This is a genomic window from Rhodococcus sp. SMB37 (assembly GCF_004345605.1).
In the GTDB taxonomy this organism is placed as follows: domain Bacteria; phylum Actinomycetota; class Actinomycetes; order Mycobacteriales; family Mycobacteriaceae; genus Rhodococcus.
On sequence record NZ_SLVY01000008.1, the window covers coordinates 171028 to 228272 of the forward strand.

A 57245-nucleotide genomic window follows, 5' to 3' on the forward strand; every position below is an offset into this window, starting at 1 on the left:
CGGTCCCACCACGAGCACGTACGGCACTCCCCGATCTGCGACGGCACGGTCGGCACGTCGCCGCGCGCGATGGCGAGACGGTCGGCGAGCCGCGCGTCGTAGTCGTCGAGGACGGCGCTCAGGTCGTGGACGAGGATGCAGTCGGCGTTGTATCCGATCGCTCCGGCCACCTGCGCGGGGCTGGCCAGCCCGTGTCGTTCGAGCATCCGGTACAGATGGGCGACGCGCATCTGGTCGCCCGAGTGCGCCCGCACCTTGCGGTTCTCGTCGACCGCAGGTGCCCACCCGAACAGATCGGTGGTGGTGGCGCCCCGTCCCGGGTCGGTGACCTTGTGGTTGACGACGATCACGGGAATGTAGCCGCCGCGTTCCGCGTCGCGGAGCAGGATCTCGGAGCGGCCCCGGCGGCCGGTGTCGGGTTCGACGGGCAGGACCGCACCCCAGATGCGATCTGCACCGGATCGGCACGCGTCGAGGGTGCGGTCGGCGCGCTGCGTCATGGTCCCTTCTGCGGCGATGTGCACCCACCCGTCCGGGTCGGCGTCGAACATCCGCTGCCGGATCGCCTCGCGGTGCGCTGCGGCGGCTTCCTGACGTTGGGTAGCACCCGGGTTCTTGGGTGCAGCGGACAGTTCCTCGGGGAACGTGGCGTCGAGAAATACCCGGTGGCGGCATCGCGTCAGCGCGCTCGCCTCGATCGAGACGGGCCTGCGTCGCTGCTCACCGGTCATCTCCACAACAGTCCAGGGTATTCGCTCGACGTGCGGCGCCTCGAAGCAGCACCGTCACGTTAGGCTGACCACGAGCGCGGGCGCGCTGCGGTCGTACCGAATGGAGGGTGCTGTTCGATGGGGTTGTTCACACGGCGGAAGCGGCGTGCCACCCGCAAGGCGGAGGCAAAAGCTCTCAAGCACAAGGCGACGCTCGAGGCCAAGCTGGGCGCGAAGAACCAGTCCAAGAGTGATCGGCGCACAGCGAAGTCCCAGGACAAGCTCGCGAAGAAGCTCGCCAAGTCGCAGACCAAGCTCGACAAGGAGCTCGTGAAGTCGCAGGCCAAGGTCGAAAAAGAGCAGATCGCCACGCTCAAGGCTCAGAAGAAGGCCGCCGAGAACCAGGGGCTGACCGCAGCGAAGATCCGTCGCTACCTCGGGATCGCGCGCCTGCTCGTGCCCGTGCTCGCGCCCCTCGCCTACCAGGCCGCGACGGCCGTCCGCGGACAGCTCGACGTCCGCCGTGCCCAGAAACTCGGTGTCGGCGTCGAACAGCTCGGGGAGTTCACCGGTCACGGTGCGCGACTCAGCGCCCGCATCGCGGCCGCCGAGCAGTCGGTCACGAAGACCGAGGAGCTGCATCCCAAGGACGCCGAAACGAAGAAGTTCGCGGAAGCCATCCGGGGTCGTCTCACCGACCTGACCGCTGCGGTGTCCGCCGCCGAGCAGATGCCGGCCGCGCGTCGCAAAGCCGCGCACGCCTCCATCGGCCACGAACTCGACGGAATCGAGGCGGACCTGCTGGCTCGCCTCGGTGTGCGCTGACCGACCGGTGACCACGAGTCCGGCTCTGCTCGGCGGCACCGCGGGGGTTTCCACCGCGGCGCTCGCCGTCGCAGCACACGGCGCGGCCGGAGGTTCGGTACCGACGAACCCGGCCGTGGCGTTGCTGACGGCGGTTGCCGTCGGGGTCGGCATAGTGGGCGCCGGGCGACCGGCGATGTCGCCGGTCGCGCTGCTCGCCGCGGGCCAACTCGGCACCCACCTCGTCCTGTCCACGCTGACGGACGGGCACCTGCACCTCTCGGTGTCGATGCTGGCCGCGCACACCGCCGCCGTCGTCGGATGCGCACTGCTCATCGGCATCGCCGACCGCCTCTACGCTGCGTGCACATCGGTGGTGCAGCACGCGCGGCCGTGGCGTCCCACGATCGCCGCACCCGCGGTTCTCGTACCGCGAATCGACACCGATCCGTACATCGTCCGCCCCCTCCCCTCCTGTATCTCTCGACGAGGTCCGCCGACTGCACGGTTCGCCGTGTCCTGACCCTCTTTCGAGAAAGCAACTACATCTTCATGAAGAACATCACCCGGGCCTTCGTCGGCTCCGGTGCCACCGCAGCGTTGCTCCTGGCCGGTTCCGGCATTGCCGCTGCACACGTCACCGTCGTCGCACCGGGCGCCGAGCAGGGCGGATATTCCGTCCTGACGTTCCGCGTCCCCACCGAATCCGAGACCGCCGGCACCACGGCGCTCACCGTCGAATTGCCCGGCCTTCGATCCGCTCGCACCGAACCGGTGCCCGGCTGGACGGCAACGGTCGAGAAGAATCCCGACACGCAGCTCGCGACCTCGGTCACGTGGACGGCCGACCCCGGCGTCGAAGTCGGACCGGGCCAGTTCCAGCAGTTCGTGCTCTCCGCCGGACCGCTCCCCGAGGAGGAAGAAGTCGCGTTCCCGGCCACACAGACCTACAGCGACGGCGAGATCGTCGCGTGGGACCAGGCCGCGACCGGAGACGAGGAACCGGAGAAGCCCGCGCCCTCCCTCACGCTCGCCGCGAGCAGCGGTGACGGGCACGGAGGCGGTGCCGACGGTGGTGCCGACACGCACAGCACCGAAACCACCGCGACCGCCGAGTCGGGTAGCACCACCGACAACACCGCGCGGTGGCTCGGCGGCATCGGCCTCGTCCTCGGCGCGCTCGGCGCCGCGCTGGGTCTCGGCGCAGTGATCCAGGGACGGCGAGCATGAACGGCACAGCAGGCATGAAGCGTCTGGGCACCGTTCTCCTCGCCCTTGTCGGCGCGCTGATGCTCGCGGCAGGCCCCGCCGCGGCGCACTCGGTCGTCCTCGGCAGCACTCCCGAGCAAGGCTCGGAGATCGCGGAGGCACCCGAGCAGGTCAGCGTGACGTTCAACGAAGCGCTACAGGAGCAGTTCGCAGCGCTCACTGTGGTCGGGCCCGACGGCAATCTGTGGTCCAAGGGCGACCCGATCGTCGACGGACCCACCGTCAGCGTCGAAATCGACGGTCTCGGCCCGGTCGGTGAATACACGATCGCCTATCGCGTGACGTCGGCCGACGGGCATCCCGTCAGCGGGACGCGCACCTTCACCCTCACGCAGGAGGGCACCGGCACTCCCGGTGAGGCCGCGGCCGGCGACGCCGCACCGGCATCCGATGTCGCCACCGACAACGGCGGGGGTCCCGCTATCTGGTGGTTCGTGGTCGCCGGTGTGATCGTGGTCGTCGCTGCCTTGTGGTTCGTGTTGCGCAAGCCGAAGGTCTGACACTCGTGCCGAACATTCGCCGGCGGTGGCTCCTCGGAGCCGCCGCCGGCGCCGTCATCGGGGTCGCGCTCGGCGTGCTGCTGGCGGCCCCGGAGTTGTCCGCGTGGACACGCGCGCTGTCGCTGTGCGTCGGGTCCACGGTGCTCGGCGTCGCTGTCCTCGCCACCATGACACGCGGTGAACGACGCCCGGATGTCTCGACCGAAGACGTGTGGCGCGCGATCACCGTCCTCGGCGGGGTGTGGCTGCTGCTCGAGACCGTTCAACTCGTCATCGAAGCCGCCGCGACGGTCGATGTCCCCGTGGCCCTGCTCAGCGCCGGACTCTTCGTCGAGTACATCGGCACCGCCGGATCCGGTCGGGTCGCCGCGGCCGCGTGGTTCTGCGTCGGCGCACTCACCGTCGCGGCGGCTCTCGCCTACCGGCGAGGGACCGCATGGTCGACCGCGCCCGTTCTCGTCGCCGCCGCTCTGGCACTCGTCGCGCGACCCGTCACCGGGCACATGTCGCAGCAGCCGTTCGGGTCGTTGCTCGACGCGGCGCACGTCCTCGCGGCCGCAGTCTGGCTGGGGGTGCTCACGGCGCTCGCCCTGCTGGTCCGGGGTCGCGGGGGGTGGTCCCGGCTGCTGCCGCGTTACTCGGACCTCGCGACCAAATGCGTCGTGGTGCTCGGGGTGACCGGTGTGATCGACGCGGCCGTGCGCCTCGAGTCGGTGGCCGCGCTCGTCGACACCGGCTACGGGCGTGTTCTGCTCGCCAAGGTCGCGGTGCTCGTGGCGCTGCTCGGGCTGGCATGGATCTGGCGGCGCACGTGGGTGCCCGCGGCAGGCGCCCATCGGAGCACCGCCGACGTCTCGCTGCGCAATGCCGTCATCGAAGTGTGTGCGATGTCGGTGGCGTTCGGGCTCGCCGCCGCGCTCGCCACGACCGCATGATCAGATCAGAGCAACCCGGCGGCGCGGTGAAGATCGCGCACGAGTGAGTCGAACGCGGCGTCGCGGTCCACATGGGCGCGCAGCGCTGCGGACGGATGGATCGTGGCGACCACCTTCGGATCGAGCGTGCCCCGGAGCTGTTCGTCGAGCTGCAGCACCTCTCCGCGGTGCACGGTGAGCTTGAAATTCTTCTCGACCAACGCGCGAGCTGCCGTCACGCCGAGGCACACCACGACGTCGGGACGCACCACGTCGAGTTCCGCTACGAGCCACGGCCGGCACGCGATGATCTGCCCGCCCGACGGTTTCTTGTGGATGCGACGCTTTCCGCCCGCGGCCCGGTCGAACCGGAAGTGCTTGACGGCATTGGTGACGTACACGGTGTCGCGCTCGACACCGGCGGCCGCGAGCGCCTTGTCCAGCAATCGGCCTGCGGGGCCGACGAACGGCTCCCCCTCGAGGTCTTCGTCGTTGCCTGGTTGCTCGCCGACGAGCATCAGACGCGCGTCGGTAGGGCCGGCTCCGAAGACCGTCTGCTCGGCGGCCTTGAACAGGTCGCACCCGCGACACCCCCGGGCCGCGGTCTCGAGCGAGAGGATGTCGAGGGTGTCGGGAAGATAACCCTGCGCTCCGCGATAGGTGACCATGTCGAAGATGTACCCCTGTCAGAGCCGTGAAATCATCGCAGTCCCGAGATCCACACGCGGGTCTCGGCGGGGTCGATGACGTCGTCGAGTTCGAAGATCGTCGCCGCCTGCAGTGCCTTGCCGCGCTGATACGCCGCAGCGACCAGCTGCCCGAACAGTTCCTCGCGGGCCTCGATGGTGGGCGCGGCATCGAGTTCCTTGCGGAAGCCGAGTCGCACCGCGCCTTCGAGTCCCATCCCGCCGATTTCGCCGGTCGGCCACGCGATCGTGAACTGCGGTGAGTGGAACGATCCACCGGCCATCGCCATGGCACCGAGCCCGTATCCCTTGCGGAGGATGATCGTGCCGAACGGCACCGTCAACCGCGCACCCGCGATGAAGAACCGGCCGAATCGCCGTACCGCCGCCTGTTTCTCCGATTCCGGACCGACCATGAAACCCGGTGTGTCGCACAGACTCACCACGGGAAGCCGGTGCTCTTCGCACAGTTCGAGAAAGTCTGCGGCCTTGTCTGCGGCTTCGGCATCGATCGCGCCTCCGAGGTGGTGGCTGCTGTTGGCGAGCACACCGTAGGCCTTGCCCTCGACCCGCACGAGGGCGGTGACGATGCCGACTCCGTAGTCCGGGCGCAGTTCGAGAACCGAATCGACGTCGGCGATGGCAGTGAGTGCAGCGCGGACGTCGTAGGCGCGAAGGCGATTCTCGGGGACCACGTGTCGCGCGAGACGCGGGTCGGGCGCCTCGAATCCGGTTGTCCGGACGGTGAAATACGACAGGTACTGCCGGGCCAGCGCGACGGCATGCTCCTCGTCGCGCGTGGCGAGGTGGACGACGCCGTTGCGGCGTTGCACGTCGATCGGGCCGATCTCTTCGGGTCGGTGCTCTCCGAGTCCACCGCCCTCGATCATGGCGGGCCCGCCCATTCCGATGTTGGCGTCGGGCGTCGCGATGAGCACATCGCACACGCCGGCGAGTGCGGCGTTGCCCGCGAAGCACCGACCCGACACCACGGCGACAGTCGGCACACGACCGTGCAGTGCCGCCATCGACCGGAAGGTCGACAGTTCCAGGCCCGCGCCGTGCGCTACGTCGACATCGCCGGGTCGTCCGCCGCCGCCCTCGGCGAACAGCACCACCGGCACCTCACGGCGCGCAGCGAGTTCGAGGAGCCGGTCGGTCTTGCTGTGGTTGTATCTGCCCTGGGTTCCGGCGAGCACGGTGTAGTCGTACGACATGACGACGACGTCGGCACCGTCGATACGTGCCGTGCCTCCTACAAGTCCGTCGGCGGGGGTGTTCGCGATGAGGTCTTCTTCGCTGCGGCGTGCGCGTTGCGCGGCGAGGACGAGACCGCCGTACTCGACGAAGCTGTCGGCGTCGACGAGATCGGTGATGTTCTCGCGCGCGGTGCGTCGGCCGCGGTTGTGCCGACGTGCGATTGCGTCGGGACGGGCTGCGTCGAGGGTGGCAGCGTGCCGCGCACGGATCTCGTCGAGGTCGGCGCGCTCGAAATCGAGGTCGAATGCGTCTGCGGCGGTGTTCGACCCGGCTTCGTCGTCCAGGTGGACCACGGCGAGCATCGTTCCGGGTTGCACGGTCTGCCCGGGCTGCACGAGCATCCGAGTCACGGTGGCGGTCCCAGGCGCGGTGATGGCGTGCTGCATCTTCATCGCGTCGAGGATCACGATGGGCGCGCCTGCGGGCGTGGTGTCGCCCTCGGCAGCGGATTCGACGACGGTGCCGACCATTTCGGCACGCACCGCACGCTCCCCGGCGCCCAGTTCGGGCGCTTCCGCCGCGACCGATATCTCCGCGTGTGGGTCGACGAACTCCGCGAGACGCTCACCGAGCCACGACGTGGTGACCGGACCGGACCGGAATTCCGTGTCGGTGAGAATCTTCCGGAGAACATTGCGGTTGGTGGCGACGCCGTCGACGACGAACTCGCCGAGCGCGACCTCGAGTTTCCGGAACGCGGCGCCGATATCGGAAACCCGCACATGTGCGATGACCTTCGCGAGCAGGGAATCGTAGCGAGCCCCCACCTCGAGGCCCGAGCGGCCGTGGGTGTCGACTCGAATGCCGGGGCCGGACGGCGGGGTGAATGCGGACAGGGTTCCGGTCGCGGGGACGGTCTGTCCGTCCTGACGCAGCGTTTCGGTGTTGATGCGTGCCTGCACAGCCACTCCCCGGGCACGGGTCGCTGCTCCGGTGACACCGTGGGAGTCGGCGGTGACGCCGTCGGGGAGCTCGAGTTCGTCGAACAATGCTCCACGCGCGACCGCGATCTGCACGGTCACGAGATCGATGCCGGCGACCTCTTCGGTGACGGTGTGTTCGACCTGGATCCGCGGGTTCACCTCGAGGAACACCATGCCCGAGCCGGCCACGAGGAACTCGACCGTCGCCACCCCGCGCAGGTGCGTGCCAGTGCCGAGTCGGGCGGCGGCGACGTGCAGGTCGCGTCGCAGCGCCTCGCTCAGCGCCGGGGCAGGAGCGATCTCGACGAGTTTCTGGTGCCGACGCTGCACGCTGCAGTCGCGGTCGCCGAGCGCACGCGCGACGGTCCCGCCGACACCGTCCGGTGCCGCGACGATCTGCACCTCGATGTGTCGGGCCCGGGTGATGAGCGCTTCGGCGTAGAGGCGGTCGTCGCCGAAGGCACCCAGCGCTTCGGCCGCGGCCGACCGGTGGGCGTCGACGAGGTCGCCGGCGTCACGCACGATCCGCATGCCGCGGCCGCCGCCTCCGGCGAGAGCTTTCACGACGACGCCGTCGGGGTGCTGCGCGAGGAAGGCACGCAGATCCTCCGGGTCCCCCGAGCCGGAGGCCGGAACCACGGGAATGCCCAGGCCCGCAGCCGTCGCACGGGCGGTCTGCTTGTCGCCGAACGTCCGCAGCGCATCCGGACCGGGTCCGACGAACGTCACGCCCGCGTCGGCGCAGCGGTCCGCGAACGCGGCGTTCTCGCTGAGGAAGCCGTAGCCGGGATGGACGAGGGTGCAGTCCGTGTCGCGGGCGATGCTCAGGATCGCGTCCTGGTCGAGATAGGCGGCGGGACCGGAGCCCGCGAGCGGAACGGCCCTGGTGGCGGCACCTACATGCGGGCTCGCGGAGTCGTCCTCCGCATAGACGGCGACGGTGTCGAGGCCGAGTTCGGTGGCCGTTCGGATGATTCGCAGGGCGATCTCACCGCGGTTGGCTACGAGCAGCATGCCTGTGCACCCCCAGATCGAAGTTGACGTCGACCTCAATTCATACCGCAGTCACTCCTGGGGTACCGGACGCACCCGCAGACGTCCGAGGCCGATCGCGAGAACCACCGCGGTGATCGATCCCGCCGCCATGATCGCCGCGAGCACCACCACCTGGAAACGACCGGCTTCGAGGGGCGACAGCCCACCGAAGATCGCGCCGACGAAGGCCCCCGGCAGCGTCACCAGTCCGGTGGTCTTCGTCTGGTCGAGGGACGGGATCAGCGCCGCTCGCACCGCGAGCCGGGCGTGGCCGAGCGTTGCCTGCCGCATGGTCGCGCCGAGCGCGAGCCACCCTTCGACCTCGGTCCACCGGTCATCGACGATCTCGGTGAATCTACGGCCGGCAAGTCCGGCGACCGTCATCCCACCGCCGATCACGATTCCGCCGAGCGCGAGGGCGTAGCGGGGTGTCAGCTCGATGGCACCGCTGACGAACACGATGACGAGGGCGGTACCGATTCCGCAGAACATGGACACACCGACCATCACGGTCGTCCCGACTCCTCGCCCGACCCGCCGCGACGCGGTCCACAGTGCAACGCCGAACATGACCACGAGCACCAGCGCGACCCACCGGGCGTCGGCGATGACTCCCGTGAGCACGAGGGCAACAAATGCGAGTTGCACTGTGCCACGGGCGATTGCGTACACCGGCGCAAACCGGTGCGGAACACCGAATGCCCACAGGACGGCGGTGGCCACGGCGGCGAGCGCGGTGACTCCCACCAATGTCCGGATGAGTTCGAGCGCGTCGTCGATCATCGCCGAGCAGCGTATCCCGCCGATTGCCTCGCCAAGACGTCGCAGGATACGGCCGCATCGTGTTCATGCGCGATACGGTCGATGTATGTCTGCCCGCAAGGTCGCCGTTCCCCGGCCCACCCTCGAATCCGACAACTACCTGTACGAACCCTGCGAGCGCAGGATCCGGGGGAAGTGGTTCGGTCGAACGGTCGTGGACAGCGCCCGCGCGGTACTGGTGTGGGCGCCGGGCAAACCTGTGCCGTTCTATGCGTTCCCGCGCGACGACGTGCGCTTCGATCTGCTGTCGGCATCGCTGTCACCGAGCCGCAGCCGCCCGGACGTGTGGCAGTGGTACGACATCGTCGTCGACGACCGGCGCGCGTATTCGCCGGTGTTCCAGCTGGACATCGACGGCCTCGACGACCGGTTGGCGTTCGCATGGTTCCGGCAGGGCGAACCCGAGCCGGGCGACACGGTCTACGTCGATGAGGATGAGCACTGGTTCGAGGAGGAAGCCGAGGTGTTCACCCACCCGCGCGACCCGCACCATCGTGTCGACGCGCTCCCCAGTTCCCGCCACGTCGTCGTCACGGTGGGCGACGCGGTCGTCGCGGAGACCCGCACACCGGTGCTGGTCTTCGAGACAGGCCTGCCGACGCGCTACTACATCCCTCCTGCCGATGTGGATTTCTCCCGACTCGAGGAATCGGCGCTGCGCACGGGATGCCCGTACAAGGGCACGGCCCGGTACTGGTCGTTCATGGGGCAGTCGTTCTCGGGACAGCTGCCGGCCGAGAACGTCGCATGGTCGTACGAGGAACCTCTCGCCGGGATGGAACCGATCGCGGGGCACGTGTGTTTCTACGACGACGCGGCGGACGTGTCCGTATCGGTATGAGAAGCCCTCTTCACAGATAATATTTTAGCGCTAAGATAGTTGGCGAACCGCGACCCGACCTCAGGAGCGATCACCGATGTCACTCACATCCGTCAGCACCCACCATCCGTACAGCCCGGCGTACGTCGCAGGCGGTCTCGTCTTCGTCTCCGGCGCGCTGTCCATCGATCCCGAGGGCATCGCCGTCGAGGGCCGCACAGAAGCCCTCGACGCCGCAATCGACCGCATGACCGACCGGCTCGCCGTCGTCGACGGAAAACTCTCCGACGTCGTCAAACTCACCTACTTCGTCACCGACCTGTCGCTGAGAGAGGAAGCCAACCGCCAGTTCGAGCGACTCTTCGCCGAACCGCGCCCGGCCCGGACCTTCGTCGAGGTGAGCGCGCTTCCGTACGGCGCGACCGTCGAGATCGACGCAGTCGCCACTGCTACCGCACCACGCTGATACCGACATCCCCACGCGCCCCGCGCAAGCCGTATCGTGAACAATGCTTTGGCGCTCAACAATCGAGCGGCAAGCCGAAGACACGAGGAGGCACGCGTGGGGCGCGACAACGTTCCCGACCATGACGCCGTCGACGACATCGTGAGTCAGTGGACTCGCGAATGGCCCGGCCTGGACGTCACACCCCTCGAGGTACTCGGACGCCTCCACCGCACCTACCTGCGCTATCAGAGCACCATCGGGCGGATCTTCGACGAGTACGACCTGAATATGGCCTCGTTCGACGTCCTTGCCGCGCTGCGCCGCTCGGGCACGCCTTACCGGATGACGCCCGGGCAACTCGCCGAGAGTTCCCTGGTGACCACCGGCGGCGTCACCCTCCGCATCGATCGTCTCGAGAAGGCGGGATTGGTGAGACGTGAACGCGACGCCGACGACAGGCGCATCGTGCATGCCGAGCTCACCGATGCCGGCAAGAAGCTCATCGACGAGGTTGCGGTCGCTCATTTCGAGAACGAGACCCGCATGCTCTCCGGTATGTCGGCGGACGACCAGGCCGAGCTGGTGCAGTTGTTGCGCAAACTCGAGCATTCTCTCGCCCAGCACCAGAGCGGGTAGCGGCCCTCGACGTCCATACGTCGGAAAAAGACAGAAACACACCTCCGGAAAGGGTGTTTCTGTCTTTTCGTGCCGCGGTTACTGCGGGGGCCGGCTACCCGGCCATCTGCTTCGCGAGCTCCTCGGCGCGGCCGCGATACAAACGCCGCAACCGCATGACACCCAGATCGTGCTGGTAGAGGTTCTCGGCCTGGTCTGCGTCGGGTGCCATGGCTTCGAGCATGACCCGGTCCTGTTCGAGGACCTCCCAGTGCCGTTCTTCGAGGACGGTGCGATACAGGAAGCGCCATACGTCGCGTTCCCAGCCCGTCACGCGCCGGTACCGCCAGAAGAACACCGCGGTGGTCTCGGCGTCGATGGGGGTACCCATCCCGACGATGCCGAACGAACCGCCGGGTCCTGCGGTGGCCGGGTAGGGAATCTCGAGGTCGACCCAGTCGGCGCCGGTCCGGCAGTACTCGACCCAGTCGAAGTTGACGCCACGCTGGTCGGTCTTCTCGAAGAAGAATCCCCGGTCCGTCTCGCGGATCCGGAAGCGTGCCGTGGTCTCGCCACCGAACATCGAGTGTGACTCGTGGTGCAGGAACGCGCCGTGCATCGGATCCAGGAGGTTCTCGAGGGCGAATCGCCACGGCGCCTCCCACTCCGCGTAGCAGAGGAACGCGGAGACCTCGTCGTCGACGAGTGGATCGGGAAGTTCGAGCGGCCCCGGTTCGGCATCCGGGTCGGTTCCGAACCACGCAAGGATCGCCCCGCCGACCTCGCGGACCGGCAGCGAGGTCACCAGTCGCTTCCCCTCGAGGTTGCAGCCGGGCATCCCGGGAACTTTCGCGACGGTACCGGTTCCGTCGACCTCGACACCGTGGTACTTGCATGCGATGCGGTCGCCGAGGTGCACGCCTTGCGACAGAGGAGCGCCGCGGTGTGGGCACCGGTCCGCGAGCATCCGCACGTCACCGTCGGACCCTCGGTACAACACCCAGTCCTCGCCGAGGCGGCGCAACCTCTCGATGCCTCCGCGCTCGACGAAGCCGGACGGGCAGACCGCATGCCACTGGTCGCGCATGCCGGTCGCGAAGATGTCGTCGGCGGTCATCGACGCGGTGCGAAGTCGATTCACCATGGTTACGCTCCGATCCGTTGCATTTCGGTGGTGAACGAGGTGGGCGTCCACGGCTGCCCGTCGGGCGCGTGAATTCCGGAACCGTTGAGGCCGTGTACGAGTCCTTCGAGGTCGTGAATTCCCGCACCGAAGACCTGCTCTATGGCCTTGGCCAGCTTGATCTCGTAGGGGGTGGGGTCGGCCGTCCGGGCCTGATGAATCTCGAGATACCGAGTCATCGCGAATCCTTTCTACAGATCCAGCACCAGCTCGTCGGAGCGGGCGCGGGAGACACAGAGCATGATGGTGGCGCCGGACTCCTGCTCGGAGGCTGTGAGCAGGGAGTCGCGGTGGTCGGGAGCGCCGCAGAGAACGCGGGTTTCGCACGTGCCGCAAATGCCCTCACGGCACGAATTCGGAACGTTCACACCGGATTCCTCGAGTGTTTCGAGAATCGTCTTCTCCGGCGACACTGTCGCGGATACGCCCGACTGCTCGCACACGACCCGGAACGGTGCGTCCCCTCCGGCATCCGCGACACGTTCCTTCGCTTTGAAACGCTCGAGGCGGATCGCGCCCTCCGGCCAGACCTCGGAATACGATTCGATCGCCGTGAGCAATCCGTCGGGACCGCACGCATACACGAGGGTGTCGGGCTCGGCGGCGCCGAGCAGGGTCGCGAGATCGAGGATTCCGTCGACGTTCTCGGTGACGATGTGGATACGGTCGCCGTAGCGCTCGAGCTCGTCGACGAACGCCATCGTCGTGCGGTCTCGCCCGCCGTAGTGGAGTTCCCATGTGGCACCGGAACGTTCGGCCTCACCGATCATCGCGAGGATCGGGGTGATTCCGATGCCGCCGGCGATGAACACGTAGCGCGGCGACGGGATCAGTTCGAAGTTGTTGCGCGGGGCGCTCACCGCCACCGAGTCGCCGGGGCGAAGGGTCTCGTGTACTCGACGTGACCCGCCCCGCCCGGCGCGCTCGTGCAGGACGGCCACCCGGTATCCGGTCTTGTCGTCGGGGTCGCCGCACAACGAGTACTGGCGGACGAGCCCACCTCCGAGATGGAGGTCGAGGTGGGCACCCGGCGTCCAGCGGTCGACGGCCGCGCCGTCGGGATGCTCGAGTCGGAGCGAGACGACGCCGGCGGACTCGACCCTCATCTGACGGACCGTGAGGTCGACGGTGTCTGCGGTCATGATTCTCCTCGGAGACGCTTTACTTCAGTGCTGATTATCTTAGCGCTAAGATGTTATCTGCGCCACAGCCGGCGGAGAATTCTTCGCGTCAGGGTTCTCAGTCGGCCGGAACGGTGACCGGCGGCGTGAACGGCGTGGGCATCTCGCCGTACGACGCGAGATCGACCTCGACGATGACAGGCGCCCGCAACGACACCGCGTCCTCGAGCACCGCGTGCGCCTCGGAGGCTCCACCGATCCGCCGGTACTCGACACCGACGGCCTGCGCGAGAAGCGCGAAGTCCGGTGTCGTCAGATCGACAGCGTAGGTGCCGCGACCTGCACCGGATTGCATGTTGCGGAGTACGCCGTAGCCGCCGTCGTTGCACACGAGCAGCACCAGCCAGGGCTTCTCCTGCGCCATCGTGAGGATCTCGCCGAGGTGGACGGCCAATCCACCGTCGCCCACCAAACCGAGCGTCGGCCGGGTCTCGTCTGCGATCGCAGCACCGATCGCCATGCCGAGTCCCTGGCCGATGCCACCACCGCGCGGGAAGATGTTCGAGCGCGGATCGAACATCGGCAGCAGCCGGTTTCCCCACGAGCTCGATGCGATCGTCACGTCACGCGCGATCACCGCCTCCCGCGGTAACGCTGCGCGCACCGCGTCGCACAGGACGGCATGGTCGCCGAGTCCGGAACGTTGGGTCGCGCGGACCCGGTCGCGGGTCTCGCGAGCGCGTTCGGTCCATGCAGTGTCCACCGATTCACCGAGTCCCTCGACACCCGATACCGCGTCGAGGAAGGCCCCGATCTCGCCGACCACGGGTAAATCTACCGGGAACACTCGGCCCGGCGCTGCCGGATCCAGATCGACCTGGATATGCTTGTGCGGCATCGGGATCGAGTAGTCGCCCGTCTCGTTGGAGCGGAAGTGCGTCCCGAGCGACAGCACGAGATCCGCCTCGGCGAGCAGGGCACGCCCGAGCGGCGACGACCCGTAGTTCCCGATGCACAGCGGGTGATCCTCCGGCACCGCACCTCGACCGGAATTGCTGGTCAGCAGTGGCACACCCCATGTCTCGACCAGCGCGGTGAGCTCGCCCCCTGCGCGCGCCACACCACCGCCCGCCCAGATCACAGGCCGGCGGGCCCGGGCCATCGCCGCGAGTGCCACGTCGACCTGGGCCATATCCAGCGGCGGAACATGGCGTTCGACAGCCGGGACCGAGTCGAGGGCGCACTGCGCGTACTGCAGATCGATCGGCCACTCGACGCTCACCGGGCCGCCGGGGGTGGCCGAAGCCCGGGAGACCGCCTCCCTCAGCACCTTTCCTGCGGTGTCCGCATCACGCACGGTCTCGGCGTGAGCCGATACCGCGTCGAGCATCCCCCATTGGTCCTTGGTCTCGTGGATGAATCCGCGCCCCGAGCCGAGATACTGCGATTCGACCTGCCCAGTGACGTGCAGGACAGAGGTCCCGGAGCTCAGCGACTCGATCAGCGAGCCCGCAGCATTACCCGCCCCGGTGCCGGTGCTCGTGAGTGCGCAACCGAGCCGGCCTGTGGCCCGGGCATATCCGTCGGCTGCGTTCACAGCGGTCGCCTCGTGTCGTACCGGCACGAACCGCAGTTCCCTGCTGACCGCTTCGACGAGGGGTTGGTTGTGCACGCTGACGATGCCGAACACGGTGTCGACACCCGCCTCACGCAGCACCTGCACCAAAAGATCGCCGCCGTTGCCGACCCGGGTTTCGCTGGACATTGTGAGAGTCCTTTCAGACATAGCGCGCGACACCGCCGCACACATCGATGCTGGTGCCCGTCACATACGACGAGCGGGGTGAGAGCAGGGTGACGATCATGTGGGCCACTTCGTCTGCATGGCCGAATCGTCCGAGTGCGATACCGCGATCGGCCGCGATCTCGGTTTCCCACTCCTCGAAACTGCCTGCATAATCGGAATTCTCGTAGCGTCGGCGCCACTGACCGGTGTCGACGAGCCCGAGCGCCACCGAATTCACGCGGATACCGTCGGGGGCCAGTTCCAGCGACAGCGACTTGCTCAGATTGAGCAGACCCGCCCGCGCCGCACTCGTCGTGACCAGACGTGTCTCCGGCTGACGCGCAAGGACGGCCGAGATGTTGACGATCGACGGCGCCGACGACTTGCGCAGCGCAGGCAACGCGGTCTCGACAGTGTTGAGCACGCCCCCGAACTTGAGATCGAACTCGTCGCGCCAGTCGTCGAGCGTGGTTTCGGCGCGCGGCTTCATCCGCGAGCTTCCCGCGTTGTTGACCAGCCCATCGAGGCCCCCGAACCTGTCCTGAGCGGCCTCGACGAGGCGGGCCACGGCGTCGCGGTCGCGTACGTCGCACGCGGCGGTCAGGACACGATCACGCCCCGGCAGTTCGCTCAGTGCGGCATCGAGTCGATCGACGTCGCGCGCGCACGTCACGACCTGTGCGCCTTCGTCGAGCAGCATCGCGACGGTCGCGAGTCCGACACCGGAGCTGCCGCCGGTGACCAGATAGGTGCGGTCTTTCAGGTTCAGGTCCACGACCCGGTCCTCCCATGGTGCTAGTGCAGGACGAATCCGCCGTTGACGACGAGTTCCTGTCCGGTGATGTACGACGCCTCGTCACCCATCAGGAAGGCGACGGCGCCGACGAGGTCTGCCGGTTGCTGTGGCCGGGTGAGTGCTCGGTTGAGCCGGTACAGTTCGTGACGATGATCCGGAACATGCTGTGCTGATTCACTTTCCGTCAGACCAGGTGACACCGTGTTGACGGTGATCCCGTAGGGGCCCAGGTCGCGCGCCATGGTGCGCGTCAGCGCCGACACGCCGCCCTTGGACGTGATGTAGTGGGTGAGCTTCGGCGAACCGTACAGCGCCGCATCGGATCCGATCGAGATGACGCGCCCTCCCCCACGCTCTTCACTGTGCTCGATGATCGAGGGGATCAGCGCGCGGCTGACGAGGAACGTTCCGCGAAGGTTCACGTCGAGCACGCGGTCCCACTCGTCGACCGCGAGTTCGTGGACTGCTCTGCCGCCCACTCCGTCGGCGAGCGCGGCGTTGTTGACCAGGCCGTAGATCGGCCCGTCCGCGGTGACGGACGCGGCCATCTCGTCCACCGAGTCCGCATCGGCAAGATCGACGCGCACGAATCGTGCGGCGATGCCGTCGGCGCGCAATTTCTCGGCGCTGTCCTCACCGCGGCGAACATCGATGTCGCAGAGCGCAATACTCGCCTTGTCCTCGCCGAGCCGCCGGGCGATCGCGAGACCGAGTCCGCGTGCCGCACCGGTGACGACGACGACGCGGTCGTCCAGGGCACCCACCGTCAGTCCCGGGAGATGCCGAAGACCGCGGACGTCTCCGGGTAAGTGGGCACCTGCGGCTTCTGTGTCCCGATGATCACGCAGAACAGCGCGTCGGTGGTGCCGGTGTTCTTCAGGCTGCGGGGAACCCCGGCCGGGACGACGATCATGTCGCGGTAGCCGAGGGTACGCTTCTCGACGACGCCGTCGCGGTGGACGCCCACCTCGACCTCGCCCTCGAGCACGAAGAAGGCCTCTTCGGCGTCGTGGTGCGTGTGCTCGGGGCCTTCCGCACCGGCAGGCAGAAGCATGTTCGAGAAGGTGAACCCCTGCGACGCGATGGTGCGGTTGTCGTTCTCGTGGTTACCGGTGGCACCGGATCCGACGTAGCGGATCTGTGCGCGCTTGAAGCGATCACCGGCCTTGGCCTGGAATCCGAGCGTGTCCCAGTCCTCATGACGGGTGCCGCGGCTGAGGATCAGCGAATCGGTGAATTCCTTCAGGTCCGCGGTCTCGTAGTCGAGTGTCATTGCTGTCTCCAATTCAGTGAGTGACGGTGCTGTGGATGCGCAGTCGCTCGGTGATCTGCACGAATGATTCGGTCCAGGCGTTGAAGGCGTCGGGCTGTTCCTGGTTGGCGAGGTGCCCGGCGCCGCGGAGGGTGACGTAGACGGCGCCCGGGATTCCGCCGGCGAGCACCTGACTGGCCGGAGCCCCCGTCACAGTGTCCACGTCGCCGCACATGACCAGGGTCGGGACGTCGATCTTCTCCAGATCATCGGTGTGGTCGGTCGCAGCCATCGATTCGGCGGCGTAGCCGTATCCGGGCAACCGAACCGCGTCGGACATGATGCCGGTCGCGCGTTGTACGAGGTCGTCGGATGCGTTCGGGGACAACAGTCGCGGCGCGCGGCGGACGGCGAAGTCCCCGGGCCCGCTGCGACCCAGATCGGCGATCCGCGATCGCATGGCTGCGGCGCTGTCGGCGTCGGTGCCCGACCCGACGGTCGACGCTCCGAGAACGAGGCTGCGTACGAGTTCCGGGTGTCGCAGCGCCAATCGCGTCGCGATCACTCCGCCCCACGACATACCGAGTACGTGTGCGCCCGCGTCGGCGCACTTGTCACGGATGAGTTCGGCCGCTGCGTCCGCGTAGTCGTCGAGATCGAGCTCCCGGGAAGGGTCCTCACTTCGGGCATATCCCGGTGCATCCCAGGCGATCACCCGGAGTGAATCACCGAGCCCGGCGACCTGCGGCGCGAAACTGTCGGAGCTACCACCGATTCCGTGCAGCATCAGCACGGCGGGTCCGGTCCCGTAGTCGACTGCATACGTCATGATGCGCGTTCCAGATCGTGACGTTCGAACGCGCCCGGATCCGGGATGCCTGCCATGTGTTCGCGTACCTGGCGCGACGGCGGACCGGCAGTTCCCCACAGGTCGGAGAGTTCGGGCACACGACGCCACACACGGCACAGCCAGCGGTCTTCGTCGACCTGCGCAATGCCCGAAGTGTATTCACAGACGAGGCCGGCGGGGTCGGCGAAGTACGAGAAGGTGTTGTCGCCCGGGCCGTGCTTGCCCGGACCCCACAGCGGGAGCTGTCCGTGGTGGCGAAGGCGGCCGATGCCGCGCATGAAGTGGTCGACGCTCGGCATCTCGTAGGCGACGTGATTGACCGACGCCCATTCCGCCTGGTTGAAGGCGATGCTGTGATGGTCGGAATTGCAACGCAGAAACGCCATCTGGTGTTCCGACCAGTCGGAGACACGCATTCCGAGGACATCGCAGTAGAACTGCACCGCGGCGTCGATGTCGACGGTGTTGAGGACGACGTGGGTGACGCCCACTGGCACGGCGTCGTCGCCGCCGAGAGCCGGAACCGCTAGGGTGTCGGCGACGAGTTCGATGATGCGCCCCTCGGGGTCGACGATGCGCAGACCGTATCCACCTCCGGCGTCGTCCACCGGTCCGGGTCCCTGCACGACGAGGATTCCGCGCTCCGCGACACGGCGTGCCGCTTCGTCGACCTCGGCCGGCGAGGACACCGCGAAGCTGATGCGCCCGAGACCATTTCGGTCCGCCTGGGTGAGCTGGAGGGCGTGGTGCTGGTCGCCGGTTCCGCGCAGCCAGGCACCTTCCCGGCCCGATTCGACGACGTTCAGACCCCAGACCTCGGAGTAGAACTCGGCGGAGTCGGCGGCGGCGTGGGTGCGCAGTTCGACCGAGCGCAGGCACCGCAGCCGGGCGATAGGTTGATTCATGAGAATTCCTCCGATGGAGCGATGGATATTATCTTAGCGCTAAGATATTTGGTTGTACAGACCCCACGTTGCCGAATGTCACCTTCGGTCGATCTATGTGGCCGAAGGTGACATTCGGCCACACGGCGGCGTCAGTCGGCCCAGCTGTCGGGCTCGTCGTCCAACCCGAGGTAGACACTCTTCTGCCGCGAATACGCGGCGATGCCGGCGCGTCCCTTCTCGGTACCGAGACCGCTCTCCTTGATGCCGCCGAACGGGGTCGAGATGCTGAACCGCTTGTAGGTGTTGACCCACACGGTGCCCGCCTCCAGCTGCCGCGCCAGCCGCCAGGCACGACGGTAATCACGCGTCCAGATACCCGAAGCCAATCCGAACACCGAATCATTGGCCTGGGAAAGAAGATCCGATTCGCCATCGAACGGCAGCGCAATGAGGACGGGACCGAAGATCTCGTCCTGACACACCGCGGCGTCGTTGCTCAGGCCGTCGATGACGGTAGGCAGGTAGTACGCGCCCTCTGCCAGCTCCGGGTCGTCAGGGGCGGTGCCGCCGCACAGCACACGACCACCCTCGCAGCGCGCGAGGTCGACATAGCGGGCGACGGAAGCGCGGTGCGTGTGATGCACGAGCGGCCCCACCTGGGTGCGCGGGTCGCGCCCGTGACCGATCCGCAGCGCGCGGGTCCGCTCGACCAGCCGCTCCATGAACGGCTCGTACAGCGACCGGTCGACGAACAACCTCGATCCGGCGATACAGCTCTGGCCCGTCGACGAGAAGATCCCGTACATCACACCGGACACCGCGGCTTCGATGTCGGCGTCGTCGAGCACGATGGTCGGCGACTTGCCGCCGAGTTCGAGCGACACCGGCATCAACTTCTCGGCGCCGGCATGCGCGACGGCACGCCCGGTGCGGGTGCCGCCCGTGAAGGTCACCTTGCCGACGTGCGGATGCTGCACGATGGCGTCGCCGACGATCGAACCCTTGCCCGGGAGCACCGACAGCAGTCCTGGCGGCAGCCCGGTGTCGTGGATCGCGCGGGCGAGTGCCATCGAGACCAACGGGGTCCATTCTGCGGGCTTGAGCACAACGGCGTTCCCGGCGGCCAGCGCGGGCGCGATCTTCTGCGCGTCGCTGGCGATCGGCGAATTCCAGGGGGCGATCGCGCCGATCACGCCGATCGGCTCGTGAATGCTCATCGTGAGGTAGTTGCCGCGCTGCGTCGTCAAGTCGTCGTCGGAGGTTTCGAGGACCGCCGCGAAGTACCGGAAGGTGCCGGCGGCACTGCCGACCAGCGCGGTCGTCTCGGTGAGGGTCTTGCCGGTGTTGTAGCTCTGGAGGAGCGCGAGGCGCGATGCTTCCCGCTCGATGGCGTCCGCAATGCGGTGCAGGTAGCGGGCGCGTTCGTGCGGGAGCAACCCGCGCCAGGCCGGGTCGGCTGCGGCGACGCGGCCCGCTGCGACGGCCTCGTCGACGTCCTCGGCAGTGGCCTGGTGGATGATCTGCAGGGTTTCCCCGTCGGCGGGATCCGTGACTGCGAAGGCGGGGCCGGTAGCGCGGCGCCAAGTGCCGCCCACCAGGATCTCGTCGGCGATAGGCACGAAGTCGAATGCGGCGGCGGTACGTAGTGCGGTGGTCACTGGGAGATCTCCTCGAGAGTCTTTTCGCGAGTCTCGATCGCGAAGAATCCGACGACGACGGCGCCGATCAGCGCGACGACACCGAACATTCCGAACACGAGCGCCAGGGTTCCGCCGGCGCCGAGAATTCCACCGACGACCAGGGGGCCGACGATGATGCCGAGCCGGCCGCTGGCTCCACCGATGGCGCAGCCGATCGCCCGCATCCGGGTCGGGTAGAGCTCCGCGGTGTAGACGTACAGGGCCATATTGACGGCGAAGACGAACAGTGCCGCACCGGCCGACCAGGCCAGCACTGCCATGGCAGAACCGGTTCCGGTGGCAGCGAGCAGGAACAACAGCGTCGAGCACAGCACCATCGAGGCCGTGATGCAGATGCGGCGACCGAGGTTGTCGATCAAGAACGCCACCACGAGACAACCGATGAGCCCGGCCACCGTCGTGAAGATGCTGTAGTGAAGGGCCGTGTCGACACTGACCTCGAACACAGAGCGGTAGAGGGTCGGCAGCCACGACGCGATGCCGTAGTTGACGAAGTAGGCGCAGCCCCAGATCGCAGCGAGCATGAGTGTGCGGCGCAGATAGATGCCCTGGAATGCCTCACGGAAGCGACCACGAGTCGTGTCGACGATGCCGGTGGCGAAGGGTTCCGGTTCGGGCAGAGTCTTCCCGTAGCGCTCGGTGATCTCGGTTTCGATCCGTCGCATGGCGGCATCGGCCTCGTCGTATTTCCCTCTGGACGCGAGCCAGCGTGGCGATTCGGGGAGCTTGAACAAGGCCGGCAGCAGGACGATCGGAATAGCACCGAGCGCGAAGAGGATCTGGTAGCCGAAGCGGGGCACCACCCACGCCGAGACGATCGCGGACATGACGAGTCCGACGGGGAAGATGACCTCGTACAGCAGGACGAAGCGGCCTCGTTTGTGCGCCTTGGTGATCTCACCGATGTAGGTCGCCGCGACGGGCACCTCGGCTCCGAGCCCGATCCCTTGGATGAATCGGAACGCCAGGAACAGCATCAGCGAATCGGTGAAGGCCATACCGAGGCTCATCACGGCGTACAGCGCGAGCGAGACGATGATGACGTTGAGGCGACCCATTCGGTCTGCGAGCCAGCCCCCTCCGAGCGCTCCGACCAGCATGCCGATGCCGCCGATGGCGATCACCCACGCCACGCCTGCCGGGGTCAAGTTCCACTTGGGGATCAGAACGGGTAACGAATAGGCGATCATCAGTTGATCGAAGCCGTCGAAGAAGGTGACCGCGCCGACGATGACGCGTGCCTTGATGTGCCATCGGCTCATCGGCAACCGCTCGAGGCGGGCGCTGATCATCTCGGCGCTAGTGGACATGGTGGTCGATACCGGTGTCATCGGGATCCTCGGTGTCGGAGGCCATTACTTAAGCCCTTAAAGACTTACCGCTAAGATGTAACCTCGAACACTGGATCCCGTCAACCATTGACTTTGAGCCGGGGGTCGCATAGAGGGACCGTAGACCACGGGGCATCGAGACGCCCCGACAGCAAGCACCTCTACGCGGATCCACTTTTCCGAGATTCGAGAATCCGATTTGCATCCACCGTTAGTTGCCATAATGTAAATATTCATGACTGCAACCGACCAGGTATCGCATCGCGAGCGCAAACGCGCCCGCACGTGGACGGCCATCCACCTCGCCGCCGCGAACGCAGCCGCGACGCATGACCACCTGTCGGACATCACCATCGAATCGATCGCCGACGCCGCCTACGTCTCTCCGCGTACGTTCTTCAATTACTTCAAGTCGAAGGAAGATGCAGTGCTGGGCTTGCGCGCGGCCGTCATCAGCGACACGGTCGTCGACGAGTTCCTGATCGAACCCGGCGACGACCTCGTCGAAAAGGTCGCGTTCCTGCTCCTCACCGTCTTCCGCACCACCAACCACAAACAGATCACGCAGACCGAATACGCCGATCTGATGGAGCGCCACCCCGAACTCGCCCGCAGGCGCTTCCGGTACATCGACGACGTGCAGGCACTCGTCGCCGAGTTCGTCACCGAACGACTCGTCGCTTCGGATGGTTGGACGTCGGCCCACCCCGACGAATCCCCCGAGGAAGCAGCGCAGATGGTCGTCACCGTCGCCGGTGCCGTGATGCGGGCCGCGATGCGCCCGATCCTCACGCGCGCAGACCTCGAGGGGACCGATGCCGATGCGATTCTGCACCGGAAATGCGCACAGTTCAGAAGCGTGACGCGACCATGACGGCGGAATCCACGAAGACCGAACAGGAATCGTCGGCGCCCCCCGTCCGGATCGGCTTCATCTTCGCTGGGCTGCTGCTGGCGATGCTGTCGGCATCACTGAGCCAGACCGTCCTCAACCCCGCACTGCCCACCATCGTGGGTGAACTGCACGGCGCCGATCTGATGCTGTGGGTGATCACCGCCTACATCCTCGCGTCGACGATCATGATGCCGATCTACGGCAAACTCGGAGATCTGCTCGGACGCAAACCGATTCTGATGTTTGCCATCTCGGTCTTCGTGATCGGTTCAGTGGTCAGCGCGACCGCCCCGAACATCATCTGGCTCATCGCCGGCCGAGCCATCCAGGGTCTCGGCGGCGGCGGGTTGATGATCCTCTCCCAGGCAACGATCGCCGACGTCATTCCCGCCCGTGAACGCGGCAAGTACATGGGCATCATGAGCAGTGTCTTCGCTCTGTCGTCGGTGAGCGGTCCGCTGCTGGGCGGGTTCTTCACCGAAGGCCCCGGATGGCGCTGGGTATTCTGGATCAACATTCCGGTCGGTCTACTCGCGCTCCTGGCCGCAGCCTTCTTCCTGCGCCTGCCCGAGCGACGACGGTCGCGACCCCGGATCGACGTCGCCGGGATGGCCGTCCTGTCGGTCGCGACAACGCTTCTCGTGTTGGTCGCCACCTTGGGCGGCGCACAGTTCGCGTGGTCGTCACCGACCATTCTCACGATGATCGCCGCGACCGTCGTAGCGGTCGGGCTCTTCCTGATCATCGAATCCCGGACTGCGGAGCCCGTCATCCCTCTGCACCTGTTCCGTGACCGCAACTTCAACATGTGTACCCTGGCCGGGCTCCTCATCAGCGTCTCGCTGTTCGGTGTGGCGTCCTACATGCCGACCTACCTGCAGATGGTTGCCGGCATGGGAGCCACCGCCGCGGGACTGATGATGCTTCCGATGATGGGCACGCTGTTCGTCACCTCCACGCTCATCGGCCGATATGTGACCCGCACCGGCCACTACAAGAACTGGCCGATCTTCGGCGCCGTGCTCGTTGCGGCGGCCATGGTCGCGCTGTCGACGCTCACCGTCGAGAGCCCGCTGTGGCTGCTCGGCTTTTTCGTGGGGCTCCTCGGTCTGGGACTGGGCACCTCGATGCAGCTGCTGGTCCTCGTCGTGCAGAACTCCTTCCCCATCGAGGAGGTCGGCACCGCCACGGCGAGCAACAACTATTTCCGGCAGGTCGGAGCGACACTCGGCGTCGGCGTCGTCGGCAGCGTGTTCACGACCCGGGTGGCCACGCTGATCACCGAGCGGATCCCCGACGCGGCCGATGCCGGGATCCACGCCGACTCACTCACCCCCGCCATCGTGCAAGGGCTGCCCGACTCGTTGCACCTGGCGGTCATCGAGTCGTACAACGAGGCACTCACCCCGATCTACCTCGCGATCGCTCCGCTCGCGCTCATCGCAGCGGTGTGCCTGTTCTTCGTGATCGAGAAACCGCTCGCGACGACCATCGAACGGAAGACCGAGGCGGAAACCTGACCCGTCTTCGCGGCCGCTCGGTCGGTCTCGGCCGAAACTTCACCGGAACACCCTTGGATTGAACGTAAGGGCGTTCTACCATCGAATTGTGTCCACGGATACGTCCGCGACATCCGGCAGGTCCACCACTCGCCCCTACCGATCTCCGCGGCGTCAGCTCCAGGCAGCCCGAACCCGAGCCGCCGTACTGGCCACCGCCACCGACCTGTTCACCTCGCGTGGTTGGGCCGGGACCAGCATGCGGGACGTCGCCCACACCGCCGAAGTGTCGGTAGAAACCATCTATTCGGCGGTCGGGCCCAAAGCCGCACTGCTCAAGGCCGCTGTCGACATAGCAGTGGTCGGCGACGCCGAACCGTCACCGCTCGCAGACCGGTCGGCATTCATCCGAATCGGCACCGCACCCACCCGCCACGAACGGATCGATGCGGCAGCGCACCTCACCGCAGACATCAACGAACGCACACACCGGATCGTCGAGGTACTTCGCGCCGGAGCCCGAACCGAACCCGCTCTCCGCACCGAAGTCATCGCTGCAACACAACGCAGATACGACACCGTCGCCGAAGCGGCTCGAATGATCTCCGGACACGATCTCCCGCCGGATCGGATCGACGAGCTGTGGGCACTGACCAGCGACCAGGTCTACCACCTTCTCGCCGACGAACGCGGCTGGAGCCGAGCCCGCTACACGGCATGGCTGACCGGCCGTATGGAAGAAATCCTCGACCGTCCCGAATGATTCGGACGGTCACTGATGGAGCACATCATGAGCATCGACCCGCACGTCACCGATACACGCACCATGAACATCGTGCACAACGCACTCCGCCGCGACCTCACACGCGCACAACGCGCACTCGCGTCCACTCCCCCGCCGAACGACGAACGCCGCACCGCACTTGCCGACCATCTGGACTGGATGATGCACTTTCTGCACGTGCATCACGACGGCGAGGATCGAGGACTGTGGCCGATGGTGCGCCGGCTGAACCCCGACGCCGGACCCCTGCTCGACCGGATGGACGCCGACCACCGGCTGGTCGCACCGGAGATCACCGGGGTGACCGCGGCCGTCGCCGCGTACCGATCGAATGCCGTTTCCCGTGAAGAACTTTCGCAGTCTCTGGGCCGACTCACGGAGGTCTTGATACCGCATCTGCAACGCGAGGAGAACGAGGCCATGCCCGTGGTGGCCCGGACGCTGTCACAAACTCAGTTGGACGAATGGGAGGAACGGTTCTACCTCGCTCCGAAGTCGAAGCAGGAACTGGGCCTCGAAGCACACTGGTTGATCGACGGAGCAGACCGCCAGGACTACGACATCATGGCCCACAAGGTCGGCCCCTTCACCCGCTTCATGCTGCTGCACGCGTTCGCACGGCCGTACCGGCGAGCATGCGCGGCCCGTTGGGGTGCCGGCGTCGACATCCGGCCTCTGCACCGTCGACCGGCCCGCACCGAAGGCTCCGTCGACGTGCACATAGACGCTCCTGCCCGATCGGTGTACGAGGTGCTGTCGGACGTCACCCGCACCGGCGAGCGCAGCACCGAATGTGTCTCCTGCACACCGCTACCCGGAAAAGCCGCGGGAGACGTGGGCGCCCGGTTCCGAGGGCGCAACCGGTCGGGTCACCTCCATTGGTCCCGACTCTGCGAAGTGACGGCAGCCGACCCGGGGAAGGCGTTTGCGTTCCGCACAGTGCCGGCCCGGCACAATCCGGCCTACCACGACTCGACACTCTGGTCGTACAGACTCACTCCCGACGGCACCGGCACCCGGGTCCAGCACTCCTATCGCGTGATCGAGAAGCCCTATCGTCCGTTCGAATGGGGCTACCTGCACCTTCTTCCTCAGCACCACGACATGCGTCCGCAGATGCGCGACAACCTCGAGGCACTGCGGCTGCAATTGGAAAGCGCGACCCCCGGACCTACCGTCCCGGCAACCACTTCATCGCGGCGACGAACGGCGCCAGCATCTTCGCCCATGCCTTCTTCGGCAGACCTCGGGGACCGTCCAGGTTGAGCAGGCGCGTCGTTGCGATGGTCTGCGCCTCCGTGTACTTGAGCAGACCGTCGGGACCGTGTCGCCGGCCCACGCCGGAGATACCCATGCCTCCCATCGGGGCGTCGGTACTACCCCACGCCGGCGCGTACCCTTCGTCGACGTTGACGGTGCCCGCGTGGATCCGCGCTGCGATCGCCTCACCCTCGGCCTTGGTGCGCGCCCACACCGACGCGTTGAGTCCGTACTCCGTGTCGTTGGCACGACGGATCGCGTCCTCGACGTCATCCACCGGATACACCGACACGAGCGGCCCGAACGTCTCGTCGGCGTAGCACTCGGCATCTTCGGGAACGTCGGTCAGGACGGTCGGTTCGTAGAACAGCGGCCCCAGGTCCGGGCGCGGCTTGCCGCCGGCGACGACGGTCGCGCCCTTCGCGACCGCGTCGTCCACGTGCGCCGACACGGTCTTGACCTGATCCTCGTTGATGAGCGATCCCATCTCGGTGCCGAAGTCGTAGCTCGCACCGAGCGCGACCTTGCGCACCCGATCACCGAACATCCGGAGGAACTCGGGCGCGATCGACTTCTCGACGTAGATCCGCTCGATCGAGATGCACAGCTGACCGGAGTTCGAGAAGCACGCGCGCATCGCGGCTTCGGTCACCTCGCGCAAGTTCGCGCCTTCGGTGACGATCATGGGGTTCTTTCCGCCGAGCTCGGCGGAAAAGCCGATGAGACGTCGCCCGGCCTGCTCTGCGAGGAGACGACCGGTCTGCGAGGAACCCGTGAACATCAGGTAGTCGGTGTTCTCGACGAGTGCGGTACCCACCACCGAACCGGGGCCGGGCACGACGGCGAACAGGTCGCGCGGCAACCCCGCCTCGTAGAGCAGGTCGGCGACTGCAAGTGCGCAGTACGGGGTCTGGCTGTCGGGCTTGAGCACCACCGCGTTGCCCGCGAGCAGCGCAGGGATCGCGTCGGAGACGGCGAGGGTCATCGGGTAGTTCCACGGCGCGATCACCCCGACAACGCCCTTGGGATGATGCCGCACCGTGGTCTTCGTCAGGACGGGGAGCATTCCCGTGGCACTGCGTGGGCGCAGCAGTTTCGCCGCTGTGCGCGCGTAGTAGCGCGCGGTCATCGCGATGTCGAGCACTTCTTCCTGCGCCGATGCCCGGGATTTGCCAGTTTCGGCCTGCGCCATGTCCATGAGCGACTCGCGCTTCGAGATCAGCAGGTCGCGATAGCGGTGGAAGATCTCGGCGCGCTCCTGGACCGGCGTCTGCGCCCACGCGACCTGCGCTTTGCGTGCACGGTCGATCGCGGCTTTCGCATCGTCGGCGGTGCCGACGGGCACGGTCGCGATCTCGCGGCCGGTGAAGGCCTCGACGACGGGTCGCGTGGGTCGCGAGGAGGTGTCCTCGATCGCGATGAGCTCTGCGAGCCTCGCGAAGGTCGCAGCGTTCGGAGCAGGCATGTCGCACCCCTACCGGTGAGTAGTTCTCGGAGTTACACCAAACTACCGCGTCGGGATGGTCCGTGTCACAGTCCGGGCATTCCACGGTCGGCCCGCGTTGCCGGAAGAACCCACCTATGGTCACTGAAGGTCGTCTGAGTGGAACCCCGCTTCCAAACGCTGCCGGACGGAACCGAGATAGCGGGCCGCGTCGGCGCCGTCGACGATGCGGTGGTCGTAGGAGAGGGATAGGTAGGCCATCGCTCGCACCTCGATCTGGAGTGATCCGCCGACGCCACGGGAGGGAACGAGGCGCTCGACGACGGTGCCGATACCGAGGATGGCGGACTGGGGCTGGTTGATGATGGGGGTGTCGAACAGTGCGCCGCGGCTGCCGGTGTTGGTGATCGTGAATGTGCCCCCGGACAGATCGTCGGGCCGGATCGTCCCCGACCGCACCTGATCCGCGGAATCGCCGATGGCACGGGCGAGTTCGGTGATGGTCAACCCGTCGGCATGACGGATCACAGGTACCATCAACCCTTTGTCACTGTCGACGGCCATACCCAGATGCACCGGCCCGTGGTAAGTGACCTCGGTGCAGTCGGTATTGAGCGACGAGTTGACGACCGGATGCTCAGTGAGCGCGCCGACGGCAGCGGCGACGAAGAACGGCAGAAACGAAAGCTTCGTACCGGTGCGGCTGTGAAACTCCTCCTTGTGTGCGGTGCGTAGTCTGGCGATCTCGGTGATGTCGACCTCGACCACCGTCGTCAGCTGCGCTGAGGTCTGCAGAGATTCGAGCATGCGCCGCGCAATGGTCTGCCGGATCCGGGGCAACTTCTCGACTCGGTCTCCAGCGTCTGTCGGCGACGGTGCAGCCACCGTTGCGGTGGGTACCGGCGCTGTCAGCGGGGCCGCGGGTGCGGGGGTCGGTACTTCTGGTGCGGACGGCTCGGGATCTGGTGAGCCGATCGATGCGAGCGCTGCACCGACCTCGACGACCTCGTCCTCGGCGGCAAGTAGTTCGACGAGAATACCGGTACTCGGTGACGGGATCTCGGTGTCAACCTTGTCGGTGGCAACCTCGAGCAACGCCTCACCTTCTTCGACGCTGTCGCCCACCGCTTTGAGCCATCGAGTGATGGTCGCCTCGGTGACGTTCTCGCCGAGGGACGGCAGCGTTACCGAGGCGCCTTCTTGTGTCGTCGTCATGTCTTCGTCTTCCTTGGTCAGGCGATCAGATCGAGGCCGGCACGCACGACACTGTCCGTGTCGATCCCGTGGTACTTGTACACATCCTCGAGCGAACCGACCTGCCCGAAACTGCTCACACCCAACGCGGCACCACGAACATTGTTGATGCCCGTCAAGAACGCCAAAGTGTGCGGATGTCCATCGAGAACGGTCACCATCGGTGCCGCCCGATCAGCGGGGAACACCTGGTCGAGGATCCACGACGGACCATCGGCGAGTCCGCGACGGGCCTGCACCGCCTCGAACAGCTGTCCGGGACTGGTCACACACACCACCTCGGCCGCGATACCCTGATCGGCCAACCTATCTGCCGCAGCCAGGGTTTCGGTGATCACCGCACCCATGCCGACCAACGTGACCGCCGGATTCTCGCACTGCCGCAACGTGTACGCCCCTGCCACCACCTGCCGGCGACGACGTTCCCGCGCCGCCGGATCCGACGGAACCGTAGCGAGGGTCTGATCGACCGGACGGGTCGACAGGCGCAGATACGACGACGAGCCGTCGGGCCGCCCGAGCCGGGAAATACTGTCGAGCAGCGTCCACTCGACATCGATCGCGAACGCCGGCTCGTAGCTGATGCACCCGGGCTGCTCCAACCCGATCGACGGTGTCTTGATCGACTGGTGCGCACCACCTTCCGCGGCGAGGCTGACACCGGACGGGGTCCCGACCAGAATCGACTGGCCACCCGCATAGATCCCGTACGACCACGGCTCGAGCGCACGTTCGACGAACGGGTCGTACATCACGCCGATCGGGAACAGTGGCTGCCCCCAACGACTCCAGGTGGCACCGAGCTCACCCATCAATCCGACCAGGTTGGTTTCGGCGATACCGAGTTCCATGTGCTGCCCGGTCGGCTTCTCCCGCCAGTGCATGATCGTCTCGGCATCGTCGTCGAACCAGTTGCGGCGTTCGTTCGGCGACCACACGCCGACCTTGTTCAACCAGCCCGCCAAGTTGGTGGTGGACGAGACATCGGGGCTGACGGTGATGACGCGCTTCGCCGCATCCGGTGCTTCACGGCTCAAATCCAGCAAGGCCCGCCCCAGCGCGGCCTGGGTGGTGGACGTCCCGGACGGGGTGCGTCCGATGTCGGACGGGACGGCCGGTGGTGTGCCGAACTCGACCTTGTCGCGGGTCAGACGGTCGGCGGTGGCCCGGCAGAGACGTCCGGCTGGGCTGTCGGTAGGGAACCGGGCCCACGGGTCGGAGGTGTCCATGCCGAGCCCTGCTGCGAGCTGGTCGTACTGCTCGACGGTCAGCAGCGACGAGTGGTTCTGCGGGTGGCCCTCGGTGGGCAGGCCGCGGCCCTTGACGGTGTAGGCGATGATCACCGTGGGTCGGGTGTCGTCGATCTGCGCATACGCTGCGCGCAACGCGTCGAGATCGTGTCCGCCGAGGTTGCGGATCGCCTGCAGCAGGGTGGTGTCGTCCAACTCGGCGATCAACGATGCAACCGCTGCGGCATCGGGGCCGTCACCGGGAAGCCGCGTGCGCACCTCGTCGGCGTCGCATCGCAGCATCCGCTGGTACTCGGGGTTGGGCATGTCCAGGATCCGGGTGCGCAACGCTGCACCGCCCGGGCGAGTGAACAGTGATTCCAGCAGAGTCCCGAACTTGACGGTGATCACCTGCCACCCGGCGGCCGCGAACATGGCTTCGAGCCGACCGGCGGCGATGTTCGGCACGACCCGGTCGAGGGATTGGCGGTTCAGATCGACGATCCACACGATCTCGCCGAGTTCGGCGACCGAGTGGTCCAGGACCGCTTCCCACACTGCGCCTTCGTCGAGTTCCGCGTCGCCGACGAGGGAGTACTGCCTGCCGGTGCCTGCGCCGCCGATGGCGGTGTCGACGTAGCGGCGGGCGATGGCACCCCAGATCGGAGCCGTCGCCCCGATGCCGACCGAACCGGTCGAATAGTCCACCGGATCCGGGTCTTTCGACCGGGACGGATACGATTGCAGTCCGCCGAACTCACGCAGCGTCGTCAGGTACTTCCCGTCCAGCTCGCCGAGCAGGTAGTTGATACCGTGCAGCACCGGGGAGGCGTGGGGTTTGACCGACACGCGGTCCCCCGGTCGCAACTGCTCGAACCACAGCGACGTCATGATCGACACCATCGACGCGCACGACGCCTGATGACCGCCGACCTTGAGCCCGGTGGGGTTCGGTCGAATACGGTTGGCGTGGTGAATCATCGAGGTCGAGAGCCACAACACACGCTGCTCGATCTCGGCCAGTGTGTCCGAGCTTTCACCGGACACCGGTGCGTGCAGATCAGCGGACGAGGTACTCATGGGTCACTTCCTGATATAGCCGAGTGGACTGGTCGAGAGAAGAGCACCGAACCGGTGCGGTGACACCGAAGTTCGTGTGCCCGGCCTGCCCGTCGAATTGTTATCCAGGTCACGCCAGACCACAGTATGTCCGGCCCGTCGTAGCAGATAGCCGGTTTGCGAGATACACCGTCCAGTAGGCGAACTATGCGGTATCCCTGTGCAGATCCCTCACCAGAGTCGAGCACAGGCATACACTTCCGCAATACCGACCGCAGAATTTCAGCATTCTGCTCACCGCCGCGACTTCGCCCCTGTCGGAGGTAAACAGAATGCCCACCAAGCCCGCTGTCGATTCGATCGCGCGAAGATTCTCGCCGCCCTGGGCTACCCGCTGACCGCCTTCATCCTCACCAGCGTCACTCAGCGCAAGCTGTCGCAGATCACACAGGCACTCGACAGAGTTCCGGAGATCGTCGAAGTGCACGGACTCAGCGGCGTCGCCGACCTCCTCATCCATGTCGTCGCCCACGACACCGACGACCTCTACCGCATCACCGGCCGGATCCTCGGCATCGACGGAGTCGAGCAAACCACCACCTCGCTCGTCATGCGAAAGCTGATCGACTTCCGTCTGTCACCGCTGCTGGCCCCACTCATCGACCGACCATGAATGCATCATTCTTGGGCAATGTGCTCACTACCCAAGCAGGTCGACGCCCGGGCGCGGGCAGAATGCTGAAACCGATAACCGCCGATATGCCAGTGAAGTGGCGCGCGTGGTCCACTGCTCACGCGTGCTCGCCCACCACCGAGCAAAGCTTGTGTTGCGCACCATCCTCCGATCCGAGGATGTCCGGCAGTCCCGCGAAGCCACAATCTGCTCCTTCGCCCGGCGGCGCCGTTCGACAGCCGAACCAGATTCAGAGGACATTCCGTGAGTGCACCGACTCGACTCCGTGACGATCAGCAAACCCACGACGATCCGCACGCCCACGACGATCGACAAGCCCGAACTGCGGCCATACACCTGCCCGAACGACTCACCGGAGCGCAGGCCGTAGTCCGCTCCCTCGAAGAACTCGGCGTCGACTGCGTGTTCGGCATCCCCGGCGGCGCAATCCTCCCGGTCTACGACCCACTCCTCGAATCGACGCGACTACGACACGTGCTGGTCCGCCACGAACAGGGCGCCGGCCACGCCGCCACCGGCTACGCCCAGGCCACCGGCAAGGTCGGCGTCTGCATGGCCACCTCCGGACCGGGTGCCACCAACCTCGTGACGCCCCTCGCCGACGCACAGATGGACTCCGTCCCGATAGTCGCGATCACCGGGCAGGTCGGCCGCGGCCTGATCGGCACCGATGCCTTCCAGGAAGCCGACATCTGCGGCATCACGATGCCGATCACGAAACACAACTTCCTGGTCACCGACCCGGCCGATATTCCACGCACCATCGCCGAGGCATTCCATATCGCCTCTACCGGCCGGCCGGGCGCCGTGCTCGTCGATATCCCGAAGGACGTGCTGCAGGCGACCACGACGTTCCACTGGCCACCGGCCACCACGCTGCCCGGATACCGTCCCACCACGAAGCCGCACAGCAGGCCGATCCGCGCTGCCGCCGACCTGATCAACTCCGCCGAATCACCCGTCCTCTACGTCGGTGGCGGGGTGATCAAGGCCGGTGCTTCAGAGCAACTGCGTGAGCTCGCCGAACTCACCGGCATCCCGGTGGTCACCACGCTGATGGCGCTCGGTGCGTTTCCCGACAGCCATCCACTGCACTACGGCATGCCGGGCATGCACGGGGCAGTCGCAGCGGTGGCCGCGATGCAGCGCAGCGACCTGCTGATCGCCCTCGGCGCACGGTTCGACGACCGGGTCACCGGGCACGCCGACTCTTTCGCCCCGAACGCGAAGGTGATTCACGCCGACGTCGACCCCGCCGAGATCGGCAAGAACCGGGACGTCGATGTCCCCATCGTCGGTGACTGCCGCGAGGTGATCCGCGACCTCACCGAGGCGCTGCGTGTCGAACGCGTGGTCCGCCCCGCCCCAGACCTGACGAAGTGGCGTGCGGCGCTGGACGACATCCGCAATACCTACCCGGTCAGTTACGACCGGCCTGCCGACGGCATGCTGTCGCCGCAACAGGTCATCGAGGCGGTCGGAAGGGCAGCGGGCCCCGACGCGATCTATGCCTCCGGTGTCGGCCAGCACCAGATGTGGGCGGCCCATTTCATCGGCTTCGAGAAGCCTCGAACCTGGCTCAATTCCGGGGGTTTGGGAACGATGGGATATGCCGTTCCGGCGGCGCTGGGTGCGAAGCTCGGCGCACCGGAGCGGGAAGTGTGGGCGATCGACGGCGACGGCTGCTTCCAGATGACCAATCAGGAACTCGCGACCGCGGCAGTCGAGGGTGTGCCGATCAAGGTGGCGCTGATCAACAACGGCAACCTCGGAATGGTCAAGCAGCTGCAGGCAATCCACTACGATGGTCGCTACTCGAACATCGACCTCTCCACGCACTCACGCCGGATCCCGGACTTCGTCAAGCTCGCCGACGCACTGGGCTGTGCAGCCCTGCGTTGCGAGCGTGAAGAGGACATCGACAGTGTCATCGCGCAAGCGCGGGAGATCAACGACCGGCCGGTGGTCATCGACTTCATCGTGAGCGACGATGCTCTCGTCTGGCCGATGATCGCTGCCGGTGCGAGTAATGATCAGATCATGGCGGCCAAGGATATTCGCCCCCTGTTCGACGACGAAGACGACGCTGAGCACGAGTGGTCGCAGCCATGACGGCGGGCACAGCAGGTCCGCTGGAACACCCTCTCTGAGTTGGTAACTCGCTCGCCCGCCGTGCATCCATCACGACGGGCGAGCGTGCCTCGAGCTCTGGAGCTCAGGCCGGGTGATCCAAGCCGAACCATAGGCAGGAACCTCCACGTGCGCGGACAGGCTACAGCGACGCCGGAGCAGCGACGAAACTCTGGTGCAGCTCGCCGATTCCGCCGATCCAACTGGTCAGCTGTTCACCCGGCTGCAGGAACCGCGGCGGCTTCTGTCCCACCCCCACTCCGGCGGGAGTACCGGTGAAGATGACATCCCCGGGGTAGAGGGTGACCGTTTCGGACAGGGAGGAAATCACCGACGGCACGGCGAAGATCAGATCACTGGTGCGGCTCTTCTGAACCTCCTCGCCGTCGATGGCGCAGCCCAACTCCAGGTCGTCGGGATCAGCGAACTCGTCGGGAGTGACCAACCACGGACCCTGCGGAGAAAATCCGGGGAATGACTTCCCCAGACCGAACTGGGCCGCCGGGCCACGCAGCTGCGAGATCCGTTCGGAGATATCCTGCCCCACCGTCAGACCTGCCACGTACGACCATGCGTCGGAAGCGGAGACGCGGTGGGCATCGCGGCCGATCACGACGACGAGTTCCACTTCCCAGTCGACATTTCCACCGGCCGGGATGTTCACCTCACTGTCAGGCCCGGAGAAGCTGGAGACATACTTCGTGAACACCGGCGGCAGCGAGGTGGGTGAGTCGAACCCGGACTCGGCCGCATGATCGTGGTAGTTCAAGCCGATGGCGAATACCTGTCGTGGAGTCGGGGAGGGCGCCCCGAGCCGGCTCCGGTCGATCGCGACACCGTCCTCGGCAAGCGCGGACAGGTCCTCGCCGGCCACCCACGTAGTCAGCTCATCCCAGACCGGGTAGACGTCTGCGGGTGCGGGGCCGAACCTCCCCCGTGATGCAGCGGCCAGATCCACCGTCCGCTCGGCTCCGATCTCGCCGATCACCAGAGCTGCACGATTGTCGTAATTGGCGATACGCATGAAGTCCTCGATTCGTCATGATGCTGCCCAGCGCTTCGGATGACCTGCAGGGCGAGGCGATAACATGTGACTCAGGTCATGGTCTACTCGAACCTAAGTGGAAACACGTCCGAGCGGCTATCCGATACGCGCACCGGAACGTCCGAACCGCGAAGCGTCACCACTTCGGGTTGTGGTATCGATCACAAGCAGCTCGTATCCTGCGCTGAGTACTTCAGAGAGAACGTCGACATCACACCGTCCGGCATGTTCAACCAGGCCCAGCTGCAATACTGCGTCGCAACCCTCGATGTCGACCGCATCCTCTACTCCGTCGACTATCCCTTCATCGGCAACGACGCCGCCGTGTCCTTCCTCGACGAGGCCCGTCTCTCCGACGAGGAGAAACACCGAATCGCGCACCAGAACACCGAAACGCTTCTCGGCCTATGACACGCCACTGATCGCAGCCGTGTCCATGATCGCGACGCAGATCGCAACTCATCGCGCTTGTCGCAACGGAAACGCGAAGCGCGTGCGTCCGGAACGACCTTCAAGATCGCGGGCCGCCCAGCGCTCACCGCGCGGCGCACCCTCAGGTATCGGAGAGGCCGCGGCGTCCCTCACTCCAGGCAACGCCACACCTGTGGGTGACCGGCGGCTACTCCCCCGAGTAGAAGGCGATGGTGCGATCGGCCCGTGCGCGTGCCGCATCCGGGTCGGTTCCCGCGGCCACATCCGCGTCATACCAGCCGTTTCCCGACTCCCGGACGTAACCGAGCCCTTCCGGTGAGAGCGACCATTTCTCGAACTCGGAAGGATCGACCGCATCGCCCGTATCGACGTGCAAGCCGAGACCGAGAAGTGCCTGGTCCCATCCGATGCCGACGGCTCCCGGACCGTACGTCTCCCAGTGGTCACCTTCGGGGTGGGCGATGTGCGCGAGTTCGAAGCGCGCGTACCCGCCCGGTTCGGGGATGACGGCGACCTCGATCCAGCTCTTGCCCCCGCCGAACTCCCAGGTCGCCGAGAAGGATTTCGGAGGGTCGCACGTGAGGATCTCCCCGCCGGCGTTACCTTCGAGCTGGTACCGGCCGCCCACACGCAACTCGCCGCTGACCGGGAGGAACCAGCGCGGAATCCGCTCGGGGTTGGTGCAGGCATCCCAGAGGTCGTCGGCGTCGGTGGGGTAACTCTGCGACACCGTCACGACGGCGGCGTCCTTGCCGTCGACGACGCGATGCCCGATCGTGCGCCGCAGAGTCTCGGTCCTGGTCTTCACGTCCTTCATGATGTTCTCCTCTGTTCGTCGGCATGATTGTCGGTACGAATGCGGCGTGCGTGTTTGCCTCGTGCGATCTCGGTGCTGAGCGCATCGAGCGCTGGGGTGGGACGTGGCCGCAGCCGGGCGAGCCACCCCTCGAGTTCGGCCAAGGCCCCGGTATCCAATTCGTACAGGCGCCGGTTGCCGTCTCGATGCACTACAGCAAAATGGTTGTCCCGCAATACTTTCAAGTGCTGCGAGACGGCAGGCTGAGAGATCCCGAACTCACCACCGACCACGTCGCCCAGGTCTCCGGCCGCCCGTGGGCGCTCGGAGAGCATTTCGAGTATCCGGCGACGCACCGGATCCGACAGAACCTCGAAACCGTGCACCACCCCACTATATAAGCGCTACGTTAAATAGTCGAGTGGGGTGGCCGGAACAGCGCGTGACCGGAGTTCTCCCCTTCTAGACTGGGACAATGACCACAATGCGCGCGTCCGAGGAAAAGGTCGATCACGCCAAGATCGAGAAGCGGGCGCCGTCGGTCGCTCGCCTGTTCATCGATCGCGTCACTGCGACACCGGATGATGAAGCCTTCCGCTACCCCGACGGTAAGGACGGGTGGGCGAGTATCACATGGGAACAGACCGGAGAGCAGGTCCGGCTGCTCGCGGCCGGTTTGCTGTCGCTCGGCGTCGAACTCGAAGATCGTGTTGCGCTGGCGTCGTCGACCCGTTTCGAATGGGTACTCGCCGATCTCGCGGTGATGTGCGCCGGCGGGGCAACCACAACGGTGTATCCCACCACCAACGCACCGGATGTCGCGTTCATCGTGTCCAACTCCGGAAGTCATGTGGTGATCGCCGAGGACTCGACGCAGGTCGAGAAGCTCACGGCGCATCGTGGGGAGCTTCCGGATGTTGCCAAGGTGGTCGTGATCGACGGACCGGGCGACGGCGACTGGGTGATCGGATTCGACGACCTCGCGGAACTCGGCCGGGCACGCCTCGCCGAAGACGCGAACTCGGTGATCGACAGGATCCACAGCATCGAGCCCGACCATCTGGCCACTGTCATCTACACCTCGGGCACCACCGGCAAACCGAAGGGCGTCCGGCTGCCGCATTCGGCGTGGACGTACGAGGCCGCAGCAGTCGACTCCGTGGGCCTGCTCGGGCGCGACGACCTCCAGTACCTCTGGCTTCCCCTGGCGCACGTATTCGGCAAGGTGTTGCTCACCCTGCCGCTGCAGATCGGTTTCCCCACCACCGTCGACGGGCGGGTCGACAAGATCGTCGAGAACCTCGCCGTCGTGCGCCCGACCTTCATGGGTGCCGCGCCCCGAATCTTCGAGAAGGCACACGCGCGCGTCGAAGGGATGATGGCGGAAGAAGGCGGCATCAAGAAGGTGCTCTTCGACTGGGCCATGGGCGTGGGCACCAACGTCTCGAAGGCGCGTCAGGACGGTCGTTCTCCAGGCATGCTCGACTCGGCCCAGCACAAGATTGCCGACAAGCTGGTGCTCTCGACCATCCGGGAACGATTCGGCGGTCGGCTCCGCTTCTTCATCTCCGGCTCGGCGGCACTGAACCCCGACGTGGCCCAGTGGTTCGACGCCGTCGGCATCCCCGTACTCGAGGGCTACGGACTGACGGAGACTTCTGCCGCGTCCTGTGTCAACCGCCCCCAGGCCAACCGGCTCGGCACGGTGGGCTGGCCCCTCCCCGGCACCGAAGTGGAGATCGCCGAGGACGGTGAAGTGCTCATCAAGGGCCCCGGCGTGATGACCGGCTACCACGACCGTCCCGACGCCACCGCCGAAGCGCTCGAGGCCGATGGCTGGTTCCACACGGGCGACATCGGGAGCCTCGACGACGACGGCTACCTGAAGATCACCGACCGGAAGAAAGACATGTTCAAGACGTCGCAGGGCAAATACGTCGCGCCGTCCGCGATCGCCGCGACCTTCAAGGGCATCTCGCCGTACGCTGCGGAGATCATCGTTCACGGCGAGGGCAAGCCGTACTGCGTCGCACTGGTGGCATTGGACGCCGAAGCCGTCACCGAGTGGGCAGTCAAGAACGGCCTCGACGGGCAATCGTTCTCCGACATCACACAGCACGACAAGACCCGCGAGCTGATCTCGAAGGACATCGATCAGCTGAACCTGCAACTCAACCGGTGGGAGCAGGTCAAGAAGTTCACGATCATCGAGCGCGAACTCTCAATCGAAGAGGGCGATCTCACGCCGAGCATGAAGCTGCGCAGGAAAGTGGTGGTGGATACATTCTCGGACAGCCTGACGCGGCTCTACGAGTAGAAGCACTATCCTCGACAATATGAGTAGCGCGCGACCTAATTTGCCTCAGCGGATCGGTTACATGTTCGGCCGGACGCTGCCCGTGGAGCTGCGCGAGTGGGTCCGGGAGGACATCCTCGGGCCCGGAGGAACCCGGCGATATCTGCTGCGGTGGAACCTGCCGCTCATCCCGTTCCTGCTGCTGTTCCTGCTGATACCGGGCCCGGTGTGGATCCCGCTCTCGATGATGCTGCTTCTCCTGATTCCGTGGATCTATTTCTCGGTGGCACTCATGCCGATCTGGCAGCGGCACCGCCTGCAGCAGCACGGCTACGACCCCCGACTGCTGGGCGCGAAAGCACGCGCCCGTGCCGATCGTGAGCGTGCCGACTACGAGCGCAGATTCGGCCGCTGAGTTTGCCGCGCACCGCCGCGGCGACGCCGCGCCTGGCCACACTGCTCGGCCCGGCGTTCGTCGCAGCCGTCGCGTACGTCGACCCCGGCAACGTTGCCGCGAACCTCACAGCGGGGGCGCGCTACGGCTATCTGCTGCTGTGGGTACTGGTCGCTGCGAATGCGATGGCCATTCTCGTCCAGTACCTGTCGGCCAAACTGGGGGTCGTCACAGGTCGCTCCCTTCCTGAACTGCTCGGCGAGCGGCTTCGCACCCCGTCGCGTCGCGCGTTCTGGATGCAGGCCGAGGTCATGGCTGTCGCCACGGACGTCGCCGAGGTCATCGGTGGCGCGATCGCGCTCCACCTGCTGTTCGGACTCCCATTGTTCGTCGGTGGTCTCATCACCGGGGTCGTGTCGATGGTGATCCTGTCTGTGCACAGCCGCCGCGGCCAGCGCACGTTCGAATTCGTCGTGGTGAGCCTCCTCGCGATCATCACTGTCGGGTTCCTGTGCGGTCTGCTGTTCACAGACATCTCCCCCGGCGACGCCGCCGCCGGGCTGGTTCCCCGTTTCCAGGGCACCGACACCGTGCTGCTCGCCGCATCGATGCTGGGCGCCACGGTGATGCCGCATGCGATCTACCTGCATTCGGCCCTGTCGCGCGGACGGCACGGCAAGGTCGATCCCGGGCCGAGGCTCGACCGCGTCATGCGCGCAACCCGGTGGGACGTGGCCGGTGGCCTGTTCGTCGCTGGCAGTGTCAACATCGGCATGCTGCTGCTCGCCGCATCCGCCCTCCGCGACACCCCCGGCACCGACACCATCGAAGGCGCGCACGCCGCGATCTCCGATGCACTCGGCCCGGCCGTCGCGATGGTGTTCGCGATCGGACTGCTCGCGTCGGGACTGGCGTCGACCGCGGTGGGTTCGGCTGCCGGCGCGGAGATCATGGCAGGCCTGCTGCACATTCGGGTCCGGCCGTTCATCCGACGCGTGGTCGTGATGATCCCCGCTCTGATCCTGCTGGCCGTCGGGGTGGACCCGACGTTCGCGCTCGTGCTCAGTCAGGTGGTGCTGAGCATGTGCATCCCGTTCGCGGTGATCCCGCTCGTCCGCATGACAGCGGATGCTCGGGTGATGGGCGACCGTCGCAACGCCCCGATCGTGACCGCCGCAGCATGGCTCACGGCGGGGTTGATCATCGCGCTCAACGTCGCGCTGGTGTGGCTGACCATCACCGGCGCCGCTTGATCAGGACAGCACCTCGATGAGGGTGGTCTCCGAATCACCGGTCATGTAGCGCTCGACGCTGTCGAGGTGGCGCCGCCAGAACGCTTCCGCCGCACCCGGTTCACCCGCCCGCAGCAGGGCGACGAGCTTGTGGTTGGCACGCAACGCGACGGCAACCCCCGGACTGTCCTGTTCCGTCCGGGTCGACAGGTACAGCGCGTTGTGCGCGTCCATGATGTCGAGCAGCATGCTCGCGAGGGTCGACATCGTCTGATTGCCGCCGAGGTCCATGATCGTCCGGTTCACGTCGCTGACGTACTTGACGAACGCATGCGGATCGTCGACCAGGTCCCCGCCGCGTTCGACGACCTCGGCGAGCCTGTCGATGCGGTCGTCGGGATTCGCGGCGATCAGCCCGACTGCCGCGACCTCGAGTTCGGTGCGGGCTCGGTACACATCGGCGAGTGGAACACCTCGGTACTGCAGGAGCAGACCCGTGTAGCGCGCAGCAGTGGACCCGTCGGGCGCCTGCACGCGAGCGCCGCCGCGCGCACCGCGGAGCACAGTGATGATGCCTTCGGATTCGAGGATGCGGAAAGCTTCGCGCAGCGTCGGCCGAGACACTCCGAATCGCTCCATGAGCGCGGCCTCGTTGGGTAACGGCTCACCTGCCTGGAGTTCACCTGTGATGATCTGCCGACGCAGGCTCGCAGCGATCAGTTCTCCGGCTTTCGGCACGCGAACAACCGTCGAGCGGGCGTCGAGAGGCATGGCACCGTCCTGTATCCGTTATGGTCGAAATCGGCCCGTAAGAATACAAGAATCTACCCAATTGCACCCGAGGCGGGTTCGTGGTGGTCGTCACCATCACCGATCGGCGCACGCGCAGGGATTATTCTCGCCCCATGAGCGAAGCCATCGAATTCACCGCGACCGCCGACCTCGCCGACGAGATCGGCCCGGACATCCGCAGCTGCGACACCCAGTTCATCCAGTTCGGCGGCCGCGCCGAGTTCGCCGGCCCGGTCACGACGATCCGCTGCTTCCAGGACAACCTGCTGGTCAAGCAGACTCTGTCGGAGCCCGGCAACGGCGGTGTCCTGGTGGTCGATGGCGACGCAAGCATCCACACCGCGCTCGTCGGCGACATCATCGCCGGACGCGGCGTCGACAACGGCTGGGCCGGCGTGATCGTCAACGGAGCCGTCCGCGACTCCGCGATCCTGCGCACCCTCGACATCGGCGTCAAGGCCCTCGGCACCAACCCTCGCAAGAGCACCCAGACCGGGTCGGGTGAGAAGAACGTTCCCGTCGAGATCGGCGGCGTGACCTTCAACCCGGGTGAGATCGTCTACAGCGACCACGACGGCGTGGTCGTCCGCACCGCGAACTGACCGAGGTCAGCCCCTCACGACGCGGGCACTCGTCCCAGCGATCTCCACGACGTCACCGGTGTTCAACTGCCGGCCCCGGCGCACCTCGACCTCGCCGTTGACCGAGACGAGGCCGTCGGCGATCACTTCCTTCGCCTCCGCACCCGACTCGATCAGGCTCGCCAGTTTCAGGAACTGGCCGAGCCTGATCGAGTCGTCGCGAATGGGAACGTCGAACGCATCGGTCATGTTCGCCATTGTCGCCCATCCGCAGTCGGCCACACTGGACGGGTGAGTACCCACGTCGTCTGGTTCCGCCGCGATCTGCGTCTACACGATCTGCCCACTCTCTCGAGCGCCGCCGATGCAGATCGTCTGATCGCGCTGTTCGTGCTCGACGACACGCTCGCGACACCCGGACCGCGCTATACGTATCTGCTGCGTTGCCTGCGCGCACTCGACGACGACCTCGACGGCCGTCTACTGGTTGTCCACGGAAACCCGGTCGACGTAGTGCCTGCGGTCGCGCGCGAGTTCGATGCGAGCGCGGTGCATATCAGCGCAGACCATGCGCCGTACGGGTCGCGACGCGACCGTGCAGTCGAGGCCGCTCTCGCCGGCATCCCGCTCGTCCGGACCGGCTCGCCCTACGCGGTGTCGCCGGGGCGTGTCCTCAAGGACGACGGCACGCCGTACCGGGTCTTCACCCCGTTCCGTCGCGCCTGGATCGAACACGGGTGGCGGCCTCCGGCGAGCACCGACGCGGCCACCGTGACCTGGCTCGACCCGGGCGACACCGGTCTGCGCGTGGCCATCCCCGCCGACGATGCCGCCGACATCGTGTTGCCGCCCGCCGGGGAGAGCGCCGCGCTGCGCCGATGGCGGCAATTCCGCGACGACGGACTCGAACGATACGACACCGAGCGCGACCGGCCCGATCTCGACGGCACGAGCCGCCTGTCCGCCGCGCTGAAATTCGGATGTCTGCATCCGCGCACTCTGCTCCACGATCTGCGGGACCGCTCCGACTCGGGCGCCACGACCTTCCGCAGCGAGTTGTGCTGGCGTGACTTCTACGCCGACGTGCTGCATCACCGTCCCGACACCGCGTATCGCAACTACAACCACCGGTTCGACGACCTCCGCCACGACACCGGCCCCGACGCCGATCGCGCCTTCGCCGCGTGGCAGCAGGGCCGCACAGGATTCCCGATCGTCGACGCCGGCATGCGGCAGCTACTCGCCGAAGGATGGATGCACAACCGGCTACGGATGATCGTCGCATCGTTCCTCACCAAGGACCTGCACCTGCCGTGGTGGTGGGGCGCGCAGCATTTCATGACGCACCTCGTGGACGGCGATCTCGCCTCCAACCAGCACGGATGGCAGTGGACCGCCGGGTGTGGCACCGATGCCTCGCCCTATTTCCGCGTGTTCAACCCCACCTCGCAGGGCGAGAAGTTCGATCCGAAGGGTGACTACGTGCGCCGCTGGGTACCCGAGTTGCGTGACGTCACGGGCAAGAGTGTCCATCGGCTGCCGGACGGCCCCCCGGCCGGATATCCACAGCCGCTCGTCGACCATGCCCACGAACGGCAAGTGGCTCTGGCACGGTACGGAGAGATCTCCGCCCGCAGCTGATCCATCCGCCGGTCGACCGGCTCCGAGCAATGCACAGGCGGAATACGATCCACGGAGGCACCGATGGGAATCGAATACAGCAGCATCGTCGAGGCGTCCCGCGACGAAGTGTTCGACTGGCACGCGAGGCCTGGCGCGATCCATCGTCTGCTCCCACCGTGGCAGCCGATGAGTGTCGTGTCCGAGGCCGACTCGCTCGAGAACGGTCGTGCCGTCCTCGGTCTTCCCGGGGGCTTGCGCTGGGTCGCGGATCATCAGCCCGACGCCTATTACCCACCCGGCCGCTTCGTCGACGAGCTCGGTCGCGACGGTGTGATGTCGTTGCCGGCCGGACTTGTCCGCTCGTGGCGCCACGAGCACCGGTTCGAGAAGGTCGACGACAACCGCACCCGCGTGACCGATCTCGTCGACACCCCGATCCCCGAGCGCCTGCTGCTCCAGACGTTCCGGTATCGGCACCGTCAGCTCGCCGACGACCTCGCGAGGCACCGGTGGTCGCACGAGCAGGGGGTACGACCTGTGACAGTCGCGATCTCGGGCGCATCCGGGCTCATCGGCACGGCACTGACCGCATTCCTGAGCACCGGGGGTTACCGCGTCATCCGCCTCGTACGGCGGCCGGCACACGGCGAAGACGAGCGCCGCTGGGATCCCGAGGCGCCCGCCCCCGACCTGTTCGAGGGCGTCGACGCCGTCGTGCACCTGGCCGGTGCGTCGATCGCCGGACGGTTCACCGATTCGCACAAGGCCGCCATACGCGACAGCCGCATCGGGCCGACGCGACGGCTCGCCGAACGCGCGGCCGATACAGCGAACGGACCCGCCACGTTCGTGTGCGCGTCGGCCATCGGCCTGTACGGCTACAACCGGGGCGACGAACCGCTCGACGAAAATTCCTCGGGTGGAGGGGGTTTCCTCACCGACGTGGTGACCGACTGGGAAGCTGCCACCGCACCTGCCTCGGAAGGCGGACTGCGGGTGGTCAATGTGCGCACGGGGGTGGTGCAGACCCCACGCGGCGGCACCCTGCAATTGATGCGACCCCTGTTCGCCGCTGGCCTGGGTGGACGCCTGGGCAGTGGACGGCAGTGGTTGTCGTGGATCGACATCGACGATCTCCTCGACATCTACCACCGCGCACTCTACGACGCTGCGCTGTCGGGTCCCGTCAACGCCGTCGCGCCCGATCCGGTCCGGAACGAGGAGTACACGCGTATTCTCGCGGGCGTACTGCACCGTCCGGCGTTGTTGCCGGTTCCCGGCTTCGGGCCGAAACTACTGCTCGGCGAGCAGGGTGCCCGTGAGCTGGCAACCGCGGATCAGTATGTCGTACCGCGTCGTCTGCTCGACGCCGGACACACGTTCCGCCGGTCCTCCCTCGAGGACTGCCTGCGCCATCAGCTGGGTCACCTTCCCGCAACGCGATGACCGAGACCGATGACGCCGACACCACGGCGCGCCCGCGCACTGTCCTCCTGACCGGCGCCACCGGCTACATAGGGGGCCGACTCGCTCCTCGCCTCCTCGCTGCCGGCCACCGTGTACGGGTCCTGGTGCGTAGCCCCGAGAAGCTCCGCGACGTGCCGTGGGCGCGTGACCTCGACGTGATTCGCGGCGACCTCGGCGATCCCGGCTCGGTGGAGAACGCGTGTCGGGATGTCGACGTCGTCTACTACCTGGTGCATTCGATGGGTGCCCGCGGCGAGTTCCTCGATGCCGAGCGGCGCGCGGCGGAGCATGTCGCGGCCGCCGCCCATAGAGCCGGCGTCGGAAGAATCGTGTATCTCGGTGGACTGCACCCGAAATCCGCAGAATTGTCGGCGCACCTTCGATCACGGGCACAGGTGGGGCATGTCCTGCTGGACTCCGGGGTGCCCACGTTGGTGTTCCAGGCCGGTGTGGTGATCGGTTCGGGTTCGGCGTCGTTCGAGATGATCCGCCATCTGAGCAACCGCCTGCCCGTGATGACCACGCCGCGCTGGGTCGACAACCGGATCCAGCCGATCGCGATCCGCGACGTGCTGCACTATCTGGTCGCTGCGGCGACCTCGCCTCTGTCCCGCAGTCGCGTCTTCGACATCGGTGGGCCCGATGTGCTGCGGTACGGCGAGATGATGCAGGTCTACGCCGAAGTCGCTGGTCTACGCCGGCGCAGGATCCTGGTGCTTCCGGTACTCACCCCGAAACTGGCCGGGCTGTGGATCGGGTTGGTCACACCGATCCCGCCGTCCCTGGGTCGTGCCCTGATCGAATCGCTGGGCAACGACGCGGTGATGGACGACCATGACATCGACGCGGTCATCCCACCACCGAGCGGCGGGCTCACCGGGTACCGCGACGCCGTTCGGCTGGCCCTCGGACGGATCGAACGCGGCGAGGTCGAAACCACATGGGCGAACGCATCACCCGTGGGGGCTCCTGCCGATCCGCTGCCGTCCGACCCGGACTGGGCCGGGGAGGTCGTCTTCACGGACGAGCGCAGTATCGACTGCGACACCGACGTGACCGCGGTATGGGAGGTGGTGGAGGGCATCGGCGGAGAGAACGGCTGGTATTCCTTTCCACTGGCGTGGACGATCCGTGGCTGGCTCGATCGCTTCGTCGGCGGGGTGGGCCTGACCCGCGGACGGCGGAATCCACGCACCCTGCACACCGGAGATGCGCTCGACTTCTGGAGGGTCGAGCGGATCGAGCGACCGGAGTTGTTGCGGTTGCGTGCGGAGATGCTCGCGCCCGGTGGCGCATGGCTCGAATGGCGGCTCGAATCCCTCGGTACGGATCGCACGCGGTTACACCAGCGCGCCGTTTTCTTCCCCAAAGGCCTGTCGGGACAGTTGTATTGGTACTCGCTGCTTCCGTTCCACGGAATCATCTTCGCCGGCATGCTCGAGAACATTGCGGGAACAGCACGGAAAGCCGGTGACGACTGACGCCACCGGCCCATTTCCGTTCCGCTCACACCGTGCAGAGCGGCTTGATCTCCTGCATTCCCTCCGTGGTCGGCGAGGTCAGCATCAAGCACGAGTTGTATCCCTGTGCCTCCACGACCGCGCGGATCTCCTGCCACTCCGCCACGTCCACGACCGGGGACCGCGACAGCACGAACCCGGAGAGCCTGCTCGGATCACCGACCAGCGACCACGAGTAGTCGTCGGCGAGGTGCGCGACGATGTAGTTGCTCGGCCCGTCGAGTGAATCCTGTGACGGCACATCGGAAAACGACACGTGCAGTGCCGCAGTGTCGTTGACCCGCGCGTTGCCCACGATACCCCGGCGTTCACCGGTGACGGTGGTGCACGAATTCTCCACGCGGATGTTCTGCTCGTCGATCAGCGTGTAGTTCGCGGTGGTGTCGCGCACGCAATCCAGGTTGAACGGCGCCGGATTGGCCGCCAGCTGGTACCACTGGCCCAGGTAGCGGCTCACATCGAGCTGCGCTACAGGGCTCAGGGGCTCCGCCTGCGCCGGAGCCGCCACCAGTGTGGAGCCTGCTGCGGCCAGTAGTGCCGCAGCGAGGCCGATGATCGCTCTTCTCACGGGATGTCCTCACAGTCGAAGTTGTAGGGCTACTGCGGCATCAGCACACCGTCGATCAGGTACACGATTGCGTTCTCGGTTTCGACTCCACCGCAGATCACGTTGGCACCGTTGACCATCCAGTCGTCGCCCGAACCGGCCACCTCGACCGTGCCACCCTGGACCGTGGTCTGTTCGCCGGCGATGTCCGCGGGCGCGATCTGTCCGGGAACCACGTGGTAGGTCAGGATGTCGGTGAGCATCGCCGAGTCCGTCTTCAGTGTCTCGAGGGTCGCGGGATCGACCATCGCGAACGCGTCGTCCACCGGCGCGAATACGGTGAACTCACCGCCGTTGAGCGTGTCGACGAGATTCACCTCCGGGTTCAGCTGCCCCGAAACCGCCGAGGTGAGTGTCGTGAGCATCGGGTTGTTCGAGGCCGCAGTCGTCACATTCTCTTCGGCCATGCCCTCGACCGAGCCCGGTCCGGTCGGCACCTGCTCCGCATAGGCGGCGCATCCCGGCCCGACGAGCCCGGCCGGTGTCGCGGCGCCGGAGGTGGTCGTCTCCATCGGCATGGTCGTTTCCGCCATGGTGGTCGTGTCCATCGGAGTGTCGGAGTTGTCGTCCGACGTGCAGGCGGAGATGCTCAGCATCGCTGCAGCGCCGATACCGACAAGTGCCAAGCTCTTTCGTGTCCGGTTTGCCATCGTCTTCTTCCCTTCGGGACGCGCGACCCGTGGGCCGCTCGATGAGGTGTGTCGATGGTCATTCGCCACTGCTCGGCACACGGATGGGTGGGATCGAAGAAAAATTCTGCGCCGATGTCACCCATCCGGGATGACACTCGGCACCGAAGACCGGGCATGGAGTTCCCCTTCGACCCGAGGACGCGTACCACCATGACGCGCACACTGTCGCGATCCATCGCCGTGATCGGCAGCGGCGTCTCCGGCCTCACCGCCGCCCATGTGCTGTCGCAGCGCAACCGCGTGACCTTGTTCGAGGCCGACTCACGACTCGGCGGTCACGCACACACCCACCACCTCGTGCTCGAGAACGGGTCGCAGGTGTCGGTGGACACAGGGTTCATCGTGCACAACGACCGAACCTATCCCACACTGCTACGCCTGTTCGACGAACTCGGTGTCGCTACTCAGGAATCCGACATGTCGATGTCGATCCGGTCCGACGCCACCGGCATCGAATATGCGGGTGCCAAGGGTCTTCCGGGGCTCTTTCCCACCTGGCGGTCGTTCACGAAGCCGCGCTACCTCCGGATGCTGGGTGAGGTCCTGCGTTTCCACCGCGCCGCGCTGGCCCTACTCGAATCGGGCGACGACGGGAAGGACGAGCCGCTGGAGGCTTTTCTGGCGCGGAATCGCTTCTCCCCGTTCTTCATCGATCATTTCATGACCCCTCTCGTCGCCGCGGTGTGGTCGTGCGACCCGGCGCTGGCCACCCGCTATCCCGCTCGCTACCTCTTCCGGTTTCTCGACCACCACGGCATGCTCACCGTCTTCGGCTCCCCTACGTGGCGGACAGTGACCGGTGGATCCGGCACCTACGTCGATGCTCTCGCGAGCAGGCTCGGCGAGGTCCTCGTGGATACACCGGTACGCAGTGTGGAACGGACCGACGACGGTGTGTGCGTGGTCGTCGGCGACGGAGATGTGCGCTGGTTCGACGCCGCGGTCATCGCCGTGCACCCCGCGCAGGCCCTCGCGATGCTCGCCCGGCCGACGCAGGCGGAGCGTCGAATACTCGGAGCGATGCCGTATTCGACGAACCATGTGCAACTGCATACGGATACCTCGCTGCTGCCGCGGGCCGAACGTGCGCGAGCCTCGTGGAACTACCTGACCCCGGCGGGTGGCGGCTCCGACGAGGTGATCGTGACCTACGATATGACCCGGCTGATGCGCTTGACCGATGTGACGGATCGGCGATTCCTCGTGACGCTCGGCGGCGCACATCTCGTCGATCCGAGCACGGTTCTCGCCGAGATGACATACGAACATCCGCTCTACACCCCGGAATCGGTCGCAGCACAGGAATGTCTGCCCGAGATCAGCGACAGCAGAATCTCATTCGCCGGGGCGTACCACGGATGGGGATTCCACGAAGACGGAGCGCGGTCTGGTGTGGAGGCCGCTCGGCGGCTCGGCGTCGAGTGGGGTGTGCCTTCTTGCATCGGGGCGGAGGTGTCCCCGTGACCACGGCGTGGATCTACCGCACCAGAATCGGACACGTTCGGCGCGCACCGATCCGGCACGCATTCGAATACCGAAGCTACAGCTGGTACATCGACCTCGACGACCTTCCGGTGCTGCCGTGGTGGTTGCGTCCGTTCGCCGGTTTCGACCCGACCGATCATTTCGACGACACACGCTCGGATGCAACGCTCCGCGGGCGGATCGACGCGTATCTCGCGGGCGAGGGTATCGACCTGCGCGGTGGGCGTATCACCGCGCTGCTGAACGCGCGGGTACTCGGTCACGTCTTCGATCCGCTGACGCTGTTCTGGTGTCACGACCCCGACGGAGCACTCGTGTGCGTCGTCGCCGAGGTGCACAACACCTACGGGGGGCGGCACTGTTATCTGCTGAGGCCGGATGCCTCGGGGTACGCGGAGGCCGACAAGGTCTTCTACGTCTCCCCGTTCAATGAGGTTGCCGGCCGGTACACCCTGCGGGTCGCGGAGCCAGGCCCCTTTCTCGATGTCGAGGTCGCCCTGCATCGCGAAGGACAACCGCCGTTCACCGCCACGATGCGCGGGTCCGGCCGGCCCGCCACCATCGGCGCCGTCGTGCGTGCCCAGATCGCGCATCCGCTCGCGTCCCACATGATTTCGGCTCGCATCCGGAGGCACGGCGTCGAACTGTGGTTGCGCAGGCTGCCACTCGTCCCGCGCCCGGATCCGGCCCCTTCCCCCGGCCTTACTCAGGAGATTTCCCGATGAGCACACCCGAACTCGAGTTGCCCACCCAACGCGTGAGCGTCGACCCGCACAGATGGCCCGACGTGGCACAGGTCCCCGCAGGACCGCGGGCCCGCATCGCCGCGGTGGTCGCCGACCGGCTGTTCCGACGCGCCGCCGCACGCCTCGACCTGCGGGTGGAGTACCCGGACGGGACCGTACTCGGCGTCGGCCCACCCGACCGGATCCTGCCCCGCATGATCATTCGCCGGCCCACCGACTTCGCCCGGAGGCTGGGCGCCGGCGGGCTCATCGGTTTCGGTGAGTCCTACATGGCGGGTGATTGGACCGCATCGGACCCGGTCGCGGTGCTCACCCCGTTCGCCGCCGAGATGGGGTCGCTGATCCCTCGGCCACTGCAGCGCCTGCGTCGGGCTTTCGTTCCGAACCATCCTGTGTCCGAATGGAACACAGAGGACAACACCCCTTCGAACGTCTCCCGTCACTACGACCTGTCGAACGCACTGTTCGAAACATTCCTGGACGAGACCATGACCTACTCGAGCGCCCTGTTCGACGAGTTCCCCGCCCATGGAGACACTCTCGCGGAAGCCCAGCGCCGCAAGATCGATCGCCTGCTCGACACCGCACAGGTCGGCCCAGGGACTCAGCTCCTCGAAATAGGTACCGGATGGGGCGAATTGAGTGTGCGTGCCGCGCAACGCGGCGCCACCGTGCGTTCGGTGACCCTCTCGGTGGAACAGCAGACGCTGGCCCGACGGCGAGTGGCGGAGGCCGGTCTGTCGGACCGCGTACGGATAGATCTCCTCGACTACCGCGCAGTGGACGGAGAATACGACGCGATCGTGTCGGTGGAGATGATCGAGGCGGTCGGATACGACTACTGGCCCACCTACTTCCGTAGCCTCGACCGGCTGCTACGACCCGGTGGTCTCGTCGCGCTGCAGGCCATCACGATGCCGCACGACCGGATGACGGAAACCCGCGACACCTACACCTGGATCCACAAGTACGTGTTCCCCGGCGGGATGCTGCCGTCGACCGAATCGATCGACGTAACCACCCGCGCGCTGACGTCGCTGCGCACCGTCGACCGCCTGCAGTTCGGCGAGCACTACGCGGAAACCCTGCGGCTGTGGCGCGAACGTTTCGTCGCGCACGCAGACCAGGTCGCCGACATCGGCTTCGACGCCACGTTCCGGCGCATGTGGGAGTTCTACCTGGCCTATTCGGAGGCAGGGTTCCGGTCGGGATACCTCGACGTCCAGCAGATCGTGTTCCGGAAGGAGAACGAGCGATGAGCACCTGGTCGGAGTTCTTCCTCATCACCGCGACCGCCCTGGTCCTGCTCGCGGTGATCCAGGCAATCACCTTCGCCGTCGGGCACCGGATCGGGCGCTACAACGTCGTGGACGTCTCTTGGGGTCTCGGCTTCGTGGCGGTGGCCGCGGCAGCAGCGCTGCTCGGCAGCGGTGACGCCTCGCGCAGGCTGCTCCTGCTCGTGCTGGTCACGGTGTGGGGCCTGCGGCTGACGTGGCACATGTACCGCAAGTCGCTCGGCAAGGGCGAGGATCCTCGCTACACGGAGATGCTCGAGCGTGCCGGTGGCAACGCTGTCGGCACCGTCGTCCGGAAGATCTTCGTCACCCAGGGCGCGGCGCAATGGTTCGTGTCGTTGCCGATCCAGGTTTCGGCGGTGCTCGGGCCCACCGGTGGCGTCGGCACGGTGGTGCTCTGGGTCGGTGTCGCCGCGTGGGTCGTCGGCCTCACGTTCGAGGCGATCGGCGACCTGCAGCTGCGGCGGTTCAAATCGGATCCGGCGAATCGTGGCCGGGTCATGGACCGCGGGTTGTGGGCGTGGACGCGACATCCCAACTATTTCGGCGACGCCACCGTGTGGTGGGGAGTGTGGCTGATCGCGGCGAGTGTGTGGCCAGGAGTGGTCACGGTGGCTTCCCCCGCGATCATGACGTACTTCCTGGTCTACGCGACAGGTGCGCGGCTGCTCGAGCAGTCGATGTCGGAGCGACCCGGGTATCCCGAGTACCAGCAGCGCACGTCGTACTTCGTTCCGCGGCCACCACGGTCGCGCGACCCCGGGAGATGATGGCCGTGCTCGATCCGCCGCCAGGACTCGAGGCCGGCCTGCAGACCGGCAGGCGCAGGTTGAGCGGCGCGAATCGTCCGGCTAGTGTTTCGTCCGATGAGCGGACACGGACCATGACCGGTGTCGGCGGCGGAACCGACACGCTCGAGGCGTTGCTCGTTCGGGTCGCCGCCGAGGATTCGGCTGCCTTCGCAGAGTTCTACGACCTGACGCGATCGAGGGCGTACGGCATGGTGTTGCGGGTACTCCGCGACCCCGGCTACAGCGAGGAAACGCTGCAGGAGGTCTACCTGCAGGTATGGCGCACGGCGCCGGGGTTCGATCGCACGCAGGGGTCTGCACTCGCGTGGCTGATCACGCTGGCGCATCGCCGGGCCGTCGACCGGGTGCGCGCCGAGCAGTCCGGCGCCGAACGAGAGTCCCGCTACGGCGCCCTGACCACGCCCACCGAGTTCGACAGTGTCAGCGACGAAGCGCTCCGCCGCGACGACACACGACAGGTGATCGAGTGTCTGGGCACGCTGACCGAACTACAGCGCCAGTCCGTCGAACTCGCCTATTACGGCGGCCTCACCTATCGGGAAGTGTCGGAACGACTGTCCGCGACGCTGCCGACCATCAAATCCAGGATCAGGGACGGCCTGCTCCGCCTGAAGAACTGTCTGGGGGTGAACAGCGATGACGAGTAGCACACGGTCCGGCTTCGGCGACGAAGACAACCTGCTCGATCTCGCCGCTGTGTACGCCTTGGATGCGGTGTCCGACGACGAAGGTCGTGCGATCGAAGCCCGCCTGGCGGAGACCGACTCCGACGTCGCTGCGGCATTCCTGCGAGAGGTCCGCGAGATCCGCGAATCCATGGCGACGGTGTCGGACGCGACTGCCGTCGACCCACCCGCGCGCGTGCGGCAACGTCTCCTCGACGCAATCGCGACACCCGACCTGCATGCGGCCGACGCCCCGATCTCCCTGGCGGCACGCCGGAACCGGCGACGCAACTTCTTGCTCGCCGCCGCGGCCGCCGTAGTGATCGCGATCGGCGGCATCGGTGTCGCAGCGCAGTTCCGAGAACAATCGCCTCCCACCTCCGCCCAGGTCCTCGCAGCCGACGACGTGCGTACCACCTCCGGTTCCATCGAGGGTGGCGGCACGGCTACGGTCGTGTATTCGAAGGACGTCGATGCCGGCGTGCTGGTGATGAACAACGTTGCTCCGCCGACCGACGGCACGGTCTACCAGATGTGGCTGATCGGGCCGGACGGCGCGACCGCCGCGGGCACCATGGCGCCGGACGATGTCGCACCGTCGACCACTGCTGTTCTCGAAGGTATTTCGGATGCTACGGCGCTGGGCTTCAGCGTCGAGCCGACGGGCGGGTCGCCCCAGCCGACGGACATCTTCGCGCAATTGCCGCTCGGTTGATCTGTCCGGGATCGAAGCTCACACGGGCGACAGACCAACGCTTTGCTGTCCGGACACACGGATCAGTTTTTCGTTGACGAACTCGCCCACGCCCCACTGCGCCAGCTCACGGCCGTAGCCAGAACGACCGACACCGCCGAAAGGCAGCCCGGCTGCGGTGACGGCGTGCTCGTTGACGAACGTCATGCCATCCTTGAGCCGCGCAGCCACCTCGTGAGCCTTGTCGACGTCCGAAGACCATACAGAGCTGGACAGTCCGTACTCGGATTCCTCGTTGGCTATGCGCACGGCCTCGTCCACCCCGTCCGCCTTGTACACGATCGCGACCGGGCCGAAGATCTCGTTGCACCCCACATCTGCGGACGGGTCCACATCGGTGAGCAGGGCCGGCTCCATGTACGCGCCGTCGCGGTCGATCTTCTTCCCGCCCACCCGGATCGTGGCGGTCCCCTCGCGTGCTGCGGTGGCGAGGCGGTCGACGATCTCGTCACGGGCACCGATCGAGCTGAGCGGGCCTACGTCGACATCCGGATCGTCATAGGCACCCACCGTGAGCGCGCCGATTGCTTTTTCCAGGTAGGCCACCGTGCGATCGTAGAATTCCGGCTGCACGATGAGCCGCTTCGGCGCATTGCACGCCTGGCCGGTTGCAAACATCCGGATGTCCACGTATCGGTCCAGTACCCACTCCAGGTTGTCGGCGTCCAACACGAGGAAGGGGTCGTTCCCGCCCAGCTCGAGCAGCGACTTCTTGTAGTGCTCCCCGGCGGTCTTCGCCACGGCCGAACCGGCGCCTTCGGATCCGGTGAGGGAAACACCCTGAATCCGCTTGTCTGCGATGAAGGGGCCCATCTGGGAGCCGGAAGCATAGATGTTCTGGAACACACCACGCGGCAGCCCGGCATCTATCAGGAGGTCCTCGCACGCCTGGGAGGACAGCGGACAGATCCCCGCGTGCTTGAGCACCAGCGCATTTCCGAGCAGCAGGTTGGGCGCCGCCCACCGCGCGACCTGGTAGTACGGGAAGTTCCACGGCATGATACCCAGGAGCACACCGAGCGGCCGCTTGACCACGTACGAACGGTCCGCGCCCTGCGCCGGGAGTTCTTCAGGCGCGAGCAGTTGGTGGGCGTTGTCTGCGTACCAGCGGTAGATGCCCACCACGATGTCCAATTCGGCCGCGCCCCACGGTCGGAGCTTGCCCATCTCCCGGCCGATGTTCTCGATCAGCTGGTCTTTGTGCTGTTCATAGAGATCGGCGACGGCGCGGAGAACACCCGCGCGCTGGTCGATGGAGGTCTCCTGCCAGCTGCGCTGCGCTTCGGTGGCGCGATCGAGGATCGCATCTCGATCTGAGTCTTCGATTCGTTCGAACTGCTCTTCGTCCGTACCGGTGTTCGGATTCTGGAGTGCAAATGTAACCATGCTTCCGGTCTACCCACCTCCGATCTCCTTACACCCCGGTCGTGATCTGCGGGGGAACGCCGCGATCGTGGACGACTCCGACAACCACGGTGGCATCGAACTCGTCCGACCGGTGAACGACCGATGTCAGTCCCTCCGCAGCGAGGATCTCGGTTGCTGCCTCGGCCTGCCGGGGACCGGCCTCCATCAGCAGGTGTCCCCCGGGCGCAAGCCACTCCGACGCGGACTCCGCCAAACGGCGATGCACGTCGAGTCCGTCCATACCGCCGTCCAGCGCGACACGCGGCTCGTGTAGTCGAGCCTCGGGCGGCATTGTCGCGATCGCCGCCGTAGGCACGTAAGGGGCATTGGCGACGATCACATCGATCCTGCCGCGCATCGAGTCGGGCAGCGCCGCGTAGAGGTTGCCGCAGTGGGCGTCGCCGCCACACCGTTCGAGGTTGCGCCGCGCGCAACGGACCGCCGCAGGGTCGACGTCGGCGGCGTGCAGCCGTATCTCGGGCTCGACAGCGGCGAGCGCGGCCCCGACCGCACCGCAGCCGCAGCACATGTCGACGACGAATGAACCCGGTGCAACGAGTTCGGAGGCGCAGTGCACGAGAAATTCGGTGCGACGGCGTGGAACGAACACATCTGCGTCGACGCTGATCCGCAGACCGCAGAATTCTGCCCATCCCAGCACGTGCTCGAGAGGACGCCCGTCGATCCGCTGCTGTACGAGGTCTTCCAGATCGGACGGGCTACGCGCCGCATCGCTGAGCAGGCGGGCTTCGTCTTCCGCGAAGACACATCCGGCAGACCTCAGTCGTACGACCAGTGCTTCTGGGACCGGACCGCTCGGAACACTGCCGATCGGAGATTCGGGCACATGGCACCCTAACCTGCACGCTCGGTGTCGGTGGCCAGGTCTATACAGTTCTGTTGGACTTCGGCGAGCAGAACAGGCAGGTAGCGGTACCCGTGATCACCGGTGACATCAAGAACAAGGTCGACGCAGTCTGGGACGCCTTCTGGACGGGCGGCATCTCGAATCCCCTCGAAGTGATGGAGCAGATCACCTACCTGCTGTTCATTCGCCGGTTGGATGACGAGCAGACGCTCGCATTGGAGAAGGCAAACCTGCTCGGCACACCGCTCGACGGCAACCCGTTCCCCGAGGGCACCGACGACCAGGGCCTGCCCTACAACGACCTGCGCTGGTCGGTGTTCAAAGACCGGCACGCCGACGAGATGTTCGACATCGTCGCGAACCGGGTTTTCCCGTTCATCAAGAACATGCGCGGCGAGGAGTCCACGTACGCGCATTTCATGAAGGACGCGCGGCTCAGCATCCCGAACGCGGGGATGCTGCAGCGGGTGGTGGACCGATTGGACAAGGTGCCGATGGAAAACCGCGACACCAAAGGCGACATCTACGAGTACCTGCTCGCGAAGATCGCCGCCGCCGGGCAGAACGGCCAGTTCCGCACGCCGCGCCACATCATCGAACTGATGGTGCACATGACGGCACCGAAACCGGGCGACACCATCGTGGACCCGGCGTCCGGCACGTGCGGCTTTCTCGTGGGTGCGTCGGAGTACATGCGCGCCAACCATGCGGATGCGATCAACTCCGGTAAGGGGCGCGAGCAGTATCACCACGAGATGTTCCACGGCTTCGACTTCGACAACACGATGCTGCGAATCGGGTCGATGAACATGCTGCTGCACGGCATCGAGCAGCCCGACATCCGCTATCGCGATTCACTTGCCGAGGCAAACACCGGTGATGCGGAAGCATATTCGCTGATTCTCGCCAACCCGCCATTCGCGGGCAGCCTCGACTACGAGAACACCGCGAAGGATCTCCAGCAGATCGCGAAGACGAAGAAGACGGAACTACTGTTCCTGGCGCTGTTCCTCCGTCTGCTCAAGCCTGGCGGCCGCGCGGCGGTGATCGTCCCGGACGGTGTGTTGTTCGGATCGTCGAAGGCGCACAAGGAACTTCGCAGGATTCTCGTCGAGGAGCAGAAGCTCGATGCGGTGGTGAAGCTGCCGTCCGGTGTGTTCAAGCCGTATGCGGGTGTGTCGACGGCGATTCTATTCTTCACCAAGACCAACTCCGGCGGCACCGACAACGTTTGGTTCTACGACGTGCAGGCCGACGGATTCTCGTTGGACGACAAGCGCAATCCGCTGCTGGACGAGGGCAAGCTCGGTGTGCTCGCGGCGGTGAGCGAGGACGAGCACGCGAAGAACAACCTGCCGGACGTGCTGCGGCGCTGGACCGATCGTGACGGCGGCGAGCAGGAGCGAGCACGGACCGAGCAGAGTTTCTGCGTGCCGCGTGAGGACATCGCCGCGCAGGGCTACGACCTGTCGCTGAACCGGTACAAGGAGCTCGTGCACGAGGAGATCGAGCACAGAGCGCCGACCGAGATCCTCGACGAGCTGGATCGGCTCGAGAAGGACATAACCGACGGCATGGCACAGCTACGGGAGATGCTTGCTGGTGGTGAAGCATGAGTGGTTGGACAACAGTGCAACTCGGTGAGGTTTCCGATTTCGTTCGAGGGGTGACGTTCAAGCCCACCGATGTTGTCGAGGCTGGAACCGACGGTTCAGTGCCCTGTATGCGAACCAAGAATGTGCAGCTTGACCTCGATCTGTCGGATGTTTGGTGGAT

57 protein-coding genes (2 of these 57 only partly in view) are annotated in these 57245 nt (G+C 66.3%); 30 read left to right on the forward strand and 27 right to left on the reverse strand.

Annotated features, from left to right (window positions below; translation table 11 throughout):
* Positions 1-731 carry the beginning of a TM0106 family RecB-like putative nuclease gene (locus EV641_RS15165; RefSeq protein ID WP_132472833.1) on the reverse strand. 859 nt of this gene lie to the left of the window's left edge, so 731 of the gene's 1590 nt are visible here — the first part of the coding sequence; the start codon lies at positions 729-731; its stop codon lies beyond the left edge, outside the window.
* A gap of 117 nt (positions 732-848) precedes the next feature.
* Between EV641_RS15165 and EV641_RS15170 the strand changes: the two genes are divergently transcribed.
* The 5 genes from EV641_RS15170 to EV641_RS15190 are packed head-to-tail and all read left to right on the forward strand — an operon-like array spanning position 849 to position 4218.
* Positions 849-1535: a DUF6474 family protein gene (locus EV641_RS15170; protein ID WP_132472725.1), complete on the forward strand. Its 687-nt coding sequence runs from the start codon at positions 849-851 to the stop codon at positions 1533-1535.
* Between the two features lie 7 nt (positions 1536-1542).
* Complete coding sequence (locus tag EV641_RS15175; RefSeq protein ID WP_132472727.1) at positions 1543-2037, forward strand: hypothetical protein; 495 nt, start codon at positions 1543-1545, stop codon at positions 2035-2037.
* Between the two features lie 29 nt (positions 2038-2066).
* Complete coding sequence (locus tag EV641_RS15180) at positions 2067-2744, forward strand: YcnI family protein (RefSeq protein WP_132472729.1); 678 nt, start codon at positions 2067-2069, stop codon at positions 2742-2744.
* Between the two features lie 14 nt (positions 2745-2758).
* Positions 2759-3283, forward strand: a complete 525-nt coding sequence (locus tag EV641_RS15185) for a copper resistance CopC family protein (RefSeq protein WP_132472835.1) — start codon at positions 2759-2761, stop codon at positions 3281-3283.
* A gap of 5 nt (positions 3284-3288) precedes the next feature.
* Entirely contained in the window at positions 3289-4218 is a 930-nt protein-coding gene (locus EV641_RS15190; RefSeq protein WP_132472731.1) for a CopD family protein, read from the forward strand.
* 5 nt (positions 4219-4223) lie between these two features.
* Here EV641_RS15190 and EV641_RS15195 read toward each other — a convergent pair whose 3' ends face one another.
* Genes EV641_RS15195 through EV641_RS15205 form a run of 3 tightly spaced genes read right to left on the reverse strand, consistent with a single transcriptional unit; the run spans position 4224 to position 8884 of the window.
* Entirely contained in the window at positions 4224-4865 is a 642-nt protein-coding gene (locus EV641_RS15195; RefSeq protein ID WP_132472733.1) for a UdgX family uracil-DNA binding protein, read from the reverse strand.
* 32 nt (positions 4866-4897) lie between these two features.
* Positions 4898-8080, reverse strand: coding sequence for a carboxyl transferase domain-containing protein (locus EV641_RS15200; protein WP_132472735.1), 3183 nt, complete (start codon positions 8078-8080; stop codon positions 4898-4900).
* Positions 8081-8131: 51 nt separating this feature from the next.
* Positions 8132-8884 carry an ABC transporter permease gene (locus EV641_RS15205; protein ID WP_132472737.1) on the reverse strand — a complete coding sequence of 251 codons (753 nt, stop codon included), beginning with the start codon at positions 8882-8884 and terminating at the stop codon, positions 8132-8134.
* Positions 8885-8969: 85 nt separating this feature from the next.
* Here EV641_RS15205 and EV641_RS15210 point away from each other — a divergent pair, with 85 nt between their 5' ends.
* The 3 genes from EV641_RS15210 to EV641_RS15220 all read left to right on the forward strand — a co-directional run bounded on the left by EV641_RS15210 (position 8970) and on the right by EV641_RS15220 (position 10827).
* The gene (locus EV641_RS15210; RefSeq protein WP_054717858.1) at positions 8970-9764 is read left to right on the forward strand and encodes a DUF427 domain-containing protein; all 795 of its coding nucleotides are present in this window, start codon (positions 8970-8972) and stop codon (positions 9762-9764) included.
* Positions 9765-9840: 76 nt separating this feature from the next.
* Positions 9841-10209: a RidA family protein gene (locus EV641_RS15215; RefSeq protein WP_054717860.1), complete on the forward strand. Its 369-nt coding sequence runs from the start codon at positions 9841-9843 to the stop codon at positions 10207-10209.
* 96 nt (positions 10210-10305) lie between these two features.
* Positions 10306-10827: a MarR family transcriptional regulator gene (locus tag EV641_RS15220; RefSeq protein WP_054717863.1), complete on the forward strand. Its 522-nt coding sequence runs from the start codon at positions 10306-10308 to the stop codon at positions 10825-10827.
* 94 nt (positions 10828-10921) lie between these two features.
* Here the strand turns inward: EV641_RS15220 and EV641_RS15225 are convergent, their stop codons facing one another.
* The 11 genes from EV641_RS15225 to EV641_RS15275 form a co-directional block, all read right to left on the reverse strand.
* Positions 10922-11950: an aromatic ring-hydroxylating dioxygenase subunit alpha gene (locus tag EV641_RS15225; RefSeq protein WP_132472739.1), complete on the reverse strand. Its 1029-nt coding sequence runs from the start codon at positions 11948-11950 to the stop codon at positions 10922-10924.
* A gap of 2 nt (positions 11951-11952) precedes the next feature.
* Positions 11953-12168, reverse strand: coding sequence for a recombinase-like helix-turn-helix domain-containing protein (locus tag EV641_RS15230; RefSeq protein WP_054717866.1), 216 nt, complete (start codon positions 12166-12168; stop codon positions 11953-11955).
* Between the two features lie 12 nt (positions 12169-12180).
* Positions 12181-13131: a PDR/VanB family oxidoreductase gene (locus tag EV641_RS15235; RefSeq protein WP_132472741.1), complete on the reverse strand. Its 951-nt coding sequence runs from the start codon at positions 13129-13131 to the stop codon at positions 12181-12183.
* 97 nt (positions 13132-13228) lie between these two features.
* Positions 13229-14896, reverse strand: coding sequence for a thiamine pyrophosphate-binding protein (locus EV641_RS15240; protein ID WP_132472743.1), 1668 nt, complete (start codon positions 14894-14896; stop codon positions 13229-13231).
* Entirely contained in the window at positions 14889-15671 is a 783-nt protein-coding gene (locus tag EV641_RS15245) for an SDR family oxidoreductase (protein WP_132472745.1), read from the reverse strand. Before EV641_RS15245 ends, EV641_RS15240 begins: the two co-directional genes overlap by 8 nt.
* A gap of 20 nt (positions 15672-15691) precedes the next feature.
* On the reverse strand, positions 15692-16456 hold the full coding sequence (locus tag EV641_RS15250) for a 3-oxoacyl-ACP reductase family protein (protein ID WP_132472747.1): 765 nt from the start codon (positions 16454-16456) through the stop codon (positions 15692-15694).
* A 2-nt stretch (positions 16457-16458) separates the two neighbouring features.
* On the reverse strand, positions 16459-16965 hold the full coding sequence (locus EV641_RS15255) for a cupin domain-containing protein (protein ID WP_054719833.1): 507 nt from the start codon (positions 16963-16965) through the stop codon (positions 16459-16461).
* A gap of 13 nt (positions 16966-16978) precedes the next feature.
* Complete coding sequence (locus tag EV641_RS15260) at positions 16979-17773, reverse strand: alpha/beta fold hydrolase (RefSeq protein WP_132472749.1); 795 nt, start codon at positions 17771-17773, stop codon at positions 16979-16981.
* Positions 17770-18699, reverse strand: coding sequence for a VOC family protein (locus EV641_RS15265; RefSeq protein WP_132472751.1), 930 nt, complete (start codon positions 18697-18699; stop codon positions 17770-17772). Before EV641_RS15265 ends, EV641_RS15260 begins: the two co-directional genes overlap by 4 nt.
* A gap of 131 nt (positions 18700-18830) precedes the next feature.
* Positions 18831-20339, reverse strand: coding sequence for an aldehyde dehydrogenase (locus tag EV641_RS15270; protein ID WP_132472753.1), 1509 nt, complete (start codon positions 20337-20339; stop codon positions 18831-18833).
* Positions 20336-21712: an MFS transporter gene (locus EV641_RS15275; RefSeq protein ID WP_132472755.1), complete on the reverse strand. Its 1377-nt coding sequence runs from the start codon at positions 21710-21712 to the stop codon at positions 20336-20338. The genes EV641_RS15270 and EV641_RS15275 overlap by 4 nt, the downstream gene beginning before the upstream one ends.
* A 235-nt stretch (positions 21713-21947) precedes the next feature.
* On the opposite strand from EV641_RS15275, the gene EV641_RS15280 reads away from it, so the two are divergent.
* From EV641_RS15280 to EV641_RS15295, 4 genes are all read left to right on the forward strand, one after another.
* Positions 21948-22586 (forward strand): TetR/AcrR family transcriptional regulator, encoded by a 639-nt coding sequence (locus tag EV641_RS15280; protein ID WP_054715007.1) that lies wholly within the window; start codon positions 21948-21950, stop codon positions 22584-22586.
* Entirely contained in the window at positions 22553-24127 is a 1575-nt protein-coding gene (locus tag EV641_RS15285) for an MDR family MFS transporter (RefSeq protein ID WP_132472757.1), read from the forward strand. The genes EV641_RS15280 and EV641_RS15285 overlap by 34 nt, the downstream gene beginning before the upstream one ends.
* An 88-nt stretch (positions 24128-24215) precedes the next feature.
* Positions 24216-24869 (forward strand): helix-turn-helix domain-containing protein, encoded by a 654-nt coding sequence (locus EV641_RS15290; RefSeq protein WP_241997246.1) that lies wholly within the window; start codon positions 24216-24218, stop codon positions 24867-24869.
* A gap of 27 nt (positions 24870-24896) precedes the next feature.
* Positions 24897-26156: a hemerythrin domain-containing protein gene (locus EV641_RS15295; protein ID WP_241997247.1), complete on the forward strand. Its 1260-nt coding sequence runs from the start codon at positions 24897-24899 to the stop codon at positions 26154-26156.
* Here EV641_RS15295 and EV641_RS15300 read toward each other — a convergent pair.
* The 3 genes from EV641_RS15300 to EV641_RS15310 form a co-directional block, all read right to left on the reverse strand.
* Positions 26062-27615, reverse strand: a complete 1554-nt coding sequence (locus EV641_RS15300; protein WP_132472759.1) for a succinic semialdehyde dehydrogenase — start codon at positions 27613-27615, stop codon at positions 26062-26064. The two genes, EV641_RS15295 and EV641_RS15300, sit on opposite strands and share 95 nt — an antisense overlap.
* 120 nt (positions 27616-27735) lie before the next feature.
* A complete protein-coding gene (locus EV641_RS15305) occupies positions 27736-28809 on the reverse strand; it encodes a 2-oxo acid dehydrogenase subunit E2 (protein WP_132472761.1) in 1074 nt (357 codons plus the stop codon).
* Positions 28810-28826: 17 nt separating this feature from the next.
* Positions 28827-31157 (reverse strand): transketolase C-terminal domain-containing protein, encoded by a 2331-nt coding sequence (locus tag EV641_RS15310; RefSeq protein ID WP_132472763.1) that lies wholly within the window; start codon positions 31155-31157, stop codon positions 28827-28829.
* A 199-nt stretch (positions 31158-31356) separates the two neighbouring features.
* Between EV641_RS15310 and EV641_RS15315 the strand changes: the two genes are divergently transcribed.
* Both EV641_RS15315 and EV641_RS15320 read left to right on the forward strand, forming a co-directional pair.
* Complete coding sequence (locus EV641_RS15315) at positions 31357-31809, forward strand: Lrp/AsnC family transcriptional regulator (RefSeq protein WP_241997248.1); 453 nt, start codon at positions 31357-31359, stop codon at positions 31807-31809.
* A gap of 264 nt (positions 31810-32073) precedes the next feature.
* The gene (locus tag EV641_RS15320; protein WP_132472767.1) at positions 32074-33942 is read left to right on the forward strand and encodes an acetolactate synthase large subunit; all 1869 of its coding nucleotides are present in this window, start codon (positions 32074-32076) and stop codon (positions 33940-33942) included.
* Positions 33943-34102: 160 nt separating this feature from the next.
* On the opposite strand, the gene EV641_RS15325 is transcribed toward EV641_RS15320, so the two are convergent.
* Positions 34103-34984 carry a fumarylacetoacetate hydrolase family protein gene (locus EV641_RS15325; RefSeq protein WP_132472769.1) on the reverse strand — a complete coding sequence of 294 codons (882 nt, stop codon included), beginning with the start codon at positions 34982-34984 and terminating at the stop codon, positions 34103-34105.
* Between the two features lie 246 nt (positions 34985-35230).
* Here EV641_RS15325 and EV641_RS30265 point away from each other — a divergent pair, with 246 nt between their 5' ends.
* Positions 35231-35416 (forward strand): amidohydrolase family protein, encoded by a 186-nt coding sequence (locus EV641_RS30265; protein ID WP_241997250.1) that lies wholly within the window; start codon positions 35231-35233, stop codon positions 35414-35416.
* A gap of 208 nt (positions 35417-35624) precedes the next feature.
* Here EV641_RS30265 and EV641_RS15335 read toward each other — a convergent pair whose 3' ends face one another.
* Together EV641_RS15335 and EV641_RS15340 are read right to left on the reverse strand one after the other, a co-directional pair.
* The gene (locus EV641_RS15335; RefSeq protein ID WP_132472771.1) at positions 35625-36254 is read right to left on the reverse strand and encodes an SRPBCC family protein; all 630 of its coding nucleotides are present in this window, start codon (positions 36252-36254) and stop codon (positions 35625-35627) included.
* Entirely contained in the window at positions 36251-36619 is a 369-nt protein-coding gene (locus EV641_RS15340) for a metalloregulator ArsR/SmtB family transcription factor (RefSeq protein ID WP_132472773.1), read from the reverse strand. Before EV641_RS15340 ends, EV641_RS15335 begins: the two co-directional genes overlap by 4 nt.
* An 89-nt stretch (positions 36620-36708) precedes the next feature.
* On the opposite strand from EV641_RS15340, the gene EV641_RS15345 reads away from it, so the two are divergent.
* Genes EV641_RS15345 through EV641_RS15355 form a run of 3 tightly spaced genes read left to right on the forward strand, consistent with a single transcriptional unit; the run spans position 36709 to position 40176 of the window.
* Entirely contained in the window at positions 36709-38550 is a 1842-nt protein-coding gene (locus tag EV641_RS15345) for a long-chain fatty acid--CoA ligase (RefSeq protein WP_132472775.1), read from the forward strand.
* Positions 38551-38569: 19 nt separating this feature from the next.
* Positions 38570-38944 (forward strand): DUF5313 family protein, encoded by a 375-nt coding sequence (locus EV641_RS15350; RefSeq protein WP_132472777.1) that lies wholly within the window; start codon positions 38570-38572, stop codon positions 38942-38944.
* 2 nt (positions 38945-38946) lie between these two features.
* The gene (locus EV641_RS15355; protein ID WP_241997252.1) at positions 38947-40176 is read left to right on the forward strand and encodes an Nramp family divalent metal transporter; all 1230 of its coding nucleotides are present in this window, start codon (positions 38947-38949) and stop codon (positions 40174-40176) included.
* Here EV641_RS15355 and EV641_RS15360 read toward each other — a convergent pair whose 3' ends face one another.
* Complete coding sequence (locus tag EV641_RS15360; protein WP_054720279.1) at positions 40177-40926, reverse strand: GntR family transcriptional regulator; 750 nt, start codon at positions 40924-40926, stop codon at positions 40177-40179.
* A gap of 134 nt (positions 40927-41060) precedes the next feature.
* Between EV641_RS15360 and rraA the strand changes: the two genes are divergently transcribed.
* Positions 41061-41549: a ribonuclease E activity regulator RraA gene (gene rraA, locus EV641_RS15365; RefSeq protein WP_132472781.1), complete on the forward strand. Its 489-nt coding sequence runs from the start codon at positions 41061-41063 to the stop codon at positions 41547-41549.
* 6 nt (positions 41550-41555) lie between these two features.
* On the opposite strand, the gene EV641_RS15370 is transcribed toward rraA, so the two are convergent.
* Complete coding sequence (locus EV641_RS15370) at positions 41556-41777, reverse strand: RNA-binding S4 domain-containing protein (protein WP_054720280.1); 222 nt, start codon at positions 41775-41777, stop codon at positions 41556-41558.
* Between the two features lie 42 nt (positions 41778-41819).
* On the opposite strand from EV641_RS15370, the gene EV641_RS15375 reads away from it, so the two are divergent.
* From EV641_RS15375 to EV641_RS15385, 3 genes are all read left to right on the forward strand, one after another.
* Positions 41820-43169, forward strand: a complete 1350-nt coding sequence (locus tag EV641_RS15375) for a deoxyribodipyrimidine photo-lyase (RefSeq protein ID WP_132472783.1) — start codon at positions 41820-41822, stop codon at positions 43167-43169.
* 63 nt (positions 43170-43232) lie between these two features.
* Positions 43233-44597, forward strand: a complete 1365-nt coding sequence (locus EV641_RS15380; protein WP_132472785.1) for a TIGR01777 family oxidoreductase — start codon at positions 43233-43235, stop codon at positions 44595-44597.
* Positions 44594-46099, forward strand: a complete 1506-nt coding sequence (locus EV641_RS15385; RefSeq protein WP_132472787.1) for an SDR family oxidoreductase — start codon at positions 44594-44596, stop codon at positions 46097-46099. The genes EV641_RS15380 and EV641_RS15385 overlap by 4 nt, the downstream gene beginning before the upstream one ends.
* A gap of 25 nt (positions 46100-46124) precedes the next feature.
* On the opposite strand, the gene EV641_RS15390 is transcribed toward EV641_RS15385, so the two are convergent.
* Both EV641_RS15390 and EV641_RS15395 read right to left on the reverse strand, forming a co-directional pair.
* Positions 46125-46706 carry a lipocalin family protein gene (locus tag EV641_RS15390; protein ID WP_054717793.1) on the reverse strand — a complete coding sequence of 194 codons (582 nt, stop codon included), beginning with the start codon at positions 46704-46706 and terminating at the stop codon, positions 46125-46127.
* Positions 46707-46735: 29 nt separating this feature from the next.
* Positions 46736-47395, reverse strand: coding sequence for a fasciclin domain-containing protein (locus EV641_RS15395; protein ID WP_132472789.1), 660 nt, complete (start codon positions 47393-47395; stop codon positions 46736-46738).
* Between the two features lie 192 nt (positions 47396-47587).
* Between EV641_RS15395 and EV641_RS15400 the strand changes: the two genes are divergently transcribed.
* From EV641_RS15400 to EV641_RS15425, 6 genes are all read left to right on the forward strand, one after another.
* Positions 47588-48901 carry an FAD-dependent oxidoreductase gene (locus EV641_RS15400; RefSeq protein ID WP_132472791.1) on the forward strand — a complete coding sequence of 438 codons (1314 nt, stop codon included), beginning with the start codon at positions 47588-47590 and terminating at the stop codon, positions 48899-48901.
* Positions 48898-49647 carry a DUF1365 family protein gene (locus EV641_RS15405; RefSeq protein WP_132472793.1) on the forward strand — a complete coding sequence of 250 codons (750 nt, stop codon included), beginning with the start codon at positions 48898-48900 and terminating at the stop codon, positions 49645-49647. The genes EV641_RS15400 and EV641_RS15405 overlap by 4 nt, the downstream gene beginning before the upstream one ends.
* Positions 49644-50927 (forward strand): class I SAM-dependent methyltransferase, encoded by a 1284-nt coding sequence (locus EV641_RS15410; RefSeq protein WP_132472795.1) that lies wholly within the window; start codon positions 49644-49646, stop codon positions 50925-50927. The genes EV641_RS15405 and EV641_RS15410 overlap by 4 nt, the downstream gene beginning before the upstream one ends.
* Entirely contained in the window at positions 50924-51733 is an 810-nt protein-coding gene (locus EV641_RS15415; RefSeq protein ID WP_132472797.1) for a DUF1295 domain-containing protein, read from the forward strand. The genes EV641_RS15410 and EV641_RS15415 overlap by 4 nt, the downstream gene beginning before the upstream one ends.
* A 113-nt stretch (positions 51734-51846) precedes the next feature.
* Positions 51847-52422, forward strand: coding sequence for a sigma-70 family RNA polymerase sigma factor (locus tag EV641_RS15420; RefSeq protein WP_132472799.1), 576 nt, complete (start codon positions 51847-51849; stop codon positions 52420-52422).
* The gene (locus EV641_RS15425) at positions 52412-53155 is read left to right on the forward strand and encodes an anti-sigma factor (protein ID WP_132472801.1); all 744 of its coding nucleotides are present in this window, start codon (positions 52412-52414) and stop codon (positions 53153-53155) included. Before EV641_RS15420 ends, EV641_RS15425 begins: the two co-directional genes overlap by 11 nt.
* 18 nt (positions 53156-53173) lie before the next feature.
* Here the strand turns inward: EV641_RS15425 and EV641_RS15430 are convergent, their stop codons facing one another.
* Entirely contained in the window at positions 53174-54580 is a 1407-nt protein-coding gene (locus EV641_RS15430) for an aldehyde dehydrogenase family protein (RefSeq protein ID WP_132472803.1), read from the reverse strand.
* A 28-nt stretch (positions 54581-54608) separates the two neighbouring features.
* A complete protein-coding gene (locus tag EV641_RS15435) occupies positions 54609-55448 on the reverse strand; it encodes a putative protein N(5)-glutamine methyltransferase (RefSeq protein ID WP_241997254.1) in 840 nt (279 codons plus the stop codon).
* Positions 55449-55540: 92 nt separating this feature from the next.
* Here EV641_RS15435 and EV641_RS15440 point away from each other — a divergent pair, with 92 nt between their 5' ends.
* On the forward strand, positions 55541-57085 hold the full coding sequence (locus EV641_RS15440; protein WP_132472843.1) for a class I SAM-dependent DNA methyltransferase: 1545 nt from the start codon (positions 55541-55543) through the stop codon (positions 57083-57085).
* Positions 57082-57245: the beginning of a restriction endonuclease subunit S gene (locus EV641_RS15445; RefSeq protein ID WP_132472805.1), read on the forward strand. 667 nt of this gene lie beyond the right edge of the window; 164 of the gene's 831 nt are visible here — the first part of the coding sequence; the start codon lies at positions 57082-57084; the stop codon falls past the right edge of the window. The genes EV641_RS15440 and EV641_RS15445 overlap by 4 nt, the downstream gene beginning before the upstream one ends.

Excerpts from the sequence above, each read along its gene's own strand:
- EV641_RS15170 (WP_132472725.1), top strand. The coding sequence starts at position 849 with ATGGGGTTGTTCACACGGCGGAAGCGGCGTGCCACCCGCAAGGCGGAG.
- EV641_RS15180 (WP_132472729.1), top strand. The coding sequence starts at position 2,067 with ATGAAGAACATCACCCGGGCCTTCGTCGGCTCCGGTGCCACCGCAGCG.
- EV641_RS15185 (WP_132472835.1), top strand. The coding sequence starts at position 2,759 with ATGAAGCGTCTGGGCACCGTTCTCCTCGCCCTTGTCGGCGCGCTGATG.
- EV641_RS15195 (WP_132472733.1), bottom strand. The coding sequence starts at position 4,865 with ATGGTCACCTATCGCGGAGCGCAGGGTTATCTTCCCGACACCCTCGAC.
- EV641_RS15200 (WP_132472735.1), bottom strand. The coding sequence starts at position 8,080 with ATGCTGCTCGTAGCCAACCGCGGTGAGATCGCCCTGCGAATCATCCGA.
- EV641_RS15205 (WP_132472737.1), bottom strand. The coding sequence starts at position 8,884 with ATGATCGACGACGCGCTCGAACTCATCCGGACATTGGTGGGAGTCACC.
- EV641_RS15210 (WP_054717858.1), top strand. The coding sequence starts at position 8,970 with ATGTCTGCCCGCAAGGTCGCCGTTCCCCGGCCCACCCTCGAATCCGAC.
- EV641_RS15215 (WP_054717860.1), top strand. The coding sequence starts at position 9,841 with ATGTCACTCACATCCGTCAGCACCCACCATCCGTACAGCCCGGCGTAC.
- EV641_RS15225 (WP_132472739.1), bottom strand. The coding sequence starts at position 11,950 with ATGGTGAATCGACTTCGCACCGCGTCGATGACCGCCGACGACATCTTC.
- EV641_RS15230 (WP_054717866.1), bottom strand. The coding sequence starts at position 12,168 with ATGACTCGGTATCTCGAGATTCATCAGGCCCGGACGGCCGACCCCACC.
- EV641_RS15235 (WP_132472741.1), bottom strand. The coding sequence starts at position 13,131 with ATGACCGCAGACACCGTCGACCTCACGGTCCGTCAGATGAGGGTCGAG.
- EV641_RS15240 (WP_132472743.1), bottom strand. The coding sequence starts at position 14,896 with ATGTCTGAAAGGACTCTCACAATGTCCAGCGAAACCCGGGTCGGCAAC.
- EV641_RS15255 (WP_054719833.1), bottom strand. The coding sequence starts at position 16,965 with ATGACACTCGACTACGAGACCGCGGACCTGAAGGAATTCACCGATTCG.
- EV641_RS15260 (WP_132472749.1), bottom strand. The coding sequence starts at position 17,773 with ATGACGTATGCAGTCGACTACGGGACCGGACCCGCCGTGCTGATGCTG.
- EV641_RS15265 (WP_132472751.1), bottom strand. The coding sequence starts at position 18,699 with ATGAATCAACCTATCGCCCGGCTGCGGTGCCTGCGCTCGGTCGAACTG.
- EV641_RS15275 (WP_132472755.1), bottom strand. The coding sequence starts at position 21,712 with ATGACACCGGTATCGACCACCATGTCCACTAGCGCCGAGATGATCAGC.
- EV641_RS15280 (WP_054715007.1), top strand. The coding sequence starts at position 21,948 with ATGACTGCAACCGACCAGGTATCGCATCGCGAGCGCAAACGCGCCCGC.
- EV641_RS15285 (WP_132472757.1), top strand. The coding sequence starts at position 22,553 with ATGCGCACAGTTCAGAAGCGTGACGCGACCATGACGGCGGAATCCACG.
- EV641_RS15295 (WP_241997247.1), top strand. The coding sequence starts at position 24,897 with ATGAGCATCGACCCGCACGTCACCGATACACGCACCATGAACATCGTG.
- EV641_RS15300 (WP_132472759.1), bottom strand. The coding sequence starts at position 27,615 with ATGCCTGCTCCGAACGCTGCGACCTTCGCGAGGCTCGCAGAGCTCATC.
- EV641_RS15305 (WP_132472761.1), bottom strand. The coding sequence starts at position 28,809 with ATGACGACGACACAAGAAGGCGCCTCGGTAACGCTGCCGTCCCTCGGC.
- EV641_RS15310 (WP_132472763.1), bottom strand. The coding sequence starts at position 31,157 with ATGAGTACCTCGTCCGCTGATCTGCACGCACCGGTGTCCGGTGAAAGC.
- EV641_RS15325 (WP_132472769.1), bottom strand. The coding sequence starts at position 34,984 with ATGCGTATCGCCAATTACGACAATCGTGCAGCTCTGGTGATCGGCGAG.
- EV641_RS30265 (WP_241997250.1), top strand. The coding sequence starts at position 35,231 with ATGTTCAACCAGGCCCAGCTGCAATACTGCGTCGCAACCCTCGATGTC.
- EV641_RS15335 (WP_132472771.1), bottom strand. The coding sequence starts at position 36,254 with ATGAAGGACGTGAAGACCAGGACCGAGACTCTGCGGCGCACGATCGGG.
- EV641_RS15345 (WP_132472775.1), top strand. The coding sequence starts at position 36,709 with ATGACCACAATGCGCGCGTCCGAGGAAAAGGTCGATCACGCCAAGATC.
- EV641_RS15350 (WP_132472777.1), top strand. The coding sequence starts at position 38,570 with ATGAGTAGCGCGCGACCTAATTTGCCTCAGCGGATCGGTTACATGTTC.
- EV641_RS15360 (WP_054720279.1), bottom strand. The coding sequence starts at position 40,926 with ATGCCTCTCGACGCCCGCTCGACGGTTGTTCGCGTGCCGAAAGCCGGA.
- rraA (WP_132472781.1), top strand. The coding sequence starts at position 41,061 with ATGAGCGAAGCCATCGAATTCACCGCGACCGCCGACCTCGCCGACGAG.
- EV641_RS15370 (WP_054720280.1), bottom strand. The coding sequence starts at position 41,777 with ATGACCGATGCGTTCGACGTTCCCATTCGCGACGACTCGATCAGGCTC.
- EV641_RS15380 (WP_132472785.1), top strand. The coding sequence starts at position 43,233 with ATGGGAATCGAATACAGCAGCATCGTCGAGGCGTCCCGCGACGAAGTG.
- EV641_RS15385 (WP_132472787.1), top strand. The coding sequence starts at position 44,594 with ATGACCGAGACCGATGACGCCGACACCACGGCGCGCCCGCGCACTGTC.
- EV641_RS15395 (WP_132472789.1), bottom strand. The coding sequence starts at position 47,395 with ATGGCAAACCGGACACGAAAGAGCTTGGCACTTGTCGGTATCGGCGCT.
- EV641_RS15400 (WP_132472791.1), top strand. The coding sequence starts at position 47,588 with ATGACGCGCACACTGTCGCGATCCATCGCCGTGATCGGCAGCGGCGTC.
- EV641_RS15410 (WP_132472795.1), top strand. The coding sequence starts at position 49,644 with ATGAGCACACCCGAACTCGAGTTGCCCACCCAACGCGTGAGCGTCGAC.
- EV641_RS15415 (WP_132472797.1), top strand. The coding sequence starts at position 50,924 with ATGAGCACCTGGTCGGAGTTCTTCCTCATCACCGCGACCGCCCTGGTC.
- EV641_RS15420 (WP_132472799.1), top strand. The coding sequence starts at position 51,847 with ATGACCGGTGTCGGCGGCGGAACCGACACGCTCGAGGCGTTGCTCGTT.
- EV641_RS15425 (WP_132472801.1), top strand. The coding sequence starts at position 52,412 with ATGACGAGTAGCACACGGTCCGGCTTCGGCGACGAAGACAACCTGCTC.
- EV641_RS15430 (WP_132472803.1), bottom strand. The coding sequence starts at position 54,580 with ATGGTTACATTTGCACTCCAGAATCCGAACACCGGTACGGACGAAGAG.